Here is a 57,671-nt window from a genome sequence, read left to right as displayed (position 1 = left end):
GCACTGATACCAACTAGCTTAGAACCAAAGCTTGTCGCAAACTCACCGACTTTTTGTGCGATGGCTTGGGGATCAATGTTGTCGAAAGGCAGGTAGTTATTCACAAATGACAGCGCTTTGACCACTAACGGGTGAGCAAACAGAGTCTGAATGCCACCGTGGGTCACCCATTGGTAAGTATTCTGAGAGAACAGAGAACCTTGCTGAACAATTGCTGCGAATACTGCCAATAAAGGGATAACAATAATGAAAGTCAGAATCACACAAGACAGCAGAGAGACGATGTTTTCTTTATTCGGGAGCTTTTTTTCAAGCCACTCATGGATTGGGAACATCAATAGTGAAATGATAAAGGCCATCACGATAGAGTTAACGTATGGCTCGATAAGTAAGTAACAAGCATAAGCCGCCGCGAGTAGGGCAATGATGATCACCCAGTGGCTGGAATTGATTTTGAGTTTTTCTGACACGGTAATGGTCTCTATATTTGCGTTCTGAGTTTATAATGGCTGCAAAACAGAGAGTTAGCAATGAGGAGTTTTGATAATGGGATGCTGTAATAAAGATAAGAAATGCCAAGACGAAGAACAGCAAACAAAAAAAGAGATCCCTTGGTTCAGAATGTTCCTTGGTACCTTGATGTTGTTGGTTTTCCTTTTCTGGGAACGTTAATGCTTTTGGTTCAGCTTTAGCCTTAGTCGACGGCTAAATAAGCTGTCATATTTGTGGCTGGTGAGCGCGATATATAAAAAAGGGCTGCATTTAATGCAGCCCTAAATTCAATCGGTTAGCGACTTATAAAGTGCTTTCGATTATTTGCTTTCAGCAGCAATGATCGCAAGAGAGCGGTCAGCAGCTTCTAGTGTTGCATCAAGTTCTTTTGAACCATGAGCAAGAGAAGTAAAGCTTGCTTCGAATGCTGAAGGTGCAAGGTAAACACCGTGATCTAACATTAGGTGGAAGAAGCGCTTGAAGCGTTCTACATCACACTTAGTTACATCTTCGTAGCACGTCACAGTTTCTTGATCTGTGAAGAAGAAACCAAACATACCGCCAACTTGATGAACTAGCATCGGGATGCCGTGCTTGTCAGCAAGTTGCTTGAAGCCTTTTGCCAACTGCTTAGTTTTTGAAGCTAGACGCTTTTCGTTGCCTTCTTCTCGTAGAAGGTTCAAACATGCGTAGCCAGCAGCCATTGCAACAGGGTTACCTGAAAGCGTACCCGCTTGGTAAACAGGGCCAGTTGGTGCGATGTATTGCATCACGTCTTTACGACCACCGAAAGCACCGACAGGCATGCCGCCGCCAATCACTTTACCAAGACACGTTAGGTCTGGCTTGATGTTGTAGTAAGCCTGAGCACAACCTTCAGCAACGCGGAAACCTGTCATTACTTCATCAAAGATTAGCAATGCACCTTCTTGATCACAGATTTCACGTAGACCTTCGTGGAAGCCTTCTACAGGAGGGATACAGTTCATGTTACCCGCTACTGGCTCAACGATGATACAAGCGATCTCGCCTTTGTTTGCTGCGAAGATTTCACGTACTGAATCTAGATTGTTGAAGGTTGCTGTTAGCGTTAGTTTCGCAAAATCAGCCGGTACGCCTGGAGAGCTTGGTTGACCTAAAGTCAGTGCGCCAGAACCAGCTTTTACAAGTAGGCTGTCTGCGTGGCCGTGGTAGCAGCCTTCAAACTTAAGAATTTTGTCACGACCAGTGAAGCCACGAGCTAGACGAATCGCGCTCATTGTTGCTTCTGTACCTGAGCTCACCATACGTAGCTGTTCCATTGATGGAACCATCTCAGATACCAGTTCAGCCATTTTGATTTCAGTTTCGGTTGGAGCACCGAAGCTAAGGCCGCGTTGAGCTGCTGCAATAACAGCGTCACGAATAACCGCGTGGTTGTGACCAAGGATCATTGGACCCCAAGAGCCAACGTAATCGATATACGCTTTACCATCAGCATCAAAAATAAGTGGGCCATCAGCGCGTTCAACGAAGATTGGAGAACCACCTACGCCATTGAATGCACGAACTGGAGAGTTTACGCCACCAGGAATGGTTTGCTGTGCTTTTTCGTACAGCTCTGCTGATTTGGTCATTGATATATCCTCTTTTGACTGTCGGACCAATTGGCACGCATTGTACCTATCCCTAATCCAACTAGGAATGCTTTCGCCCAGATAATCACCCGAATCTGGTTGTTTTGTGTGGTTACACGTTTTAATTGTTAGATATTGGCGAGTTTACAGCAGTAAAAGGACCGATCCTGTGGTGAATACTTGAACGTTTCAGTCAGGTATTAGATAATCACCGGAATATAAGAAAATACTCAACAACTATGGTCTCGAATTAGATTTGTATCATGTTGTTTTTGACACAGGTAAGAGAGGTTGTCGTGAGCGAAGTAAATATCCCATTGTCTTTTTCTGATGCAGCAGCTACCCGCGTACAAACGCTAATTGCTGAAGAAGAAAACCCAGAACTAAAACTGCGTGTATACATTACAGGTGGTGGTTGTAGCGGTTTCCAATACGGCTTCACATTTGATGAAAAAGTAAATGATGGCGACACTACAATTGTAAACAGCGGTGTAACGCTGGTTGTTGATCCAATGAGCCTACAATACCTAATGGGCGGCATGGTTGATTACACTGAAGGCCTAGAAGGCGCACGCTTCTTTGTGAACAACCCGAACGCTACAACAACATGTGGTTGTGGCGCATCATTCAGCGTATAGCATGAGTTGAAAATAGCTTGAGCTCAAAGCTGTATTAGATACATTTCAAACGCCGAACTTATGTTCGGCGTTTTTGTTTTTACTTAGTAACTTATTACTTTTCAAAGCATTCCTCTCATTTTTAGTACACGGCATATTTTTTAAACTGTCGATAGCGTCCAACTTCGTTGAGGATTGGTCTGTTAAGGTTACCTTTGTGCATAAGGAAGTTGCACATCACGCTATTAAGCCAACTAGCGCGCCTGAATGACATCGGACAAAAGGATTTGTTATGCCCACTCTATTTTCTAACTCACCACTTTTTCAGAAATTGAAGCAGCCGTGGCTGGTTTCTCTGACTCTAGTCGTGTTGTTGTCGATCTGGCTTGGTTTAGGCGTAGGGCAAGCAGAAGAGTCACCTGAAAAAAAGGCAACAGAAATTCCGCTGGCTAAGGTTTCCTTTCAAACCTTCACCTCATCACCGACCTTTAAAACGATTGATCTCTATGGAAGAACGGCGCCCGATCGGCATGCTCGTCTAGGTGCAGAAGTCGCGGGCAAGATTGTCAGATTGAACGTTGTTAAGGGGGATATGGTTAAAGCTGGACAAGCCATTGCCCAGATAGATAAGGGTGATTTAGAGATTCAACTAGAGCGAGCCTCGGCTTTATATCGCTTGAAGCAGAAAGAGTTTAAAGCGGCGCAGTCACTGAAGAAAAGAGGACTGCAAGGCGAAATCGCCTACACCACAGCAGAGGCCTCATTAACAGAAGCAAAAGCCATGATGCGCAACGCGGAATTGGCTTTAAAGAATACTGTCATTACTTCGCCTTTTTCGGGTGTGGTTCAAGACTTAATGGTTGAGCTTGGTGACTTTGTTGGGGTTGGCGATCCTGTTGCGGGCGTGATTGACCTCGATCCTCTGGTCATCGAAGCCGATGTCAGTGAACGTCATATCCAGCATTTGTTAGTTAATCAGTCCGCCTTGGTCCGCTTGCTGGGAAGAGAAGAAGCGGAAGGTCGTCTGCGTTATGTTTCTCGTATCTCTTCTGTTGCTACTAATACCTTCCCAATCGAGATAGAAATCGATAACTCTAAAGGCCTATTACCAGCAGGTGTCAGTGCCGAAGTTAAACTCAACCTAGAAACAAGAGATGCAATAAAGATAACACCGGCGATGCTAGCATTGGATGAGGCGGGTAACCTAGGGGTCAAAACCTTGGTTTCAGTCGATGACTCACCAACGGTGAAGTTTGTAGGCATTCAGCTAGTAAAGGCCGAACAAGATGGAGTGTGGCTCACGGGGCTAGGTCAACGCGTCGATATCATCACAGTAGGCCAAGGGTTTGTGCGTGATGGTGATTCGGTGATTGCTGTTGAGCAAGTCGCTGAACTCTCTAACGTAACCGCAGAGTAGGAGATAACCGATGTATTCAATTATTGATGCAGCCTTGTCTCGTGCTCGAACAATGCTCTCCCTTTTAGCGTTAATCCTTGTAGCCGGTGTCGTCACCTATATCACGATACCTAAGGAATCGAGCCCAGACATTACCATCCCAATTATCTATGTTTCGGTCGGGCACCAAGGGATCTCGCCAACGGATGCAGAACGTTTATTGGTTCGACCTATTGAGCAAGAGCTGAGGTCGATTGAAGGCGTAAAAGAGATGACAGCAACCGCAGCAGAAGGGCATGCCTCTGTTGTGTTGGAGTTTAATGTTGGCGTCGATCTCACCAAAGCAATGGCCGATGTGCGTGACGCGGTTGATCTGGCTAAACCAAAACTACCAGAAGACAGTGACGAACCGACCGTAAATGAGGTGACGCTGGCTTCTGAGCAACCTGTTTTGTCTGTTGTGCTATTCGGTACCGTTCCTGAGCGCACCATAGTGCAAATTGCCCGAGAGCTTGGAGACAAATTAGAAAGCTATCGCCAAATCCTTGAAGTCGATATTGCGGGCGATCGCGCTGACATCGTCGAGATCATTGTCGATCCGTTATTGATGGAGAGCTACAGCTTAGATCAAGCGGATATCTATAATCTGATCGCTCTGAACAATCGAGTGGTGGCCGCAGGTTTTGTTGATACTGGCTACGGACGTTTTTCTGTCAAAGTCCCTTCGGTATTTAACTCCTTAAAAGACGTGCTTGAGTTGCCTATTAAAGTGGATGGCAAGCAGGTGGTCACTTTTGGCGATGTCGCTACGGTTCGTCGAGCGTTTCGAGATCCTGAAAGTTTTGCTCGTTTAGATGGCAAATCTGCGGTGGTGTTGGATATCAAGAAGCGTGCAGGTGAGAACATCATCGAAACCGTTGAGCTAGTCAAAGCGGTAATGGCTGGTGCTCAGCAGCAAGCGGAATGGCCAAATAACCTGTTGGTCAAATACACCTGGGATGAATCTAAAGATGTGAAGATCATGCTTAATGATCTGCAAAACAATATCTTATCCGCCATTATTCTGGTGGTGATCGTTATCATCGCGATTCTTGGTGTGCGTACCGCTTTGTTAGTGGGTATTTCCATTCCAGGCTCATTCCTAACCGGGTTATTGGTTCTTTCGGTGTTTGGCTTAACCGTCAACATCGTAGTGCTGTTCTCTCTGATTATGGCGGTGGGGATGCTAGTAGACGGTGCGATTGTGGTGACCGAATTTGCAGACAGGCGGATGCAAGAGGGTGAAGGGCGCAAAGCCGCTTACCGAGATGCAGCGAAACGGATGGCGTGGTCGATAACCGCATCGACTGCCACAACCTTAGCCGCATTTGCTCCGTTACTGTTTTGGCCTGATGTGACGGGCGAATTTATGAAGTTCTTACCACTAACTCTGATCGCGACTTTAACTGCATCATTGATCATGGCGTTGTTGTTTGTGCCCGTGCTGGGCGGTTTGATTGGCAAACCTCAATACGTATCGTCTAAAAGCCAAGCTCGAATGGTCGCACTGCATAATGGTGACTTTTCACAGGCTACTGGTTTAACCAAGGCTTACTACCACACGCTTTCTTTAGCGATTAAACACCCCTTTAAGATTTTGTTCAGTGCGGCACTGCTCGCGGTTGCAGTTGGTTTTACTTATTCAAAAGCGGGTCTAGGTGCAGAGTTCTTCCCAGAAGTTGATCCGCCATTCTTTAATGTCAAAGTTCGCTCGCATGGGGATCTGTCTATCCAAGAAAAGGATGACATCATGCGTGATATTGAACTGATGATGCTCAATCATGATGAGTTCGATACCGTTTACACGCGTACTGGTGGTGACGACCAGATTGGTTTGATCTCAATTACGCCTGTTGACTGGCAATATCGACGCAGCGTTAAGGCGATTATTGATGAGTTGAAGGTACAAACCGATCAATACGCTGGTGTTGAGATTGAATATAAGTTCCCTGATGCTGGGCCTCCGGTTGAAAATGACTTAGTGATTGAGCTGTCGGCAAGAACTCCAGAGCAGCTCAATCAGGCTGCAAAAATTGTGAGAGGTTGGGCTGATGGAAATAAAGCACTGACCAATATCAGCGATACTGCGAGTAAAGATGGCATCGATTGGAAGGTGGATATTCGCCGCGACGATGCTGCGCGCTTTGCAGCTGATGCGACCTTAGTGGGTAATACCGTTCAATTCGTGACTAATGGTCTCAAGATTGGTGATTATCTGCCCGATGACTCTTCAGAAGAGGTCGATATCTTGGTGCGCTACCCTAATGATAAGCGTGATATCGGGCGCTTCGACCAGCTTAGGGTGAAAACGCCAGCAGGTTTAGTACCTATTACTAATTTCGCTCAGATCGTTCCCGACCATAAGCAAGACACCATTAAACGCCTTGATGGCAAGCGTGTGGTGAACATCATGGCGGATATGGAAGAAGGGTATAACCTTGCTCTCGAACTACCAAAGATCGAACAAGCATTGAGTGAGCTAGGGCTGCCGAGTAGCGTGGAATTTCGCATCCGTGGTCAAAACGAAGAACAAGAAAACTCGTCAGCCTTTTTACAAAGTGCTTTCTTGGTTGCTTTGGCGGTAATGGCTTTGATTCTGATTACTCAGTTCAATAGCTTCTATCAAGCGTTTTTGATTCTGAGTGCTGTATTGTTTTCGACCGTTGGCGTGTTCGTTGGCTTACTGATCTTCCAACGTCCGTTTGGCATTGTGATGTCGGGAATTGGGGTAATAGCGCTCGCCGGCATAGTCGTGAACAACAACATCGTGTTGATTGATACTTATAATCAGCTCATCAAAAGAGGCTTGGACAAGCGAGATGCGATTCTAAGAACCGGTGTTCAGCGTTTAAGGCCAGTAATGCTCACGACGGTTACGACTATCTTAGGTTTAATGCCGATGGTGTTAGAGATGAACATCGACCTGATTAATCAAAAGATAGAGTTTGGCGCGCCAAGTACACAATGGTGGTCACAGCTTGCGACCGCTATTGCTGGTGGTTTGGCGTTTGCCACGGTGCTGACTTTAGTATTAACCCCTTGTTTGTTAATGCTTGGACGGAACAACAAACCTGAAAAACAGTAGCTAGTTGTGGTATGTGAGCATAAAAAAGAGCGCCTTGATGGGCGCTCTTTGCATTTTTCTATTTTGCAGTGAAGCTACAAACGCCTAGTTAGTCGCTAGTAACTGACCGTATCGCTCAAGGTTTCTTAATCGAATCTCTGAGTTGGCAATAAAGGTTGCTTTTGCTTTACCAGTTAACGACTTGGATTGAGGCAATTTCACGGTACGCGCATTTTTATGTACGCCATTGACCAAGAATTCATAGTGTAAGTGTGGGCCAGTCACTCGGCCCGTACCACCCAAAGTACCAATGGTTTGGCCTTGTTTTACGCGCTGACCAGTTTTCACCATACGTCGCTTCATGTGCAGGTATTTGGTGATGTAGGTGTTGCTGTGGCGTATGAACACGTAGTTACCATTGAATTGGTTGTAACCCGACTTCTGAACGATACCGTCACCGGCAGCCCAGATAGGCGTGCCAACAGGGGCTGCGTAGTCAGTGCCGCGGTGAGCGCGAACCTTACCGGTTACTGGGTGTTTTCTGTTAGGGTTAAAGTTCGATGTTACACGACGAAAATCAATAGGAGAGCGCAAGAACGCTTTCTTCATTGCACGACCATTTTCATCGAAGTAGTTGCCGCTCTTATCATCTAATACCGCGGTAAATGAATCACCTTGGTTTTTGAATACGGCTGCCATGATCTTACCGCGACCAACCACTTCACCTTCAACTACTTTTTCTTGGTATAAGATTTTGAAGCTGTCATTCTTACGAATATCTAACGCAAAGTCGATATCCCAGCCGAAGATGCCCGCCAGTTCCATAATTTGGTTTGCGGTTAAACCTGCGCTTACGCCAGCATTCCAGAAATTCGAGGTGATGTCGGCTTCGGCATAATTGTATTGGTAGGCAACCTCTTTCTTGTCGAAACTAGAGGAAAACGAATCGCCAGACTTAGTGATCTTGAAGCTTTCAAACGCACTAAGTTGTCGTTTTAACTGAATAAGGTCGTTGTTTTCATCAAAGCCGAACTGCAAGACATCACCAGGTCTTAGGTTAGACAGCTGCTTCTTAATATCATTATTGGTATTGAGTAGCGTGATCAGCAGACGGTATGAGAGGCCAATACGTTCAAATAAAACAGAGGTGCTTTCGCCAGAGCGAACGGTGTATTTCTCCCAATTGAGCACTGCCGTCGGTGGAGCGTCACTTGAGCTAATAAGTGCAGAGGCATTGATAGTCAGTGGGTAATGTTTTCCCACAACTAAAGCGCCCGAATCGTCACGCAAACTGTTGACGTCGGGGAGTAAGAAAATCGCGACGAAAATTATGGCACTAAAAAATGCGATAAAAGCCCGGTGCAAAATAGGAAGGCGTGCAAAAATAGACAACATGTTCCGGTTCGTTCTGTAAATATTATGAAAATCGACGACGGAATAGTGTAACTGGTTTCAAAATACATCGCTATTCAAGTAAGATGTCTAATTAATGTATTTTTGCCAAATCTGTGGGAGTGAACAAGAATGGCGAGTATTGAAGCTGCACTAGCCGAGATCAAACGTGGCGTAGAAGAACTGATTCCAGAAGACGAACTGATTGCAAAACTAAAAGAAGGTCGTCCTTTACGCATTAAGCTGGGTGCCGATCCAACAGCTCCAGATATCCACCTAGGCCATACGGTTATCTTTAACAAGCTTCGTGCTTTCCAAGAGCTTGGTCATGAAGTGACATTCCTTATCGGTGATTTCACTGCAATGGTTGGTGACCCATCAGGTAAAAACTCAACACGTCCACCGCTAAGCCGCGAAGACGTATTGAAGAATGCTGAAACTTACAAAGAGCAAGTATTCAAGATTCTAGATCCTGCGAAGACGCAAATTCGTTTCAACTCTGAATGGCTATCTGAGCTTGGCGCTGAAGGCATGATTCGTCTTGCTTCTAACCAAACTGTTGCTCGTATGCTTGAGCGTGATGACTTCAAAAAGCGTTACGCTGGTGGTCAACCGATCGCAATCCACGAATTCATGTACCCACTTCTACAAGGTCACGACTCTGTTGCACTAGAGAGCGACGTTGAGCTTGGCGGTACTGACCAGAAGTTTAACCTTCTAATGGGTCGTGAACTGCAAAAAGCAGCAGGTCAAAAACCACAAGCGGTACTAATGATGCCACTACTTGTTGGTCTAGACGGTGTTAAGAAGATGTCTAAGTCTGCGCATAACTACATCGGTATTAGCGAAGCACCAAGCGAGATGTTTGGTAAGATCATGTCTATCTCTGACGATCTAATGTGGAGCTACTACGAGCTGCTGTCTTTCCGTCCTCTTGAAGAAGTTGCGGAACTGAAAGCTGGCGTTGATGCAGGTAAGAACCCGCGTGACGTTAAAGTGCTTCTTGCTAAAGAGATCATCGCTCGTTTCCACAGTGAAGCAGATGCTGAAGCCGCTGAGCAAGAGTTCGTTAACCGTTTTGCTAAGAACCAAGTGCCAGATGAAATGCCTGAATTCGAATTCGAAGCAGGTCTACCAATCGCTAACGTTCTAAAAGAAGCAGGTCTTGTAAACTCGACTTCTGATGCGATGCGTATGATCAAGCAAGGCGCTGCTAAGCTTGAAGGCGAGAAGATTGAAGACAGCAAATTCGTGCCTGAAGCAGGTACTGCCGTTTACCAAGTAGGTAAGCGTAAGTTTGCTCGTATTACTATTAAGTAATAATGCACATCAATAATTGAACCAAAGGCATCCACGGATGCCTTTTTTATTGACCCCTATTTATTGACAGGAATTTGACGAAGTTTTTGAACGGCTATTGCTACACTATGCGCGCTGTCAAATTGACAGTAATTCTGGAGATTTTTATGAACAATACCGACCATCCTCCTAGTTTGAATGGAGAAGAATAACCTGTCTCGGTATTGATCTATTGTCCTGCCGTTCAGGTAGGGTATCTTTGTTTTCCCTTCATTCTTTTCCACACTCTAGATTCTAACAAGTAGACACACCAGTGCTTTAAGCTCTTGGTGCGCTTAGCTGTACGCTCTTGGTGTATTAGCTATAGGCTATTTGTTTTGATGGTCGTTACCTTTGCCAATCGGGAGATTCGCCATGACGGTAATGAACAACACTTTTTTATCTATTGAAGCTCTGTACTCAGAGCAAGACATCCAAGCTGTATCGAATGCATTTCAACAGTACGGACGTGAACAACAAATTAATCTTTTGAATCGAATGCCGCTCGAAGATGCGGTGCTAGTGCTGGGGCAATGCTCTTTGAGTACGATTCAGACTTTACTTAGTGAGCTAGAAGAGCAGGACTTTGAGAAGCGCTCTCGACATCTAGCTCACCAACTAGGGCTGATCTACTCTGAGGTAGAACCTCAACAGGGTTACCTTTCGACTGGCGTCATGAGCCACGTCAGGCAGCGTATCGGTTGGATTATTGCGTTAGCACTATTGGGAATCGTCTCAGGGCTTATCATTGCTCAGTATGAAGACATTCTCAGTCAGTTGGTACTTTTGGCAATCTACATGCCGGTAATTGCTGCTGCTGGTGGTAACACCGGAACACAAGCAGCGACTTTGGTGATCCGAGCCTTAGCCACAGGTGAGTTGAAAAAACGCCAATGGGCTAACGTTCTATGGAAAGAGTTTAGAGTTGCTATTTGTTTAGCTTTAGCGATTGCTGTAGTGATGATTGGACGTATTTTGCTCTTTAGTGAAAACCAAGCGACAGGTGGTTATGATATCAACATGATTGCGTTAGCTATTGCGGTAGCGCTGTTTATTCAGGTGACCATATCAACCGTGCTGGGTGGCGGATTGCCGATAGTTGCTAGGCTATTTAAGCTTGATCCAGCGGTGTTAGTGAGCCCAGTGCTTGCTTCCATAGTTGATATCTCAGGAATGTGGATCTACTTCACTGTGGTGAACTCATTTTTAGGAATTGCTTAGCTCTTATAAAAATGGGCACCTATAAAAATAGTTAAATACATCTGAGAAATAAAAATGGCGCTGAAGATTTAAGGTCTTCAGCGCCATTTTTGTTATTAAAGTAGAAGCTTACACAGATCTAAGCATTATTTAGATTTGCTTTGTGTTTGACTGAATTCGACTACATCTTTGTAGAAAGCACGTTCAAACTGGGTGATTGGTGCTTCCACTGGTTTGTCTGGATCTTGTTCTTCAGGGAAGTAATCACGGACAAATTGCACAAACAGAGAGTTTGGTTTTCCCGCTTTATCTAATCCGTATCCCGCCATGTTGTAACTGCCGTATAGAGAACCACTTTTGGCGATAATGTTGCCTTGAATCGGTGCTTTTCTCATGCTTTGACGGTATTTGAGCGTTCCATCAGTGCCAGATGTAGGCATAGCCTCAATCAGGCTGAGCTGTTGATCGTTTTCCCAGATATAACGAAGCACTTGAGCCATGGTCTGTGACCTCATTCGGTTATTTCTGGATAACCCTGAACCATCGACGAGCTGCGCTTTACTGAGGTCAATATTAGCCTTGGTCAGCAGTATCTGTTTTATTGCTTCAGTGCCGTTATTGAAGCTGCCCGGTTGAACATAAAATGTTGCTCCTAGCGTTTTAGTTAGATTATCTGCGATAAGGTTATCTGACTTCTTGAGCATGATATCGAGCAGTTCAGGAAGCTTTTCTGAGTTGTGACTAGCGACTAACGTGGTTTTGTCTGCTTGCGCTTTTTTACCAATAATCACATCACCTTTTACTTCTATTTTCAGTTCTTTGAGAAGCGATGCAACAACTTGATAGGTGTAAAGTTCTGGATTTTGAATGGCGAACTTAAGTGGCAGTGGCTTTTTGCGCTCAACCAAGCAACCAGAGAGCTTGTAAGCGTTATCTGGTGTGGTGATGAGTTCCAAGTCGCATTGTGTCGCCTTCTGCCCAGAGCGAGTTACCGTGGCAGCGGTGGTCGTCACGTCTATCGGATAGTGAGCGGGAATATAAACGCGAGTGTTGCCATTACCTTTTGTATAAATAGAGGCTTGTGCGCAGTTGCTGTCTAAGGTCATTGCACTAGAAGGCGCGCTGTAACAAACCCCTAGAATGTCCCAAGGCCACCCCACCGCTCGCTGATAGCCGGTATAAGCTGTGTTATCCAGATATAAATTGCCCTTGATGGTTCTGGATTGAGACTTAGCGTATTGAGTTAACAGGCTTTTTAGCTGCTCACGTTGCAGTGTTGGGTCGCCGCTAAATGAAATGATTGAATCATTGCCAGAACGAAGAATGCTAGTCGTGTAATGAAAGTCATCTCCCAACTCTAGCTTGGCCGCTAAAGCCGTCACCAGTTTTAACGTGCTGGCTGGTGGATAAAAGTCATCGCTATTGGTATTAAGCTCGCTTGAACCACTGCTTAACGATTTGATGATCAAACTCGTACTACTACCATCGGGCAGTGTATCTAGCGGGGCGTATGCGTTAACAGATAAAGCGCTAATGGAAAAACTACATAGCAGTAGTGGGGATAGAAGGCGCATAGAAGATTGTCTTGGATGGCTGATGTTTTCAGTATACAGATATAAAAAACGCCCGCTAGAGAGCGGGCGTTTTGATTCTCAATTAACTAATTAATCAATTAGGTAATCAGAATTAGAAGTCGTAACGTAGACCTAGAGCGATTTCGTCTTCAGCGTCTGCAGAGCTTGCTTTGCCGTTAGACACTAGGTTTGTTGTACCGATCGTATCATTTTCACTGATTAGGTTGAAGTTGTACGAGATGTACGTACGGAAGTTCGGCTTGAAGTAGTACGTTGCATCGATTGCAATGTTGTCAGCTGAAGTTTCACCGTCAGTTTCTGCATTGTTGTACGTTAGTGTAAATGCAGTCTTATCTAGCGTGTAAGCAGTTGCGAATTCGTAACCAGTGTAATCTACAGATCTGTTGCTGTATTCAGCGCCGTTTGCTGTCGTCGCTTGTTTTTCACCATCAGTGAATAGACCTGCGAAGTAGAAGTGGCTCATGCGGTAAGATGCAGAAAGCATGTATTCATTAGATTGATCTTGGTCTGCGTAACCAGCACCTAGCTTAACGCCAGAATCACCGATTGCGTAGATAGCAGATAGAGAGTAGCCATCTTTACCGTTGTCGTTGAACTCACCGCTAGTTTCAGAACGGTCAGCGAAGCGGTAGCTTGCTTTTAAGCCTAGGTCTTGGAATTGACCTTTGTAAGAAAGCATGTTGTCTGAACGGTCAGCTACTGCGATTTTGTCTGCCGCTGAGTTACCGTGGTAAGACATGATATCGGTAAAGTCAGTGATAACGCCTAGCGCACCGTCGTTTTTACCGTATGTAACTTCACCGAATGTACCGCCGATACCAGCGTATGTGTAACGGTTAGTGATGTCGCCGTCGTTGTTATCAGTAGAGCCGCCGTTTTCAGCAGTTGTGAATTCGCCTTCGTAGAAACCAACACCGTATAGGCCGTCTTGGATTTCAACTTTACCTAGGAAGTTAAGACGTACACGTGTTTTGTCTTCAGCTTTGCCATCTTTCATCGATAGACGAGCTTCCGCACGACCACCGATCTCTAGAGAAGTGCCGTTTGAGCTGTATACAGAAGTGCCGGCAATATCACCAGCTTGTTTACCGTCGGCTGCCACTGCGTTAGTAGCAAGAGCTGCAGCAGATACAGCAAGCGCGATCATAGTCTTGTTCATGTTATTATTTCCTAATTACTGTCCATAGAAGTTTTATTAAGGATTTGAACCCTTTTGTGTATTGCCTGTATTAATCAGGCTTCATAATCATGATTAGAACAGAAGTCTGAAAATGCCAGTGCAATCCATGGGTTACTTTTTACCTCTAAAGTTCCATGGTCAGTTAGTAAAATGATATAAAACTAAAAAATGAACACTGTTTTATTATATCTTTTTTGTTTAAGTGGTTGTTTTTGAGTGTATTTTATAAAAGTGTGATCTGTGTTTATTTTGTTTGTTTTTTGTTTTTTTAGGTATTTAGCTCTCCACTTATTGATGGGTAGGTTATTATTCATTTTTGTGATGTCTGTGATTTAGACCTAGATAAAGCTTTTATAACGCAAAGTGGAATAAAGGTGATTTAGCCATAAAGTTTGTTTACACTAAGCCAAATCGTTTTGTTTCTATCACCCAATAAATACGTTGGGTGTATTTATGTTGGCCAAAGAAAGCTTTGGCATAGAGGTAAAAAATGGAAAAGGTTCCAATGACAGTACGTGGCGCTCAGCAGCTACGTGACGAATTAGATCGCCTACTTAAGCTACGCCCTGTTATCTCAGCAGCTATTGGTGAAGCACGTGAACTAGGTGACCTGAAAGAGAATGCTGAATACCACGCCGCTCGTGAAGAGCAGGGTATTTGTGAAGCTCAGATCCGTGATATTGAATATAAGCTATCACTGGCTCAGATCATCGATGTAACGCAAATGGATAATACGGGCAAGATTATCTTTGGTACGACAGTGACACTGATTGATGTGGATACCGATGATGAGTTCCGCTACCAAATCGTTTCAGAAGACGAAGCAGACATCAAAACGGGTCGCATTTCTGTGAAATCGCCAATTGCTCGCGGTCTTATCGGTAAAATGGAAGGCGACGAAGTCATGATCTCTACCCCTGGTGGTGACAAAGACTTCGAAATCGACAAAGTAGAATATATCTAATTGAATTTTCTTTGTTTCTGATAAGTAAAAAGGTCGCTAAATGCGACCTTTTTCGTTTCTCACGCTACACTAAAAGATAAGCGCTGTGGCTTCCTATTAGTGAAGTTAGCTTATATCAAACTCGCTTATTTACGTGGAATCTCGATTTTACGTGCTTCTGACTGGCGGAACAGTACTAGAACTTTACCGATAGTCTGTACTTTCTCAGCTTTAGTTTCACGTACAATTGCATCGATAATCAGTTGCTTAGTCTCACGGTCTTCTGATGCAACTTTAATCTTGATCAGTTCGTGGTGGTCTAGAGCTAATTCGATTTCCGCTAGAACAGCTTCAGTAAGTCCATTTGCGCCCATTAGCACAACAGGTTTTAAACTGTGAGCTAGGCCCTTTAGATGCTGCTTTTGTTTGGTACTTAGGTTCATTACGCGGCCAATTTTCTTTACTATTAGGGTTGAAAAAACCTATTTTAACGCCATCTAAAGCTGAAGACTATAATTTATTCAGCAATTAGTACTTTCCTCCAATTTAGGTATCCAATGAGCAAACAGAAACACTCGGCCAGTTCAGGCCGTTGGTTGAAGGAACACTTCGACGACAAGTACGCAAATGAAGCAAGAAAGAAAGGCTATCGTTCACGTGCTTATTTCAAAATGGAAGAGATTCAAACGAAAGATAAATTGCTGTCTCCTGGGATGACCATTGTGGATTTGGGTGCAGCACCTGGCGGTTGGTCTCAATATGCTGCTAAGATTGTTGGAGACAACGGACAAATCATTGCGTGTGACTTGTTACCAATGGATCCGATTGCTGGTGTTAGCTTTTTACAAGGCGATTTCCGCGAAGAAGCTGTGCTAGATGCCTTGTTGGAACGTATACAACCAAACATGGTTGATGTCGTGATGTCAGATATGGCACCTAATATAGCAGGCAACAATTCTGTGGATCAGCCAAGAGCTATGTATTTAGTTGAATTAGCTTTGGATATGTGTCGACAAGTTCTAGCTACCAATGGTAGTTTTGTTGTAAAAGTATTCCAAGGCGAAGGGTTTGACCAATACGTTAAGGACGTCCGCGAGATGTTTAAAACAGTAAAAGTTAGAAAACCCGACTCTTCTCGAGCTCGATCTCGTGAAGTGTTTATCGTAGCCACTGGTTACAAAGGTTAACGATTCTCTTCCAAGAGTGAGAGTTAACAACATGGCTACAGGTTACAAACTGTAGTACCCTACCTTTAATTACAATTAGTTATCGAGAGGCTTACACCTTGAGTGACATGGCAAAAAATTTAATTCTGTGGCTTGTTATCGCGGTAGTGTTGATGTCGGTATTCCAGAGCTTCGGCCCTGGGGAAAGTAACGGCAGAGCAGTAGATTACACCACGTTTGTACAGGAAGTTGGCCAAGGCCAGATTCAAGACGCACAGTTCAATAACAGCGAAATCACTTTCACACGTCGTGGTGGTGGTTCTAAGTATGTAACTTACATGCCTGTTTATGATCAAAAGCTACTTGATGACTTAATTAATCAAAACGTAAAAGTTCAGGGTACACCACCTGAAGAGCAGAGCCTGCTTGGCACTATCTTCATCTCATGGTTCCCAATGATCTTACTGATTGGTGTATGGATTTTCTTCATGCGTCAAATGCAAGGCGGCGGCGGCGGTAAAGGCGCGATGTCTTTCGGTAAGAGTAAAGCTCGAATGATGAGCGAAGAACAAATCAAAACCATGTTTGCTGATGTTGCTGGTTGTGACGAAGCAAAAGAAGACGTGAAAGAGCTTGTGGACTACCTTCGTGACCCAAGCCGCTTCCAAAAGCTAGGTGGTAAGATCCCGACAGGTATCCTGTTGGTTGGTCCTCCTGGTACGGGTAAAACATTGCTTGCAAAAGCGATTGCCGGTGAAGCGAAAGTACCGTTCTTTACTATCTCTGGTTCTGACTTCGTTGAAATGTTTGTTGGTGTTGGTGCATCTCGTGTGCGTGACATGTTCGAACAAGCGAAGAAAGCGGCACCTTGTATCATCTTTATCGATGAAATTGATGCTGTAGGTCGTCAACGTGGCGCTGGTGTTGGTGGTGGTCACGATGAACGTGAACAAACACTGAACCAAATGTTGGTTGAGATGGATGGTTTCGAAGGTAACGAAGGTATTATCGTTATCGCTGCGACTAACCGTCCAGACGTACTAGACCCTGCATTACTTCGTCCTGGTCGTTTTGACCGTCAAGTTGTGGTTGGTCTACCGGATGTACGTGGTCGTGAACAGATTCTTAAAGTACACATGCGTAAAGTGCCACTATCAGGTGATGTTGAACCGTCGCTGATCGCTCGTGGTACTCCAGGTTTCTCTGGTGCAGACCTTGCAAACCTTGTGAACGAAGCGGCGCTATTTGCAGCTCGTGGTAACAAGCGCAATGTCTCTATGGTTGAGTTTGAACTGGCTAAAGATAAAATCATGATGGGTGCTGAGCGCCGTTCAATGGTGATGTCTGAGGAAGTGAAAGAGTCAACGGCTTACCACGAAGCCGGTCACGCAATTGTTGGTCGTTTGGTACCAGAACACGATCCTGTGTACAAAGTATCAATCATTCCACGTGGTCGTGCGCTTGGTGTAACCATGTACTTGCCAGAGCAAGATCGTGTGAGCATGTCTCGCCAACATCTAGAGTCTATGATTTCTAGCCTGTACGGTGGTCGTCTTGCTGAAGAACTTATTTACGGTAAAGACAAAGTGTCAACTGGTGCGTCTAACGATATCGAACGTGCAACTGATATTGCTCGTAAGATGGTTACGCAGTGGGGCTTCTCTGAGAAATTGGGTCCTCTTCTTTACGCAGAAGAAGAAGGTGAAGTTTTCCTAGGTCGCGGCATGAGCCAAGCTAAGCACGTTTCTGATGACACGACTAAGCTTATCGATGCAGAGATTCGTATCCTTATCGACCGTAACTACGATAGAGCTAAGAAGATTCTTGAAGATAACATGGATATCATGCATTCGATGAAAGACGCTCTAATGAAGTTCGAAACGATCGATGCAGGTCAAATTGATGACTTGATGGAGCGTAAGCAAGAGATTCGTGATCCAGCTGGTTGGGGTGATCAGGTAAAAGCTGAACCTACAAAGGAAGAAGCAAAACCTGAAGCTAAGGCAGAAGAAGCTAAAGCGGAACCAAAAGCTGAAGAGTCGAAAGTTGAAGAAGTTAAATCTGAAACAGATGATGCTCAAAACAAAGATTCTTAATTGCTAAGCTTTAAATTAAAACCCTGAGTACGCTCAGGGTTTTTCTGTTTCTAGCCCTAGATGTTTTTACCTTTAAGACCCACCTTCCATGATATTAAAAGCACATAATAAAACGCTCGTTTTAGACCGCCCACATGTGATGGGTATCCTCAATGTTACGCCTGACTCTTTCTCTGATGGCGGAAAATTCAATTCATTAGATAATGCTTTACTGCAAGCAGAGCGAATGATTCAAGCTGGTGTTAGCATTATTGACATTGGTGGTGAATCAACTCGCCCGGGAGCGCCTGACGTTCCTTTAGAAGAGGAGCTTGCTCGTGTCATTCCTGCTATTAAAGCCATTCGTGCCAGGTTTGATGTGTGGATCTCGATAGATACCAGTAAAGCGGAAGTGATGCGCCAAGCTGTTGAAGCGGGCGCTGATTTGATCAATGATGTGCGCGCTTTGCAAGAGCCTGGAGCATTACAAGTCGCCGCTGATGCTAATGTTCCGATTTGTCTGATGCACATGAAAGGTCAGCCGAGAACCATGCAAGCTAACCCAAGTTATGATGATGTTCTTCAGGATGTAGAAGCATTCTTGCAAGAAAGGGTAGAAGCGTGTGAGGCGGTGGGTATTTCAAAAGATCAGCTGATCCTTGACCCTGGCTTTGGCTTTGGGAAAACCATCGAACACAATTATCACCTACTAGCGCATCTTGAAAAGTTTCATTCGTTAGGCTTACCTGTTTTAGCGGGGATGTCGAGAAAATCGATGATCTTTAAATTGCTAGACAAGGTTCCGGCCGACTGCATGGTCGCAAGCGTCACTTGCGCGACGATTGCCGCGATGAAAGGCGCACAAATTATTCGCGTTCATGATGTCGAGGAGACACTGGAAGCGATGAAAATAATCGAAGTGATGAACAACAATCACTAAATATAATTAAGGAAAATCACTATGTCTGATAAAAGACGTTATTTCGGCACAGATGGTGTGCGTGGCAAAGTAGGCCAGTACCCGATCACACCTGATTTTGTTCTGAAGCTTGGCTGGGCTGCGGGTCGTGTTCTTGCGAAGCAAGGCACAAAGAAAGTCATCATTGGTAAAGATACTCGTATCTCTGGTTACATGCTTGAGTCAGCGCTAGAAGCTGGCCTTGCTGCTGCTGGTCTTCAGGCTACGTTTACTGGCCCAATGCCAACACCTGCTGTGGCTTACCTAACTCAAACCTTCCGCGCTGAAGCCGGTATTGTTATCTCTGCATCACACAACCCATACTACGATAACGGTATCAAGTTCTTCTCTTCTGAGGGAACAAAACTGCCGGACGATATCGAGTTGGCAATTGAAGCAGAGTTGGATAAAGACATCGAATGTGTTGATTCTTCTGAGCTTGGTAAAGCGGTTCGTCTAAATGATGCTGCAGGTCGTTACATTGAATTCTGTAAAAGTACGTTCCCACATAAAATGACATTAGCTGGCATGAAGATCGTTATCGATTGTGCACATGGTGCGACTTACCACATTGCGCCTGCTGTATTTAAAGAACTGGGTGCTGAGGTCGTTGCGATTGGTGTTGAGCCAAACGGTACTAACATCAACCACGAAGTCGGTGCGACGGATGTACGTGCTCTGCAAGCAAAAGTGCTTGAAGAAAAAGCGGCATTAGGTCTTGGCTTTGATGGTGATGGTGACCGTATCATCATGGTTGACGAGCTAGGCAACAAAGTTGATGGCGACCAAATCGCTTACATTATTGCTCGTGATGCACTGCGTCGCGGTGAGTTGAAAGGCGGCGTTGTTGGTACACTAATGACCAACCTGGGTATGGAAAACGGCCTTAAGCAGTTAGGTATTCCGTTTGTACGTGCTGCTGTTGGTGACCGTTACGTAATGGAACAGCTTCTTGCTAAAGGCTGGAAGATCGGCGCTGAAAACTCGGGGCACGTTATCCTACTAGATAAAGTGACGACGGGTGATGCTATCGTTGCTGCTCTGCAAGTTTTGGCTTCAGTTGTTGATAGCGAAATGACACTGAATGAGTTGTCTCAGGGCATGACGTTGTACCCTCAAGTTCTAGAAAACGTTCGTTTCAGCGGAGATTCAAACCCACTAGAAGCCGAAGCGGTAAAAGCAGCGGTTGTTGAAGTAGAAGCAGAGCTTGGCGAGAAAGGCCGTGTACTATTACGCAAGTCTGGTACCGAGCCACTACTGCGTGTCATGGTTGAAGGCGAAGATGCAGAGCTTGTTCAAGCGTCTGCGCTTAAGATTGCAGATGCAGTAAAAGCAAACTGCTAATTTAACCTTTTACTTAGCTGGCGCAGCGAATAGCGCTTGTGATTAGAAGTGGTTGACTTATATCACGGTCAAAAGATATAACGGTCAAAAGAGACATAAATGAGTTTTGTGTCGCTTTTGACCTTTTTTTGACCATTCACTTGGTAAAGGCTTATTTTTTAGCAAATTCTCCTTGTCAGCCATCGTCGCATTCGCTAGTATTGCTCGGCCTTCAGTTAGGAGGTCGCTAGCCTTGTTCTTAAAAATAGTTTTTTGAACGGCGCTGGCTCAACAATTAGGAACATAGGTGGAAAAATGTTTACAGTTCTACTTGTGATTTACCTGTTGGCAGCGCTTGGTGTAATTGGCCTAGTGTTGATTCAACAAGGTAAAGGCGCAGATATGGGAGCCTCTTTCGGTGCTGGCGCTTCAAACACTGTGTTTGGTGCTGGTGGCTCAGGAAATTTCCTTACCCGAATGACTGCAATTTTTGCAACTACATTTTTTATCCTTAGCTTAGTGCTTGGTAATATGTCTACACATAAAACTGAGTCACAATGGATTGACCCGACCCAAGGTCAGGTGATTCAACGAGCTGATGATGCAGTGAGTGAAGTTCCGGCGCAAGGCGACGAAATTCCACAATAATCTGTAAAGATTTGATGCCGAGATGGTGAAATTGGTAGACACGCTAGCATGAGGTGCTAGTGCCTTAGGGTGTGAGGGTTCGAGTCCCTCTCTCGGCACCATGTTTACAAACTTGTAAAACATCTTGTTGGGCGTATAATGCTCGCAAGTCGGACGCGGGATGGAGCAGTTTGGTAGCTCGTCGGGCTCATAACCCGAAGGTCGTCGGTTCAAATCCGGCTCCCGCAACCAATTTCAATGCTATTATATAGCTTGTATTGGTAGCAAGTTTGCACAGTGTGAACCTCACTGTGAGTTAGGTGCGATATCGAATGTGATGGCACTTAACATATAAGGGTCCAGCAACAAAAACCCCGGCTTATACGGGGTTTTTTGTTATCTAAGCATTTGTAAATGTATTTAGATAATGTTTGCTTGGAATTTAAATTGGGCTTTGAGCCCTTTTTTTGTTTCTGGAGTGGTTAAATGACTGGTTTAGAAAGACAACTTACTGAAATGCTTGACGCTCCAGTAGCAGCATCAGGTTATGAGTTAGTTGGATTAGAATTTATTCGTGCTGGTGAGCACTCAACGCTACGTATTTACATCGATTCACCAAACGGTATCAATGTAGATGATTGCGCTGAAGTTAGTCACCAAGTAAGTGCCGTAATGGACGTTGAAGATCCAATTTCAGTGGCTTATAACCTTGAAGTGTCTTCACCAGGTTTAGAGAGACCACTGTTCAAAGCAGAGCATTACCAACAATTTATTGGTCACGAGGTAAGCATCGTTTTGAAAATGGCTGTCGGCAACCGTCGTAAATGGAAAGGTGATATCCAATCTATCGAAGGCGAGACAGTGAAAGTATTGGTTGAAGGACAAGAAGAAGAATTCGTCCTGAGCAATATTGCGAAAGCTAACCTGATCCCTAAATTTTAGTTCTCCTAGAGAGAAGAGCTTAAGAGGCTAGATTAATGAACAAAGAAATTTTGGCGGTAGTAGAAGCTGTTTCAAATGAGAAAGCAGTTCCTCGTGAGCGTATTTTTGAAGCGCTTGAAATCGCGCTTGCAACGGCAACAAAAAAGAAAAGCGAACTAGAAATTGAAGTTCGTGTTGAAATTGACCGTAAAACGGGTGATTTCGAAACTTTCCGTCGTTGGGAAGCTGTTGAGGAAGTTGAATTCCCAACAAAAGAAATCTCTATTGAAGCTGCAAAGTACGATGACCCAGAGATCGAACTTGGCGGTTTCATTGAAGATGATATCGAATCAGTAACGTTTGACCGTATTACGACTCAAACGGCTAAGCAAGTTATCGTACAGAAAGTACGTGAAGCTGAACGCGCTCAAATCGTTGAGCAGTTCATCGATAACGAAGGCGAGCTAGTAACTGGCGCAGTTAAGAAAGTTAACCGTGACACTATTATTCTAGACCTAGGTAACAACGCTGAAGCGGTAATCCTTCGTGATGACCAACTTCCTCGTGAAAACTTCCGTCCAGGTGACCGTGTTCGTGGTCTTCTTTACGCAGTTAAACCAGAAGCTCGTGGTTTCCAGCTTTTCGTTACTCGTTCGAAGCCAGAAATGCTAGCTGAACTATTCCGTGTTGAAGTGCCTGAGATTGGTGAAGAGCTAATTGAACTTAAAGGTGCTGCACGTGACGCTGGTTCTCGTGCTAAAATCGCTGTGAAAACAAACGACAAACGTATTGACCCAGTTGGTGCGTGTGTTGGTATGCGTGGCGCACGTGTACAAGCTGTTTCTAACGATCTTGGTGGTGAGCGTATTGATATCGTTCTTTGGGATGATAACCCGGCTCAATTCGTAATCAACGCAATGGCTCCTGCTGATGTTGCTTCAATCATCGTTGATGAAGACGCACACTCTATGGATATCGCTGTTGAAGCGGATAACCTAGCACAAGCGATTGGCCGTAGCGGTCAAAACGTACGTCTAGCGTCTCAACTTACTGGTTGGGAACTGAACGTAATGACTGTTGCTGATCTTGAGAAGAAGCACCAAGAAGAAGCAGTTGCTTCTATTGAAAACTTCATGAAGCACCTAGACATTGAAGAAGACTTTGCTCAAATGCTTGTTGAAGAAGGCTTCTCTACGCTTGAAGAAGTAGCATACGTTCCTGTGAACGAGCTTCTTGAAGTAGACGGTCTAGACGAAGGTATCGTTGAAGAACTACGTAACCGCGCAAAAGACGCACTGACTACTCTAGCGCTAGCGAAAGAAGAAACTTTCGACGGTGTTGAGCCTGCTGAAGACTTACTTGCACTTGAAGGTCTTGAGCGTGAAATGGCTTACAAGCTAGCAGCAAAAGGCGTTGCGACACTGGAAGACCTAGCTGACCAAGGCGTTGATGAACTAGAAGGCATCGAAGACCTAACTGCAGAGCGTGCAGGCGAGCTAATTATGGCTGCGCGTAACATCTGTTGGTTCGGCGACGAAGAATAATTCAGCAAGGAGAGAAAGCGGTATGACACAATTAACAGTTAAAGCACTGAGTGAAGAGATTGGTACGCCAGTTGACCGCTTAATTGAACAACTTGCTGATGCAGGCATGAAGAAAGCAGGGTCGGATCAAGTGACTGATTCAGAGAAGCAAACATTGCTAACGCACCTTAAAAAGGAGCACGGCGATACTTCAGGCGAAACAGAACCGACTCGTTTAACTCTTCAACGCAAGACCCGCAGCACGCTAAGTGTTGCCGCTGGAGGCGGTAAGAGTAAGGATGTTCAAGTAGAGGTACGTAAAAAGCGTACTTACGTGAAGCGCAGCACTATTGAAGATGAAGCGAAACGTGAAGCTGAGGAAGTAGCTAATCGTGAAGCGGAAGAGAAAGCACAACGCGATGCTGAAGAGCAAGCGAAACGTGATGCTGCAGAGAAAGCACAGCGCGAAGCCGAAGAAAAAGTAACACGTGAAGCGGATGCAAAACGTGAAGCTGAAGAGAAGGCTCAACGCGCACAAGCTGAAAAGGCTAAAAAAGACATGAATTCAAAAAATGCAGACGCTAACGCACAAGCGAAAAAAGAAGCGGATGAACTTAAAGCTCGTCAAGAGCTAGAAGCAACTCGTAAAGCAGAAGCTGAAGCAGCTAAGCTTGTTGAAGAAGCTCGTAAGTTAGCAGAAGAGAACCAAGAACGTTGGTCTGAAGAAGAGAAGAAGAAGAAAGAGCAAGAGAAATCTGCGGATTACCATGTGACTACTTCTACTTACGCTCGTGAAGCTGAAGATGCGGCAGATAAGAAAGATGAGAAAGCACCTCGTCGTCGCAAGAAGAAAGCAGCTCCTGCTAACCAACCTGCAAACAACCGTGGTGGTCGTAACCAGCGTGGTCGTGGCGGTAAAGGTAAGCTTGCTAAACCAACTTCAATGCAGCAAGGCTTCGATAAGTCAGCAACTGTTGCTAAATCTGACGTTGCTATCGGCGAAACTATCGTTGTTTCTGAACTGGCTAGCAAAATGTCAGTTAAAGCAACTGAAGTTATCAAAGTAATGATGAAGATGGGCGCTATGGCGACTATCAACCAAGTGATCGACCAAGAAACAGCACAACTTGTTGCTGAAGAAATGGGTCACAAGGTAATCCTACGTAAAGAAAACGAACTTGAAGAAGCAGTACTAGCTGACCGTGATAGCGATGCTATCGCTGAAGGTCGTGCTCCTGTTGTTACTATCATGGGTCACGTTGACCACGGTAAAACTTCAACACTTGATTACATTCGTAAAGCACACGTTGCTTCTGGCGAAGCTGGCGGTATCACGCAGCACATTGGTGCTTACCACGTAGATACTGACAACGGTATGATCACTTTCCTTGATACTCCTGGACACGCGGCGTTTACCGCTATGCGTGCTCGTGGTGCTCAAGCGACAGATATCGTTGTACTTGTAGTTGCAGCAGACGATGGCGTAATGCCACAAACAATCGAAGCAATCCAGCACGCGAAAGCGGCAGGCGTTCCTCTGATTGTTGCTGTGAACAAGATCGATAAAGAGGGTGCAAACCCAGACAACGTTAAGAATGAGCTAGCTCAATACGACGTTATCCCTGAAGAATGGGGTGGTGAGAACATCTTCGTTCACATCTCTGCTAAACAGGGTACAAACATCGATGGTCTTCTAGAAGCTATCCTTCTTCAGTCTGAAGTTCTTGAACTTACAGCGGTTAAAGAAGGCATGGCGTCTGGTGTTGTTGTTGAATCTCGTCTTGATAAAGGTCGTGGTCCAGTTGCAACAGTACTAGTACAGTCTGGTACTCTAAACAAAGGCGATATCGTTCTTTGTGGTCAAGAGTACGGCCGTGTTCGTGCAATGCGTGATGAAAACGGTAAAGACATCGAAACTGCAGGTCCATCTATTCCTGTAGAAATTCTAGGTCTTTCTGGTGTTCCTTCGTCAGGCGATGAAGCGACTGTTGTACGTGATGAGCGTAAAGCACGTGAAGTTGCGAACTACCGTCAAGGTAAATTCCGTGATGTTAAACTAGCTCGCCAACAAAAAGCGAAACTAGAGAACATGTTCGCGAACATGACGGCTGGCGAAGTTGCTGAGCTTAACGTGGTACTTAAAGCTGACGTTCAAGGTTCTGTAGAAGCGATTGCTGACTCTCTACTGAAACTGTCAACTGACGAAGTGAAAGTGAACATCGTAGGTTCTGGTGTTGGTGGTATTACTGAAACTGATGCAACGCTTGCTGCAGCTTCTAACGCTATCATCCTTGGTTTCAACGTTCGTGCTGACGCAACTGCGCGTAACACGGTTCAGAACGAAAACCTAGATCTACGTTACTACTCAATCATTTACCAACTAATTGACGAAGTTAAACAGGCGATGGGCGGTATGCTTGCTCCTGAATTCCGTCAAGAGATCATTGGTCTTGCACAAGTTCGTGACGTATTTAAGTCGCCTAAACTTGGTGCAATCGCTGGTTGTATCGTGACTGAAGGTACGATTAAGCGTAGCAACCCAATCCGTGTACTTCGTGAAAACGTTGTTATCTACGAAGGTGAACTAGAGTCACTTCGTCGCTTTAAAGATGACGTTCAAGAAGTTAAGAACGGTTACGAGTGTGGTGTCGGCGTTAAGAACTACAACGACGTTCGCGTTGGTGACCAGATCGAAGTATTCGAAATCGTTGAGGTTAAACGTACTCTAGACTAATCAGTCTGTACGACTCGACATATTGACTAAGGTTACTAACATTACTAGTAAAGGTAATAAGTAATCGGTTGTTGAATACACCATGGGGGGCTGGTTATTACCAAGCCCCCCATCTTTCTAAGTGAGAAAAGAAAATGTCAAAAGAATTTAGCCGCACACAACGTGTGTCTCAGCAGCTTCAAAAAGAGCTTGCGCTTATCCTACAACGTGAAGTTCGTGACTCACGTATTGGTATGGTAACTATCTCAGACGTAGAAGTGTCTCGTGACCTTGCTTACGCAAAAGTGTTCGTGACTTTCCTATGTGTTGGTGAGCAAACACCGGAATCATGCCTTAAAGCTCTTAAAGAGCATGAAGTGCCAGTTCGTATGGCTCTTGGTAAGCGTATTCGCCACCGTCTAACGCCTGAAGTTCGTTTTACTTACGACAACACACTAGTAGAAGGCATGCGTATGTCTAACCTAGTAAGTGAAGTTCTGAACGATGATAAGCGTAAGCAAGAAGAAGCTGGCCGCACTGACGAAGCTCAGTCTAAGGGCGAAGAGTAATGGCTCGCCGTCGTAAAGGTCGCCCTATCAACGGGGTAATTCTATTAGATAAGCCGACTGGCATTTCGTCTAATGATGCACTGCAAAAAGTAAAGCGTATTTACTTTGCAGAGAAGGCAGGGCACACCGGTGCTCTGGATCCTCTTGCGACTGGCATGCTGCCAATTTGTCTTGGTGAAGCAACGAAGTTCTCTCAGTTTCTTCTAGATTCTGATAAGCGCTACGTTGTTATCGCTAAGCTTGGTGAGCGTACCAATACCTCTGACTCTGATGGTGAAGTGGTAGAGACACGTGATGTTAACGTGACTCAAGAACAGCTTGAACGTTGCATTGCGAGCTTCAAGGGTGAAACCGATCAGATACCATCAATGTTTTCGGCATTGAAGTATCAAGGTAAGCCTTTGTACGAATACGCACGTGCAGGTATCGAGGTTCCTCGTGAGTCTCGTAAGATCACTGTGTACTCTATTGAACTGCTTCGCTTTGAAGGTGATGAAGTTGAAATGGAAGTGCATTGTTCGAAAGGCACATACATCCGCACAATTACCGACGACCTTGGTGAAATGCTAGGTTGTGGTGCTCACGTGACCATGCTTCGTCGTACAGGTGTCGCAAAGTACCCATACGAGCGTATGGTGACTTTGGAGCAGTTAAACGAGATCCTAGAGCAAGCACAGGCGCAAGAAATTGCACCGAAAGAGCTGCTTGATCCACTGCTGATGCCAATGGACACTGCCGTTGAAGACTTACCAGAAGTAAACCTGAACGCGGAACTGACTGACCTAGTTCAGCACGGTATGCCAGTTCAGGTTGCTGGTGCGCCAACTGAAGGCACGGTTCGTATGACAAGTGGCGAAGAGAAGCTGTTTGTCGGCGTAGCTCAGATTGCTGAAGATGGCCGAGTTGCACCGAAGCGTTTGGTTGTTTTCAGAGATGAAGAGCCACAAGCTTAGCGCTTATATCGAGTCAGATCTTAGCGGTTTGCCTTGAAATGCGAGCAAATAAGATAGAAAGCGAACGCCTAATTTAGGTGGTTCGCTTTTTTCGTTTTTAATGGGTTCGATTGTTATTGCACCAACTGACAAACTTCCCTATAATCCTCGGCTCGCGTAGCGGCTGAATCAGAGATTGGCTGCTACAAATATAAACTTACTCTTATCAGGAGAGAATTATGTCTCTGAATGCAGAAACTAAAGCAGCAATCGTTGCAGAATACGCACAATCTGAAGGCGACACAGGTTCACCAGAAGTACAAGTAGCACTACTTACTGCTTCTATCAACCACCTACAAGGTCACTTCAAAGCGCACAAACACGATCACCACAGCCGTCGTGGTCTACTACGTATGGTTTCTAGCCGTCGTAAGCTTCTTGATTACTTGAAAGGCAAAAACCTTGCTCGTTACCAAGACCTAATCAAGCGTCTAGGCCTACGTCGCTAATAGCGATGTCTGCAAAGACAGTTTGAAGAAAAGGAGCATTTATGCTCCTTTTTTTGTGCCTGTAAGAAAATGCTAGGCTGGATGCTCAGAATATCATCTGGCTTTTTCTGATAGGAAATATATCTCCTAATAAAAATAGTTTATACTACGCCCGCCTATAGCGTTTTCAGCGTTTGGCAATCAACCTCTCAAGAGATTACAGTCACAGATGTCGGCCAATAGGTCGCGACTATTCAAAGGCGGATTTGGTCTTAATTCGGCGTATGAACACATACAAAGAGTCACCATCCTAAGTCCCTTTTCACTAGTCGCGATTGGTAATGTCTTGAGTCATTATTCACTTAATCTAAAGTCTGACTTTAGAGCTAAGGATATACAATGTTTGAAAAACCAGTTGTAAAATCGTTCCAGTACGGTAACCACACCGTTACTCTAGAAACGGGCGTAATTGCACGTCAAGCTACTGCTGCTGTAATGGCGACTATGGACGATACTTCAGTATTCGTTTCTGTTGTTGCTAAGAAAGAAGCAGTTGCAGGTCAAGACTTCTTCCCACTAACAGTAAACTACCAAGAGCGTACATACGCTGCGGGTAAAATCCCTGGTGGTTTCTTCAAGCGTGAAGGTCGTCCATCTGAAGGCGAAACACTAACAGCTCGTCTGATTGACCGTCCAATTCGTCCACTTTTCCCAAGTGCGTTTAAAAACGAAGTTCAAGTTATCGCTACGGTTGTTTCTATCAACCCTGACGTAAACCCAGACATGATCACTATGATCGCAACATCTGCTGCGCTTGCTATCTCTGGTGTTCCATTCAATGGTCCTATCGGTGCTGCACGTGTTGGTCACATCGACGGCGAACTTGTTCTTAACCCATCAAATACTGAGCTTGAAAACTCTAAACTAGACCTAGTTGTGTCTGGTACAGAAGGCGCAGTACTTATGGTTGAATCTGAAGCAGATAACCTATCTGAAGAAGAAATGCTTTCAGCTGTTGTTTACGGTCACGACCAACAACAAGTTGTAATCAAAGCAATCAACGAGTTTGCTGCTGAAGTTGCAACTCCATCTTGGAACTGGGAAGCACCAGCAGTTAACACTGAGCTTAAAGCTCAAGTTGCTGAACTTGCTGAAACTCGTCTATCTGACGCGTACCAGATCACTGAGAAAATGGCTCGTTATGAGCAAGTTGGCGCAATCAAGAACGACGTTGTTGAAGCTCTAATTGCACAAGACGAAAACCTAGATGAGCGCGAAATCCGCGGCATGCTTGGTTCTCTAGAGAAAAACGTAGTACGTAGCCGCATCATCGCTGGCAACCCACGTATCGATGGCCGTGAAAAAGACATGGTTCGTGCGCTAGACGTACGTACTGGTGTTCTTCCACGTACACACGGTTCTTCTCTATTCACTCGTGGTGAAACTCAAGCACTTGTTACTGCAACGCTTGGCACACAACGTGATGCTCAAATCATCGACAGCCTGATGGGTGAGAAGAAAGACAACTTCCTTCTACACTACAACTTCCCTCCATACTGTGTAGGTGAAACTGGTTTCGTTGGTTCTCCTAAGCGTCGTGAAATTGGTCACGGTAAGCTTGCTAAACGTGGTATCCAAGCAGTAATGCCTTCTGTTGAAGAATTCCCATACACAGTTCGTGTTGTATCGGAAATCACAGAATCTAACGGTTCTTCTTCAATGGCTTCTGTATGTGGTACATCTCTAGCTCTTATGGATGCTGGTGTTCCAATCAAAGCTTCTGTTGCGGGTATCGCAATGGGTCTTGTTAAAGAAGGCGACGATTTCGTTGTTCTTTCTGACATCCTTGGCGACGAAGATCACCTAGGTGACATGGACTTTAAAGTAGCAGGTACTAACGCTGGTATCACTGCACTTCAAATGGACATCAAGATCGAAGGTATCACTAAAGAGATCATGCAAATTGCACTTAACCAAGCGCAAGGTGCACGTAAGCACATCCTTTCTGTAATGGATGAAGCTATCTCTGGTGCTCGTGAAGATATCTCTGAATTCGCTCCACGTATCCACACAATGAAAATCAGCTCTGATAAGATCAAAGATGTTATCGGTAAAGGCGGCGCAGTTATCCGTGCTCTTTGTGAAGAAACTGGTACTACAATCGAAATCGAAGACGATGGCACAATCAAGATTGCTGCTACTGAAGGCGCAGCTGCTAAAGAAGCTATCCGTCGTATCGAAGAGATCACAGCTGAAGTTGAAGTTGGCCGCATTTACCAAGGTAAAGTTGCTCGTCTAGCTGACTTCGGTGCATTCGTTACTATCCTTCCAGGTAAAGATGGTCTAGTACACATCTCTCAAATCGCTGACAAGCGCGTTGAGAAAGTGTCTGACTACCTAACTGAAGGTCAAGAAGTTCCTGTTAAGGTTCTTGAAATTGACCGTCAAGGCCGTGTACGTCTAAGCATGAAAGAAGCAGTTGAAACGCCAGCTGAAGGCGAAGCACCTGCTGCTGAGTAATTCTCAGTGTGTCGATGGTGATATCGCTTTTTAGTGATTTCTAACCTATCGTCAACAAAGCATGTTATAAAGGGGAGCATATCGCTCCCCTTTTTTATTGCGGTCATAACAGGAGTAATTATTTGTGAAATGGTTTCAAACCGCGAGTATGTGTTTACTGCTTGTACTAACAGGTTGTGCGACAACATCAGATAACACCTCAAGTTGGGTTTATCCACCGATGGCTGTGCCACTGCAACCAAGCGTTCAGCAAGAAGTTCAAATTGCACGTCTTAGTCAGTTATTACAGCGCCCAGATTTGAACGATGAAGTTCGAGCTAAGATGCTGTTTGAACGTGGTAACTACTACGACAGTGTTGGCCTGCGTGATCTCGCGCGTCTCGACTTCAACCAATCTCTTTCATTGAACCCTGCTCAACCTGATATCTTCAATCTTTTGGGTGTTTACTTTACGCAGGTAGGGGAGTTTGATGCGGCTTATGAATCTTTTGATTCTACGTTAGAGCTTGATCCTGCAAACTCTTACGCAGAAAGGAACCGCTCTATCGCGCTTTACTATGGCGAGCGTTACGACTTAGCCAATGAAGAGATGATGAAGCACTATGCCGACGATCCTAGCGATCCGTTTCGCGCTCTGTGGTTGTACATCATTCAGCATGATCTGACGCCAGAGCAGGCTAAGCTTGATTTGCAAAAACGTTACGAGAGCCGTGATGAGCAGTGGGGTTGGGTATTAGTCGCGATTATGCTTGATGACATTACTGAAGAGCAGGCTTTCAAGGCGATCTTAACCGGTACTCGTGACAACACGTTACTTGCGCAGCGTCTAACAGAGACGTACTTCTACCTTGCTAAGCGTTACCATATGAATGGTGATTACGCGAATGCTATCTCTTTGTACAAGTTAGCGGTTTCTTTTAACGTGTATGAATACGTAGAACACCGTTACTCTTTCTTAGAGTTAAGCCGTATCTTCACCACGCTTAAAGCTGAGCACTTAGCACAAGTTAAGTTAGCTGAGGCCGAAGAAGAAGCTAACGCTAAGTAAGCAACACATTTTGATTCCGAAAAGCCGCTGCCTGTCAGCGGTTTTTTTATGCTCCTTTTTTATGATCTTCATCTCGTTTTGATTGCTTTTTATTTAAACAACACTAAAATAGTTAGTCTTGCTAACTAAATGCCATTCTTTGATTAGGTGAGTATGCTGAACCAGAATTTAGAAAAGATTGAGCGCTTCGCCTCTAAGATATGGCGCACTCAGGTAAATGAAGATCCTATTTGCCAATTGAGCTTCAATGAATATGACTATTTGAAGGTCATTCAAGCCTCTCCTGAACCGATCCGATTGACAGATCTGGCGATTGAAATGCAAGTAACCAAGCCTTCAGCAACTACTATGGTTCAAAGGTTAGAGAGAAAAGGTCTCGTTGAGCGTAAAGCTTCGCTCGAAGATGCGAGGTCTAAGTTGGTCGTACTGACCAGCAAAGCGGAAGTCGGCTTGGAAGAAGAAAGTAAGATCTATCAGGTCATGGCACAGATACTGGAAAGCCGTTTGTCTGAGCAAGAATCTCAGCAGTTAAACCTATTATTAAATAAAGCTTTAAAGTAAATAATTTAGATATTTAGTTAGCCTTGTTAACTAATTTTTCGAGTCATATCTTGTTGATATGCGACTCACAAATGAAAGTAGAGTAAGAAATGAGTAACTCAATTAGTCGTCAATTTTGGCGATACACAATCCCTACCGTGGCGGCCATGTTGGTTAATGGCCTGTACCAAGTGGTGGATGGCATCTTCATTGGCCGCTATGTGGGGGCTGATGGACTTGCAGGTATCAATGTTGCGTGGCCTGTGATTGGTTCGATTCTTGGTATTGGTATGTTGGTGGGTGTGGGCACAGGTGCGCTTGTCTCGATTCGCCAAGGTGAAAAAGATACTCAAGGCGCTAAGCAGATCTTAGCAACGGGCTTAACCTTGTTGTTAGCGATAACGCCTATTGTCTCTGCATTGCTGTTCTTGTTTGCTGATAACTTCTTGCTTTGGCAGGGCGCTGAAGGGCGAGTGTATGAACTTGGTCTGCAGTACTTACACATTCTGATTGGTGCTAGTGTCTTCACGCTAGGTTCGATCGCGATGCCGTTTCTACTGCGTAACGATGACAGTCCGAACTTAGCGACGATACTGATGATCGTTGGTGCGGTGATTAATATCGTGCTCGATTACCTGTTTATCGCTCTCTATGGCTGGGAGTTGATGGGTGCAGCATTAGCAACAGCGATTGCCCAGTTTGTAGTAACGGCTCTCGGCTTGGCTTACTTCTTCTCGCGTCGAGCAAACCTACGTTTACGTTGGAATGAGTTGAGATTGAAGCTGGATGTGATTCCACAAATCTTCGCCATTGGTACATCAAGCTTCTTTATGTACGCTTATGGTTCGATGATGGTGGCGCTTCACAATGCGTTGTTCTCTCAATATGGCGACCAGTTGATGATTGGTGCGTACGCGATTTTGGGCTATATCGTGACGGTTTATTATCTCACGGCTGAAGGTATCGCCAACGGCATGCAACCTTTGGTGAGCTACAACCATGGTGCGCGTAACCAAGCGAACATCCGTAAGTTACTTAAGATAGCGATGATGAGTTCAGTATTGATTGGTGTGGCGTTCGTGCTGCTTCTCAATGCGTTCCCACGTGAGTTTGTATCAGTATTTAACTCAGACGAACCTCAGTTGGTTGAGTACACCGTGTTGGGTATTCGCCTTCACATGTTTGCACTGGCGCTGGATGGCTTCTTGGTAGTCGCAGCTGCTTACTATCAAGCGGTGAACAAGGGCAGCAAGGCGATGTTTGTGACTATAGGTAATATGCTTATCCAACTACCGTTCTTGTACATTATGCCTAAGTTGTATGGTGTGCCGGGGATCTGGATTGCGTACCCACTGTCTAACATCGCACTAAGTGTGGTGGTGATGGTAATGCTCTACAAAGACTTAAAGAAGCTCGATGCCTCACCGATGGAAACAGCGACGGCATAGGCCGTGTTTCTTAAGTCGCATTAAAAAGGTCTAGCGAACGCTAGACCTTTTTTGTATCTGTTGCTGGTTAGTCCAATGCGAGGAACTAGATGTTCTTAACGTCTAAACCTGCAAGCTGATGCCAGTAACCATTACATTGGCGGCTTTCAATCTTCATCGGTTTTTGACCTTGCTCGTTCGCTCTGAAGTTATTGATTTCAGAGAAGGTATCGATACCGAGAGGGCTTAAACGAACCACATCAACCAGGTCGTGCATGTTCGGTAAATCATTGACTAGGTTGTAGCAGTAGCCTGATTGCGTCTGAATACCGTTAAGGTTGAAGACTGATTGGCCTTCTTGGCTTTCTACTTGTAGCCCTGTTGGGTACTTGATACAGCAGGTTTCGCAATCGTCTTTAGCTTTGTTTTCAGCGCGAGCGGTAAAGCAGCGTGCTGAGTAAGCAAGCGGCAGGTAGCCGTGGCTAAACACTTCAACTTCGAACTTGTTACGAATATTTAGCTCTTCGCACTGGGTCATTACGTTGCTTAGCCATTCGCGAGAAAGCTCAACCGGCATACACCAACGCGTCATGCCTTGTTTCAAGAATAGGTTCAGGGTGCGTGCGTTGTAGGTGTTTACTGCCGGGCCAACCACGAAAGGTACTTTGCTTTCGCTGGCCAGTTGAATAGCAGACACATCATTGGCTTCGATCGCAAAGTCACCGTTATCGATGTACTTCTTCATGATGTTGACTTCGCTTGGTGCTTCTAGCAATGCCATGGTGGAAAGTACGACTTGCTTACCTGAAGCCGACAGCTCTTTAGCAATGTCCATCCAGTGTTTCGCTTTCATCTCACGACGCTTTGAACACACCGCTTCACCTAGGTAGATGATATCGGCTGAGCTTGATTTCGCTTGCTCATAGAAGCTTTCAACGTCTTGTTTTGGCCAAAAATAAAGTAGAGGGCCTAATGCGTATTTCATTGAGTTCTCCATTTGGCTCTATTGCCATTTACGGTGATAAGCGCCAAGCGTGGTTTGTGTACCTTCAGATACATTCGCCAGTGTCGCATTCCAAGCTTGTTCCACTTGGTATTGTTCTGGGTTCGCTAAGTAGCGATCGATAGCTGCGCGCCAAGTGCGAGTGACTTGTTCAACATAAGCAGGGCTACGTTGGCGACCTTCAATCTTCACTGAGGCAACGTTTGCCGCGAAAAGCTCAGGCAACATGGATAGCGTGTTGAGGCTGGTTGGCTCTTCAAGTGCGTGATAGCGCTTACGTTCACCATCGATCTCGGCTTCAAAGCGGCCTTTACACAGCGTTGGGTAACCTGCGTTCTCACCTGCTTCATACTTATCGATAAGGATTTCGTTCAAGCGAGACTCGAGGCCAGTTTCTGTTTCTTGCCAGCGAACGTATTTTGCCGGAGAACAAGCACCAACGGTATTTGGTGATTCGCCTGTCATGTATGAAGATAGGTAACAACGGCCTTCTGCCATGATACACAAGCTACCAAAAGCGAATACTTCAAGGTCAACGTCAGAAGTGATATTACGAGAAAGCTGTTTGACCTGATGAATCGACAATACACGCGGCAGTACGACACGCTTAACGTTGAAGTTTTTATGGTAGAAGTCGATAGCTGCTGCATTGGTTGCCGATGCTTGCACTGATAGGTGCAGTTCTAGATCTGGGTACTTATTTGCTGCGTACTCAAGCACCGCGATGTCTGCGATGATCAACGCATCAACACCCAGTGCAGCAGCATTGTCTACGGCATTAGTCCAACGGTCGAAGCCATTTGGGTGAGCAAATGTGTTTAGGGCAACATGAATTTTCTTGTTGTGGTCATGCACATACTGCACAGCACGATCGAGCTTTTTACCCGCAAAGTTTAGGCCTGCAAAGTGTCGGGCATTGGTATCGTCTTTGAATCCGATATAGACAGCATCCGCACCACAATCAATAGCGGTTTTCAAAGCAGGTAAGTTACCCGCTGGGCATAAGAGTTCCATTTGCTCACTACCAGTAGAATTAAGTTGAAGCGAGCATTTTATGAAGAATTGTGAATGACGGAATTGATGTAAGGCAGGTTTAGATGGATAAATCTGCTTTTACTCCGTTTGAGGTACTGACGAGTGGTAGTTTTGTGTGTTGCTTTGGTTTTGAATGAGGTGCGTATTGGAATCGTCTAATCAGTTCTTATGACGGCGGTTTTGAGCAAACAACTCTTCGACATCTTGTTTTGGTTGCGGACGATAGAAGTGGAAGCCTTGAATCGAACTACAGTTGAGGTTAGACAGCAGAGTCGCTTGCTCACTGGTTTCGACACCTTCTGCAACCACGGTCAAATCGAGAGATTTACCTAGGTTGATGATGTTTTCAATTACGGTAATTTGCTTTGGTAGGGTATCGATATCAGAGATGAAAGCACGGTCTATTTTAAGCTCATCAATTGGGAAGCGAGCAAGGTAAGACAGTGAAGAGTAACCTGTACCGAAATCATCAATGGAGAGAGCAAAGCCAAGTTTCTTGATGGCGTTAAGCATTTGGAGTGTGTGTTCACTATCACTCATCACCGCACTTTCCGTTAGCTCGAACGTAATCGCACTTGGATCAAGCTCGGTCGAACGCAGTAGCTTTTCCATGTAATCAATCAGTTTCGGGTTACCAAACTGTTCTGGTGAAAGGTTGATAGCCACTCGACCTGGAAGGATACCTTGCATCTTCCAGCGCTTAACCGTAGCAAATACTTCACGCATTACCACTCGGCCAAGTTGTTCAATAAGCCCTGCTCGTTCCGCCACAGGAATGAACGCGGCCGGACTGATATAACCTTCGACAGGATGCTTCCAACGTACCAGAGCTTCAGCGCCGTTGATGGTGAAATCACGGGCATTCACTTTCGGTTGATACCAAACCTCAAGTCCATTTTGTTGCAGTGCTTTTTGGAGCTCTATCTCAAGCCACAGTCGCATACGCGCTTCTTTATTCATCTGTTCGTTGAACTTGATCAGACGATTACGACCACGATCTTTCGCTTCATACATTGCTGTGTCTGCATTTTGCAGCAAGATACGAGCATCAGTACCATCTTGAGGAAAGCTCACACTACCAATAGAGCAGGCTAAGCGCTTGCTAAAGTGGTGAAGATCGAAGGGTTGATTGATCAGGGAAATGATCTTTTCAGCGAGCATTTCAGGTGTTCGCTGATGTTCAGGTTCTGGAAGGATAATACCAAACTCATCCCCGCCTAAATGTCCAATCACGGCCTTACGAGGCAGTAAGCGTTTAAGACGCGAAGCGACCTCTTTAATCACCTTGTCACCGATGTGATGACCAAGTGAGTCATTGATATTTTTAAAGTTATCAATGTCTAAGTAGAGCATCACCACCGGCGTATCGTTGTGAATGAACTGCTCAAGACGCTTAGTAAACCCAACTCGATTGTAGAGTTTGGTCAGTGCATCGATGTAGGCATCTTCACTGTTTGCTGGTGTGTATTGTTTTGCGGTTTCTTGTGCGTCTTGAATAAGCACCAGCTGAGTGTTGCTTCCAAGAACGGTGGTGGAGTCGATGTTGAGCTGGACCTTACGTTCAAAGCCGCATCGCGCACCCGTTAAGCAAACCAAACCAGACTCAGAAATAATAGAGCTGAGGTTATTATTGAAGACTGTTTTGGTTTGTTCATCGATAAATAGGCGTCCCAGCTGTTCGCCAATTAACTCTGTGGTTGAGTTAAAGCCAAGCAGGCGCGCTGCCGCTGGGTTGGATGACAAGATATAGTCACTTTCAACGAGCAGTAATCCGTCAGGGAGTAGTTGAGATAGTTTGTGGAATTTGGCTTCGGATTCTTCTAAAGAACGGACAAGTACTTGGTTTTCTGATGTGTCGAAGGCGTGAAAGACGATGTAGTCGGTTTTGTTGCCATTGGTAAGCGGAGATAGGCTGAAATGAAGGCTGGTATCGAGGTCTGTTTCGTTGAGGGTGACTTCGGCCTCAATCGTTTCGCCACTGAATGCACGCTCATAGTAAGGCTTGAGATGTTGGTAGAACTGTTCGCCCAATGTTTGGCGATCATTCATGCCTGCAAGCTCTGTTTGACTCAAACCAGCAATATCGCAGTAACGCTCATTAACCATAAAATAGTTATGTTGGGCGTCAAGTACCGCAAAAAAGAACGGACTGTTTGCTGTTAGCTGGGTAAACCAATGTTGTAGTTGCTGGGGAGGCATCAAAGTACTACCAATTCTCCAAGAGCTTGAATATTCACTATCGATAAATATTTATTACTTTTTGTGTGGCTATCGATATTTACCTGTGAGTGCAGCGATCCGCTGTAATTCTCATGACCTGAGTTACTATAACTGTGATTTTCAGGATATTAAAGGTCGAGTATCAAACCGAAGTTAATTTGATACATAACAGTAACTGAGATTTCAACATCATCTATGATGCATTCCATATTATTGACAAAGTTACGGATAAGTCACGTGATAAACAAGATTCGCACTCAACTAGTTCAAAATGCCGCATCAATTTTGCGATCTCCAGTCCAGTTATTGCCTAAAACAGTACAAAAAAGAGCCTTATTGGAGGCGCTTAAGAATGTCTTTAAGGAAGCTTTAGAGGACGGTGACTTTGAATTCTTAGAAGACAAGTGGCTTAAAGTCTCAATAAAAGATATGGGGTTAAGTTGGTGTATTAGCTATCAAAATGAGCAACTAGTTGTAGCTGATAACGAGGTTGTTGAAGATGTAAGCTTTAGCGGAAACCTTAACGATCTTGTGTTGATTGCCGGGCGTAAAGAAGACCCAGATACGCTTTTCTTTCAACGTAGACTGTCTATTGAGGGCGATACAGAGCTTGGTTTAGAAGTCAAAAACTTGATGGATAGCGTAGATTTAGACGTATTGCCGACTCCTATGAAAACTTTGTTAAATCAATTAGCTGATTTTGTGCAGAAGGGAGTACAATCCCCAGATACACAAAGTGAGGTAATGAATGCTTATTCGAACTGAAGCACCGGCAGATATACTTGTCATTGATCGTTTATTGAAATCTGTTTTTGAAACAGATGCAGAAGCTAACTTGGTTATGAGCTTGCGTGAGAATAGCCATTTAACGCTATCGCTGGTGGCTTGTTCTGATGAAGGCGAGGTGGTTGGTCACCTGATGTTTAGCCCTATCACTCTTGATGGCGACGATCATAACTGGCAAGGGCTTGCGCCTCTCGCTGTGAAAGAAGAGTTCCGCAACCAAGGCATTGCCAAATCTCTAGTTGAAGATGCGTTTTCCACTTTGGTTGATTTTGGTTACCCAGCTTGCGTTGTGTTGGGTGACCCTGCTTATTACAGCCGCTTTGGTTTCAAGGCTGCGAGCGAGTTTGGCCTGAGTTGTGTTTGGGATGTGCCTGAAGGTGCTTTCCAAGCGATTGAATTGGTAAACGGTGCGTTTGCTGGACATGCTGGTGAGATTGCTTACAGCCCCGAGTTCAACGACTTATAAGCTGATTTATCACGCAACAAGATACAAACTGATTTAGTCTAAATAAAGGAGCTTGATGCTCCTTTATTTTTTGTTAGTATCAGCCCAACTCTGATGAGCTCGTTTTTAACTTCGCTCTAATAAATCGCCCACTATAAACCTAAGGTTACACCGCTAGATATGTCACAAACACACGCACAATACCTGCAAGAGATGGGCATTAGCCAATGGGAGCTTAGCCACCCAGAGCGTTTAGCGGGTTATGAATCTGAATTGATGCCACTCTCAAATGACTGCAAGCTACTGTTGGTTTCGCCTGAAAAGCCTCAGGAAGATCTCGCCGTGATGTTTGAACGAGTACTCAAAAGTATCAAGCTCGAATTATTTCAGGCATTGCACATTCAGCCTCAGTACCTATCTTCTGTGGATTTAGGTTCGGTTGAGTGGATATGGTTTGCTGGTTGTGAGTCGGCTCAAGAGCTGAAGGCTAAAACACTTCAATCGCCATTACTGTCTGACATTAACGGTAACAACCAACACCGCCGCGACTTATGGCAACAAATTTGTGCTTATGACTAATCAATTTTTACCGACTTCACAACAACACCTAGACGCCATTTGGAAGATAGAGCAGGCCGCGCATTCTCACCCTTGGTCTGAAAATATGATCCGAGATCTTGATAGCCGAGGCGCTTGTCATCATGTCCTTGAAGTTGATGGACAAGTGGTGGGCTATTTCTTCGCTCAAAATATTGTTGGTGAAGTGACGCTGCTTAATATTGCGGTAGACCCAAGCAAGCAAGGCAAAGGTTATGGTAAGGCACTAACTGAACATTTCCTTGATATGTGTGAGCAAGCTGATGCTGAAAGCGCTTGGCTGGAAGTTCGCGAAAGTAATGTGAACGCGTTTAATCTTTACGAAAAGGCAGGCTTCAACGAAGTTGATCGCCGTCGTAATTACTATCCAACTAAACAAGGCAACGAAGATGCCATCATTATGAGCTATCTTTTTATGTCTTTTAGCTAGTCATGTTACGTCTTTTCGCTAACTAGATAGCTAATCACAAAATTAGCCAAAAAATAGGGTGTAAACTGACCCTTTAGAAAGTGATACGCTTTCTGTATAATCCGCACACAGAATTCAAGGGCAAGTATTATCTACTTGCCCTTTTTACGCTTTAGATCAGCAAAGGGCGACTATGTCTTTCCAACAAGAAGTGAGCAAACGTAGAACGTTTGCGATTATCTCTCACCCGGATGCGGGTAAAACCACGATTACTGAAAAAGTTCTTTTATTCGGAAACGCGATTCAAAAAGCGGGTACCGTAAAAGGCCGTGGCTCTAACCAGCACGCTAAATCTGACTGGATGGAGATGGAAAAAGAACGTGGTATCTCGGTAACTACGTCGGTAATGCAATTCCCATACAATGATTGCCTAGTAAACCTACTAGATACTCCAGGACACGAAGATTTCTCGGAAGATACGTACCGTACGCTAACAGCGGTTGACTCTTGTTTGATGGTTATCGATGCTGCAAAAGGTGTCGAGGATCGTACTCGTAAACTAATGGAAGTAACGCGTCTACGTGATACGCCAATCGTAACGTTTATGAATAAACTTGACCGTGACGTTCGTGACCCAATGGAAGTGCTTGATGAAGTAGAGAGCGAGCTAGGTATGGCTTGTGCTCCTATCTCATGGCCTATCGGTTGTGGTAAAGAGTTTAAAGGTGTTTACCACATTCATCGTGATGAAACGATCTTGTATGAATCTGGCCACGGCCACGAGATCCAAGAAGTTCGTATCATCAAAGGTCTCGATAACCCTGAGCTAGATGAAGCAGTAGGTGCTGATCTTGCGGAAAGCGTACGTGAAGAGCTAGAGCTTGTTATCGGTGCTTGTCCTGAGTTTGATCATGAACTGTTCCTAGCGGGTGAACTAACGCCGGTTTACTTCGGTACTGCATTGGGTAACTTTGGTGTTGACCACATGCTTGATGGTCTAACGAAATGGGCTCCAGCACCTCAAACGCGTCAAGCGAACGAGCGTGATGTTGAAGCAACCGAAGAGAAGTTCTCTGGTTTCGTCTTCAAGATCCAAGCAAACATGGACCCTAAACACCGTGACCGTATCGCATTCATGCGTATCGTTTCGGGTACTTACAACCAAGGTATGAAGATGAACCATGTTCGTACAGGCAAGAGTGTAAGTATCTCTGATGCGGTAACCTTTATGGCGGGTGACCGTGCACGTGCTGAAAAAGCATACGCGGGTGATATTATCGGTCTACATAACCACGGTACTATCCAGATTGGTGATACCTTTACTCAAGGTGAGAGCCTTAAGTTCGCTGGTATTCCTAACTTCGCACCTGAGCTATTCCGTCGTATCCGTCTACGCGATCCACTGAAGCAGAAGCAACTTCTAAAAGGCTTAGTTCAGCTTTCAGAAGAGGGCGCAGTACAAGTATTCCGTCCTATGCAAAACAACGACCTGATCGTTGGTGCGGTTGGTGTGCTTCAGTTCGACGTGGTTGTAGCGCGCTTGAAAGCGGAATACAACGTAGAAGCTATCTACGAAGGTGTTAACGTTGCAACAGCTCGTTGGGTTGAATGTGATGACGCTAAGAAACTTGAAGAATTCAAACGTAAGAACCAATCTAACCTTGCGCTAGATGGCGGTGATAACCTGTCTTACATCGCACCAACTATGGTGAACTTGAACCTAGCTTCTGAACGCTTCCCTGAAGTTCAGTTCCGAGCGACGCGCGAGCACTAATTTCTTCGATCTCTATTCGAGTTAAACAAAAACGTCTATTGTTCTGCAATAGGCGTTTTTTAATGCGTGCCATTTTAGACAATAAGCTTGAGGTAAATATGTTCGGTTGGATAAAAGCTTGGGTTAGGAAATACGATAAGTGGTGTGAAGAGCTTGGCTTAACGCCTGAGAACAAGCGCAGTTGTGTTGCTTATCGTCGTGATCCTCAAGGGAAACAAATGGAGAGTAGGGAAAATGACACAGCAAATAAGTGACTTTCCGCTGTTTGATACTCATTGCCACGCGGATTTTGAGGCGTTTGAGCAAGGTTTTACACCTGATCAAACTATTGATGGCTATCTTAAAGAAGCGAAACAAGCGCAAGTCGAGAAGTTAATCATCCCTTCTATCGGCCAATGTAACTGGAGGAAGCTCGATGAAATCGCTCAATCTCACCCCAATATTTACTATGCATTAGGCTTCCATCCTTACTTTTTAGAACCGACCAATGACGAACAATTTTCGGAACTTCGCCAATTACTCGCTTCAAAAAACAGCCAATGTGTCGCGATAGGTGAGTGCGGGCTCGACTTTTTTGTGGACGTTGAACGAGAGAAACAAGAGCGCTTTTTCATCCAACAAATGGAGCTTGCGAAGGAGTTTGACCTGCCTTTAATCATCCATGAGAGGAAGTCTTACAACCGACTTATCGAGCTAATAAAGCAGCATAAGTTCACCTTAGGTGGTGTGATTCACGGTTTTTCTGGGAGTGAACAGCAAGCTTTGGCGTGGATCAAGCTAGGTTTCTATATTGGCGTCGGTGGAACGATAACTTACCCAAGAGCGCAAAAAACACGCACAACCATCGCAAAATTGCCCCTTGAATGTCTGGTATTGGAAACGGATGCTCCGGACATGCCCATGTATGGAAACCAAGGAAATGTTAATCATTCCAAATATTTAGTTACGATCTTAAATGAACTTTTTTTGCTTAGAAAAGAGCCAAAGCAATCGATTGCAGCGCAAATTTGGCAAAATAGCCATCGCGCATTCGGTATATGTGAATAAAATCGAAGGTTTTTGTTTATCGTTTGCGTAAATCGCACTGAGCTTGTGATTTGGGTCACATTTGCGTGTGAATGGTACATGAATCTTCTACGAAAGTGTGAGGACGGCATTACTTTATTAGTGGTCGCATGAGTATAATTGCCTCCGCTTTATAGCCCCATTTTGTAACACGCCAATAAATAACTAATAAGGAAGTCATAAACTATGAGCCTGTTTATGAGCCTAGTCGGAATGGTTGCACTGATCGCAATCGCAGTACTACTATCTGACAACCGCAAAGCTATTAATCTAAGAACAGTGGGTGGCGCTTTCGCTATCCAATTCGCACTTGGTGCATTCGTACTTTACATCCCTTGGGGTCGTGATCTACTTGCAGGTTTCTCTGCTGGTGTAGCAAACGTGATCGACTACGGTAAAGACGGTACTGGTTTCCTATTCGGCAGCCTAGTTAACTTCTCAGTTGACGGTATCGGTTTCATCTTTGCTTTCCAAGTACTACCAACTCTGATTTTCTTCTCTGCACTTATCTCTGTACTTTACTACATTGGTGTTATGCAAATTGTAATCAAAGTTCTTGGTGGTGGTCTTCAGAAAGCTCTAGGTACTTCTCGCGCCGAGTCTATGTCTGCAGCAGCAAACATCTTCGTTGGTCAAACTGAAGCACCTCTAGTTGTTCGTCCATTTGTTCCTAAAATGACTAACTCTGAACTATTCGCAGTAATGTGTGGTGGTTTGGCTTCTGTAGCTGGTGGTGTACTAGCGGGTTACGCATCTATGGGTGTACCTCTAGAGTACCTTGTAGCAGCATCATTCATGGCAGCACCAGGTGGTCTACTATTCGCTAAAATCATCAAGCCTGAAACAGATACGCCAGACGACAACATCGCTGACGAAATGGACGGTGGCGATGACAAACCAGCTAACGTTATCGACGCAGCAGCAGGTGGCGCATCAGTTGGTCTACAACTAGCACTTAACGTTGGTGCAATGCTACTAGCATTCATCGGTCTAATTGCTCTAATCAACGGTATCCTAGGTGGCATCGGTGGTTGGTTCGGTATGGAAAACCTAACTCTAGAACTTCTTCTAGGTTGGATCTTCGCACCGCTAGCATTCATCATTGGTGTTCCATGGGAAGAAGCAACTATCGCTGGTTCTTTCATTGGTCAGAAGACAGTTGTTAACGAATTCGTTGCATACCTAAACTTCGTACCATACGTTGGTGAAAACGCTCAAGTTGTTGCAGCAACTGGTCAAGTGATGTCTGAGAAGACTCAAGCTATCATCGCATTCGCACTATGTGGTTTCGCAAACCTTTCTTCAATTGCGATTCTTCTAGGTGGTCTAGGTGGTATTGCACCAAGCCGTCGCCACGACATCGCACGTATGGGTGTTAAAGCGGTAATTGCTGGTACTCTATCTAACCTGATGGCAGCAACAATTGCTGGCTTCTTCCTGTCTTTCTAATTAGTTAGAAATCGATATATAGACGCCATAATAATATCGCCCCGTAGCAAGAAATTGCTGCGGGGCTTTTTTGTTTTTAGGCCTGCCGTTTTTAGTATATGCACGCGCTTATGCTTAGATTCGATGTAGGGTCTAGAATGTTTTTTTGAGATACAAACCGTTTGCGTTCTAAGGAGCACTACAATTTATTGATGGATACCTATAATGTATAAGCTAAAGGGATAGGATGTCTCTGTTGGCAAGAAAGTAACCTCGAAATCAACTCGAACGTTATTCTTCTGGGATTAAGCCAAAATTAGCGATACGCTATAGATGTTAGACACAACATGACTGATTTGTTGTGCCATAGACCAAACTGGTACTGTGCGGTGACAAGGATTGCAATTGGTAGCGAAAGTTATCAAGTCTTCAGGGAACCAAGTCCGTTCATTTGTGGCTACTGAGCATTACTAAAATATCCATCTATACTGGATGGAGGGCGAAGTAGTTAACTATTTGAATATATTGATCGGAGATAGAAATGAGCGATTTAAAAGCAGCAGCTCTACGTGCACTTAAACTTATGGACCTAACTACGCTAAATGACGACGATACTACTGAAAAAGTAGTGGCGCTTTGTCATGACGCGAAGACTGCAGTAGGCAACACCGCTGCAATCTGTATTTACCCTCGCTTTATCCCAGCAGCTAAGAAAGCGTTGCGTGAGCAAGGTACTCCAGAAGTACGCATTGCGACTGTAACTAACTTCCCTCATGGTAATGACGACATCGAAATTGCTGTTGCAGAAACAAAAGCAGCGGTAGCGTACGGCGCAGACGAAGTTGACGTAGTATTCCCATACCGTGCTCTTATTGCTGGCAACGAAGAAGTTGGCTTTGAGCTAGTTAAACAGTGTAAAGCAGCTTGTGGTGACATCACGCTTAAAGTGATCATCGAAACAGGTGAACTGAAAGAAGAAGCACTAATCAAGAAAGCTTCTCAAATCTGTATCGAAGCAGGTGCAGACTTCATCAAAACTTCAACAGGTAAAGTGCCAGTAAACGCGACTCCAGAGTACGCGCGCATGATGCTTGAAGTTATTCGTGACATGGGTGTTGCTAAAACAGTTGGTTTCAAACCAGCTGGTGGCGTACGTACTGCTGAAGATGCAGCACTATACCTAGCAATGGCTGATGAGCTACTAGGCGCTGAGTGGGCAGACAACATGCACTACCGTTTTGGTGCTTCAAGCCTACTAACTAACCTTCTTAATACATTAGAAGTGACAGACCAGACTGCTGATCCAGCAGCATACTAATTTACTCGTCATATTTGACACCGCAGCGTTGTTGACTGCGTAAGTTCCTCCTAATCACATAGAGCCTCTATGCTCATAGGAATGAACTCACTGGTCGCCTAACTGCAACGCCAAATATTTAGAGTATTGAACATAATAAGTCTGTTTGATGGAGTGGCGTCAAGCCACTCCATATTACCTCTTTTCCCTACAAACCATACTCACTAGAGTTTGGGAGGCACTAATGTATCTACCTCAAGAAATTATTCGCAGAAAACGTGACGGTGAAGTCCTAACAGCTGAAGAAATTAACTTCTTCATTCAAGGTGTGGCTAAGAACACGGTTTCTGAAGGCCAAATTGCCGCATTCGCAATGGCTATCTTTTTTAATGAAATGACGATGCCAGAACGTATCGCACTAACGTGTGCAATGCGTGATTCAGGCATGGTGATTGACTGGAGCCACATGAACTTTGATGGCCCAATCGTTGATAAACACTCTACTGGTGGTGTTGGCGACGTTACTTCTCTGATGCTTGGCCCAATGGTGGCAGCATGTGGCGGTTTCGTTCCAATGATCTCTGGTCGTGGTTTAGGCCACACTGGCGGTACGCTAGACAAGCTGGAATCTATTCCGGGTTACAACATTACACCAACCAACGATGTGTTCGGTGAAGTAACGAAAGATGCTGGCGTGGCTATCATCGGTCAAACAGGCGATCTAGCTCCTGCTGACAAGCGTGTTTACGCAACTCGTGATATCACAGCAACAGTCGATAACATCTCGCTGATCACGGCTTCAATCCTATCTAAGAAACTGGCTGCGGGCCTTGATTCTCTAGTGATGGATGTAAAAGTAGGTTCAGGCGCATTCATGCCGACTTACGAAGCATCTGAAGAGCTAGCGAAATCTATCGTTGCAGTAGCAAACGGTGCGGGTACTAAAACAACAGCAATCCTAACGGACATGAACCAAGTGCTGGCTTCTTCAGCGGGTAACGCAGTAGAAGTTCGTGAAGCGGTTCAGTTCCTAACGGGTGAATACCGTAACCCTCGCTTGTTAGAGATCACTCTAGCATCGTGTGCTGAAATGCTGGTGCTCGGTAACCTAGCTAAAGACTCAGACGAAGCGCGCGAAAAACTGATGGCAGTACTGGATAACGGTAAGGCAGCAGAGTGCTTCGGTAAAATGGTAGCGGGCCTTGGTGGTCCAGTTGATTTCGTAATGAACTACGATAACTACCTAGAAAAAGCAGACATTATTAAGCCAGTGTACGCGTTAGAAAGCGGTGTGGTATCAGCAATGGATACTCGTGCAATTGGTATGGCTGTGGTTGGTATGGGCGGCGGTCGTCGTGTAGCAACTGACAGCATTGATTACGCAGTCGGTTTTGATCACTTCATTCGCCTAGGTGAAGTAGCAAGTGAAGATAAGCCATTAGCAATGATTCATGCTCGCAACGAACAACAGTGGCAAGAAGCTGCAACTGCATTACAAAATGCAATCACTGTGGGCGGAGAATATACAGCAACGCCAGACGTTTACCGTCAGATTCGTTCTGAAGACGTGTAAATAACCGTTATCGGTATGCCTCGCGTATACCGATAAACAGAGTTCTGGTGCAAAGAGCAATAAGTTGGTGAAGAAAATGAAAAGAGCATTTATTTTAGTTTTAGATTCATTCGGTATCGGTGAAACAGCGGATGCAGACAAATTTGGTGATGTAGGTTCTGACACTATGGGCCACATCGCAGATCATTGTGACCAAGGTCTTGCAGACAATGCAGATCGTAAAGGTTCACTGACATTGCCAAACCTGTCTAAGCTAGGTCTAGCGATGGCTCACAAAGAGTCTACGGGTCGTTTTGCTCCTGGTATGGATGCAGACGCTGAGATCATTGGCGCTTACGGTCACGCTGCTGAGCTGTCTTCTGGTAAAGACACGCCATCAGGTCACTGGGAAATCGCAGGTGTTCCTGTACTGTTTGACTGGGGCTACTTCACCGACAAAGAGAACAGCTTCCCAAAAGAACTGACTGACCGCATCCTTGAGCGTGCAGGCCTGTCTGGTTTCTTGGGTAACTGCCACTCATCAGGCACTGAAATCCTAGATAACCTAGGTGAAGAACACATGAAGACAGGCCTGCCAATCTTCTATACTTCAGCAGACTCTGTTTTCCAGATCGCTTGTCATGAAGAGACATTCGGCCTACAAAACCTATTAGACCTTTGTCAGATTGCTCGTGAAGAGCTAGAAGATTACAACATTGGTCGTGTTATCGCTCGTCCGTTCATTGGCCAAGGTAAAGGTCAATTCGAACGTACTGGTAACCGTCGTGACCTTTCTGTTGAGCCACCTGCAGCTACCATTCTTCAGAAGTTGGTTGATGAGAAGGGCGGTAACGTTCACTCAATCGGTAAGATCTCTGATATCTACGCGGGTTGTGGCATCACTCAGAAAACCAAAGCAACAGGTATCCCTGCGCTATTTGAAGCAACCAAAGATGCGATCAATGAAGCGGGCGACAACACTATCGTGTTCACTAACTTCGTTGATTTTGACTCAGCTTACGGCCACCGCCGTGATGTTGCTGGTTACGCAGCGGCACTTGAGTACTTCGATGGTCGCATCAATGAAATCATCGATATGATGAAAGAAGACGATGTGCTTATCTTAACTGCTGACCACGGTTGTGATCCGACATGGCCAGGTACAGACCATACTCGTGAGCACATCCCTGTGATTGTTTACGGTCAGAAGGTTCCAGCCGGTTCTTTAGGCCGTCGCGATACATTTGCTGATATCGGTCAAAGCTTAGCGTCATACTTTGGTACATCGCCAATGGGACACGGTACAAGCTTTCTATAATAGTTAACGAAGAGAGAGGGAAACTTCTCTCTTCTTTTTTTGTTTTGAGATTAAGGATATTTTCAATGGCTACTCCACATATTAATGCTGAAATGGGTGATTTCGCTGACGTAGTTTTAATGCCAGGCGACCCGCTACGTGCTAAATACATCGCTGAAACCTTCTTGGAAGAAGTGGTTCAAGTGTGCGACGTTCGCAACATGTTTGGTTACACCGGTACTTACAAAGGTCGTAAGGTTTCGGTAATGGGACACGGTATGGGTATTCCATCTTGTTCTATTTACGCGACTGAGCTGATCAAAGACTTTGGTGTGAAGAAGATCATTCGTGTGGGTAGTTGTGGTGCAGTGAGCGAAGATATCAAAGTGCGTGATGTGGTGATCGGCATGGGCGCATGTACTGACTCTAAAGTGAACCGTATTCGCTTTAAAGATCATGACTTTGCGGCTATTGCGGATTACAAAATGGTGCGCGCGGCAGAAGATGCAGCCAAAGCTCTCGGTGTCGGCGTAAAAGTCGGTAACCTGTTCTCGGCTGAACTGTTCTACACGCCAGATCCAGAGATGTTCGAAGTAATGGACAAATACGGCATTGTTGGCGTAGAGATGGAAGCGGCAGGTATCTATGGTGTATGTGCTGAATACGGCGCAAAAGCTCTAACGATTTGTACTGTGTCTGACCACATCAAGACTGGTGAGCAAACGACATCAGATGAACGTCAAACGACTTTCAACGACATGATGGTTATCGCACTAGACTCAGTGTTGCTTGGTGACCAAGAATAATCTTGATTTGTCTTAGCTTGATAAGTTAACAGATAACAAAAAGCCCAGTTGCTGCCTGAGCGTCGGGGCTTTTTATTGGATTGCTGTACTTATTCTGAGTCTAGTATTTATTGTCAGCCTAGTGTGTTTATGAGCTTACATTTTTCAATAGTAAGTTCTCACCAGACTTAGTTGGTCTTCTGCGAATCAGCATGATGAACAACACGCCACTCACAAACCCCATCAACACCATACCGATCATGTAGCGATCACTTTTGCGGTAGTGGTGATCAGAAATCGCCGTCATCTTACCGGTTTCAAAAGTCACTCGAATAAAGCCGATGATCGTTTTCTCTGGAGAATAAATAGGTTCAACTAACTGTTGTCTGCCGATACTTGCTGTTGAAAGTGGTGTATCTAAGCCAAGAACCTCACGTACCGAGAGGGCTTTTTCGCTCGAAGCCAGTCGAATACCCTCTGCATCATAGATGGTGGTATCGAACACCAGTCGGTCTTGAGATAGCTGGTTAGTCAGATCAAGCAATCGCTCTTGGTCTTGTTGCGTGATCATCTTGCTGGCTGAAAGTGATGCCTGAGAGATAAGCAGCTTGGTAAGAGTTTCCAATTGTTTTGCTTGGATCTTCTCGTTACCTTTACTGATCACGACCGTATTTTTAATCGTTACAACGAACATGGTAGCCAACAAAATGAGGGCTAGCATTCGTAAAGCGTTACGTATTGAGAACAATGATTCATTCATGTTTAACGAAGCCTGAAATAAACAAATGTTATGATTAAGACATATTGAGACTTGCGTTTTCAAATTGCAATAGGTTAACGTTTAGCATAGTTAATTAGGAATCATACACATGGACGATCAGAAATATCTGCCGATAAAAAGGCATACGACATTATTAACTCGACTCCCCGAGACTCGTTTCGCTTCTCAACTCGCTAAATCCAAGGCCAATTGGATTGTGTTTGGTGAGTACCTATCTCCACAATCTTTCGATGACATCGACTTTTTCACTGGCACTTACAACACCATCCTCGATACGTGGAAGGTTGGGCATTATGAAGTGGCTTTGATGTCAGGCAATCTAACGCCAGCACACGAAGAAATCCTCCAAGCGCTAAAGCTTGATTATGCTTGCCTTAGCGAGGTCCCAGACTTATCTAAGCCAGGTTTGATCGTGATGGATATGGATTCCACAGCGATTCAAATTGAATGCATCGATGAGATTGCCAAGCTAGCTGGAGTGGGAGAGTTAGTCTCTGAAATCACAGAACGAGCAATGCAAGGCGAGCTCGACTTTGAACAGAGCCTACGCCAGCGAGTAGGAGCACTGAAAGGTGCGGATGAGTCGATATTAGAGCAAGTGCGTCAGTCATTGCCATTCATGCCAGACTTGGTCGGGCTGGTGAATACTCTAAATAAGCTTGGCTGGAAAACGGCGATTGCATCAGGCGGTTTTACTTACTTCTCTGACTACCTGAAAGATACCCTTGATCTAGACCATGCTCAATCAAACACGCTTGAGATCGTCAACGGTAAGTTGACGGGTGAAGTCTTAGGCGATGTTGTTTCGGCGCAGACCAAAGCGGATATCTTGGTAGAGTTGGCTGAAGAGTACGAATTGGAACTACATAATACCGTTGCCGTTGGTGATGGTGCCAATGACTTGGTAATGATGGGCTCTGCAGGTTTAGGCATTGCCTACCACGCAAAACCAAAAGTAGAGCAGCAAGCTCAAACTGCTGTTCGTTACGCAGGTTTAGGCGGTGTGCTGTGTATCTTGTCGGGTGTATTGGCTAAGCAACAGAAGATCAGCTGGCAAGCGAAACCTTAGGGGCTCTACCTAAGTGCTATTGGCTATGTATCTTATTTAGCAATAGTGGCTCAGACACAAAAAAGCAGGCTATCAGCCTGCTTTTTCAATTTTCATGCTTAAGTTAATACGCCACTCGAGGCTAGCGTGTTAGCTCCAATCGAATCAGCACTTCATCGGTAATGTCCTCTATCTCGCCATAACCGATAAACGCCGTCACCTCATTCTCTAGCTTCTTAGCTTGATGCATACTGATGCGTGAAAGCTCTTCTAAATCCGACTGGAATAAACTCGTTAGCGGATTAAAGATAGGTGCCGTGGTGACTCGCAATACATACACATCACCTAAGTGCTGCGCTTTCTTGATGAATAAGATGCGTTCCTTTGCTGAGGCGAAGTCTTTGACCAACTTGGTGTGTACCGACTGGATTTTGTCGCCAAACTTCACTGCAGCAATGTACACGTCATGATGCTTAGGCTCCGCACCTTCAATTCTTTTTAGTGGCTCAGCCAACAGTGAGTTGGTGTGACCCTTGAAGATTGGCTCGAGTGAGAACTTTTGGTTGTGACCAAGTTTAGCAAGTAACGTTAGATGCTTATTCAGTGGGAAATTCACACCAATGATCTTACAGCGCAGCGTTGAACTTGGCTTATCAATGAATATTGGGTTACTGACCATCTTGCTCAACAAAATGTTGTGCAGTGATTCGAGTAGCGAATGTGTTGGCAGTATCTCTTGCTTCTTAATCAGCTTACTTTGGTTTTGATCGATAAGCCCATTAAGGAAAGCGATGGTACGCATTGTCTTGGCGTTCTCGGCAATAACCAACTGCACGTTGCGACCATTCGGACTCACTCGAATTACGTGGTAAGGCACTGTGCTCAGTGGCAGGTTCTTGTCATAGAGCTGCAGTTCATTGAAGTTCACTAATACCGGATCATTAATCTTGAGTACCATTGGGTGTTCAAGGCTAATGCTCAGTCCACGCTTCGAAATATCTAAGGTGTGTCCGTTCGCCGCTGCGCCATCTTGTGATGTAAGTTGCAACGGTGACTTAAATTGGTATCTCGGCTCTTTACGACGAGTCTGAGAGTCAAAGTAGATGCTTTGAATATTGCCGACGACAGTACGCGGGTGACGGAAGCGGTTCAATTCACTGCTTGGAATGCGTGGCTTTTCACTCAGAAGATAGTCCGCCGCACTTTCGTGATCGCCAATCTCTTGCAAGATTCCGCAATGCGTCAGTTGAGCTGAGCTTTGAGCCAGCGTATCCGAGTGTTTAGCTAATGCTTGTCGCTCAGTGTCTGAAAGTTCGAAAACCGAGAACTTGAACGCCTTCCAACTTTTACGTTTGCCACCGATGTGCCAGAACAGCTGTCTTTGTTCACGAGAGGCTTCAGGCAGCATCATTGAATAGAACAAGGTCTTGTTTTGGTGTTCATGGGTAAAAGAGTAGATAACGTTACTGGTTCCCTTCACTCCTGGTTTCGCCAACAGGTTCATACGTTGCTCGTTGAACAGGGTACCCAGCGCTTGTTGATTTCGTTCGTCGTGCCAATATTGCCATAATGGATGGTTGTTATCCGTCAGTAGGGCAAGCTTTAGTTCGCTGCCGCTGAAAAACAGGGGTAGGTTACAAGTATGCTTTAGATAGGTATGTTCGATTCCTCGAGTACGAGTTCGAATAATCCTATCTTGATTCTCATGGCTGGTTTTCTTACTGGTGCTATTTAAAGACTCATCGAGTAAGCGAGCCACAATATTGTTGTCGCTTACCTTGATGGTTCTTAGAAATTTGACCGCGTTGTTCTCATAAGATTCGTCGATACCCAAAACACGAAATTCAACCGCTTGGTTAACATCGTTTTCTTGGGACTTTTCGATAAGCTCTGAGAACTTAACGCTGATGATCTCGCCGAGGTTGTATCGAAAGGCGCTCGGTACTTTGAACTTTGCACCCGACGGGGAGATATCAACCGTTACACCATGTAGGCTTTGCCCTTTCGATGTGGTGATCTCGACCTGCGAGCTAATCTTGAGTCTGTTCTCTTGGCGTTTTAAGTCGTAACCTAGGTTAATAGCTTCCGCTTCGTACGGGCTATTGGCGCTAGTAATGTCGTGGTTACCTTGAGAAGATGTTTTAACAACGCTCAGAGGCTGAGTTCGCGGAGTCATTACTAACTCCCATGCGCCTTCTGTGTAACCTTTAAACTTTTTCGTACCACGTTGATATGCGTTTAAAGCGATATCATCGAGCCAGTGCTTACGGCCATCGAGAGTGAACTGACGACACTCATTATCAATACGCCCGCGTAAATCAATGCTCTTTGTACACGGAGCCATGATACGATTCAGTTCCATTTTAACGAGCAGCTTCAGAGACGGCGATTCCCCTTCTGTCATTTGAGAAAGAAGGAATTCGAAATCTTCGGCGTGGTAAGCCGGGATTAAACGTTCTGCTACAGATAGAATTTCAGATTGCTGCATACTTTTCTTGTTAGAATGGACGGTGCGTTTATGTTATCGACTAGTTTAAATCGATCTTTAAGTATAAGTGGTATGACTGCAACTTTTATTTTCATCCGTACGGTCAAATAAGTCACAAATTGACAACATCATTGTGTAATTGAGTAAATTATTGAGGTTTTATGGCGAAGGCAAAGCGAGCTTATGTGTGTAATGACTGTGGTGCCGATTTTCCACGTTGGCAGGGGCAGTGCAATGCATGTGGTGCTTGGAACACGATTACAGAAGTTAGGTTAGCCGCTTCACCTCAGGTCGCACGTAATGAACGATTGAGTGGTTATGCGGGCGGTGCAACTGAATCTTTGGTTCAAACGCTGTCAGAAATCGATCTGCAAGAAGTCCCACGTTTTAGCAGTGGCTTTAAAGAGCTAGACCGCGTACTTGGTGGTGGTGTCGTACCGGGTGCTGCGATCCTGATTGGTGGTAACCCGGGTGCCGGTAAATCAACGCTGCTATTACAAACCATGTGTCAGCTTTCTTCTCAATTACCGACTCTCTATGTAACCGGGGAAGAATCTCTGCAACAAGTCGCGATGCGTGCGTCTCGACTTGGATTGCCAAAAGAGCACCTAAAGATGCTCTCAGAAACGAACGTGGATAAGATTTGTCAGGTTGCAGAAAAAGAACAACCTAAGATCATGGTTATCGACTCGATCCAAGTTATGCACGTTGCGGATGTTCAATCTTCTCCGGGCAGTGTTGCACAGGTTCGTGAATCGGCAACCGCATTAACGCGCTACGCAAAACAGAATAACGTTGCTGTGTTCTTAGTTGGACACGTAACTAAAGACGGCACCTTAGCAGGGCCAAAAGTACTTGAGCACATTATTGACTGTTCTGTTTTATTAGATGGCGGAACCGATAGCCGTTTTAGAACGCTACGCAGCCACAAAAACCGTTTTGGTGCAGTGAATGAACTGGGTGTGTTTGCGATGACAGGCCAAGGGCTAAAAGAAGTCAGCAACCCATCCGCTATCTTCTTGTCTCGTGGTGAAGAAGAAACCTCGGGCAGTTCTGTCATGGTGGTGTGGGAAGGGACGCGTCCACTTCTTGTCGAAATCCAAGCGCTGGTGGATTATTCACAGCTGGCTAACCCACGTCGCGTCGCTGTCGGCCTAGAGCAAAACAGGCTTTCTTTGTTATTAGCGGTGCTGCATAAACACGGCGGCTTACAAATGGCTGACCAAGATGTGTTTGTGAATGTCGTCGGTGGTGTTAAAGTAACCGAAACCAGTGCTGATCTTGCGTTGGTGATGGCTCTACTTTCTAGTTTCAGAGACCGCGCATTACCAAAAGATGTGGTGGTATTTGGAGAAGTAGGCCTAGCGGGTGAGATTCGACCTGTACCGAGCGGACAAGAGCGTTTAAATGAAGCATTTAAACACGGCTTTAAGAAAGCGATTGTACCGGCGGCTAACATGCCTAAAGGTGGCATTCCAGGAATGCAGATCCACGGTGTGAAAAAATTATCGGAAGCAATTAATGCTTTTGATGAGTTGTAATTGAACTCACTTCAGCTACTCTATACAGCAGCAATTCAGCCTAACCTTAACGCCGATTAGGCTTTAGGTTAGCACTATAATTAACAATCATTTAGATTGTTACTACTGAGTGCCTTTTTCTATATGTTAGAAAAAGGCAAAGTTTTTTAGTCCCAAATGCATGCAAAGCTATCAGTCTTCACAGATTGTGATATACTCTGCGCGCATTTTATATCCTATTAACAGAGTAAGACAATGGCAGATTTATCGAAATACAGAAACATTGGTATTTTCGCGCACGTTGATGCGGGTAAAACAACTACCACTGAGCGTATCCTTAAGCTAACTGGTCAAATCCACAAGACTGGTGAAGTACATGATGGCGAATCAACGACTGACTTCATGGAACAGGAAGCTGAGCGCGGTATTACTATCCAATCAGCAGCTGTAAGCTGTTTTTGGAACGATCACCGTCTAAACGTTATCGATACTCCTGGACACGTTGACTTCACAGTTGAAGTATACCGTTCTCTTAAAGTTCTTGATGGCGGTATCGGTGTATTCTGTGGTTCTGGTGGTGTTGAACCTCAATCAGAAACTAACTGGCGCTACGCTAACGAATCAGAAGTATCTCGTCTGATCTTCGTTAACAAACTAGACCGTATGGGTGCAGACTTCTACAACGTTGTTGACCAAGTTAAGAACGTTCTAGGCGCTACTCCTCTAGTAATGGTTCTACCAATCGGCCGTGAAGACGAGTTCGTTGGTGTTGTAGACCTACTAAGCCGTAAAGCATACGTTTGGGATGACACTGGTCTTCCTGAAAACTACGAAATCAAAGATGTTCCAGCGGACATGGTTGATGACGTTGAGCAATACCGTGAAGAGCTAATCGAAACTGCTGTAGAGCAAGACGATGACCTAATGGAAGCTTACATGGAAGGTGAAGAGCCTTCTATCGAAGACATCAAGCGTTGTATCCGTAAAGGTACTCGTGATATCGCATTCTTCCCAACGTTCTGTGGTTCTGCGTTCAAGAACAAAGGTATGCAACTTGTCCTTGATGCTGTAGTAGATTACCTACCAGCACCAACTGAAGTTGACCCTCAGCCTCTAATGGATGAGAACGGTGAAGAAACTGGCGAACACGCTATCGTTTCTACAGATGAGACTTTCAAAGCGCTTGCATTCAAAATCATGGATGACCGCTTCGGTGCTCTAACTTTCGTTCGTATTTACTCTGGTAAACTGAACAAAGGTGACACGATTCTTAACTCATTCACTGGCAAGACTGAACGTGTTGGCCGTATGGTTGAGATGCAAGCTGATGACCGTAACGAACTAACTAGCGCACAAGCTGGTGACATCATTGCGATCGTTGGTATGAAGAACGTGCAAACTGGTCACACTCTATGTGATCCTAAGCACCAAGTAACGCTTGAGCCAATGGTATTCCCAACTCCAGTAATCTCAATCGCTGTATCTCCAAAAGATAAAGGCGGTTCTGAGAAAATGGGTATCGCTATCGGTAAAATGGTTGCAGAAGATCCATCTTTCCAAGTTGAGACTGACGAAGAGACTGGCGAAACTATCCTGAAAGGTATGGGTGAACTTCACCTAGACATCAAGGTAGATATCCTTAAGCGTACATACGGCGTTGACCTTGTAGTAGGTGCTCCTCAAGTAGCTTACCGTGAAACAATCACGAAAGCTGTTGAAGATAGCTACACGCACAAGAAGCAATCTGGTGGTTCTGGTCAATTCGGTAAGATCGATTACCGTATCAAACCAGGCGAAGCAGGTTCTGGCTTCAAGTTCAACTCTGTAGTTGTGGGCGGTAACGTTCCTAAAGAATTCTGGCCTGCAGTTGAGAAAGGCTTCGCATCTATGATGGAAAACGGCGTACTAGCTGGCTTCCCAACTCTAGACGTTGAAGTTGAACTTTTCGATGGTGGTTTCCACGCAGTCGATTCATCTGCTATCGCATTTGAAATCGCAGCGAAAGGCGCATTCCGTCAATCTATGCCTAAAGCTGGCGCGCAACTTCTTGAGCCAATCATGAACGTTGACGTGTTCACTCCAGACGATCACGTTGGTGATGTTATCGGTGACCTTAACCGTCGTCGTGGCATGATCAAAGATCAACAAGCTGGCGTTACTGGTGTTCGTATTAAAGCTGACGTACCTCTTTCTGAGATGTTCGGCTACATCGGTCACCTACGTACTATCACTTCTGGTCGTGGCCAATTCTCTATGGAATTCGCACAATACGCACCATGTCCAACTAACGTTGCTGACGAAGTGATTGCAAAAGTTAAAGCAGAAAAAGAAGCTGGTAAGTAATTAGCCCTTTTCTCAATTAGCTAAAAAAGCCCCGCAAGTGAAAGCTTGCGGGGCTTTTTATTGCTTGTAACATACTGCGAGATGCGAGATGCGAGA

General features: G+C 45.0%; 48 protein-coding genes and 2 tRNA genes (1 of these 50 running past the window's edge). 39 read left to right on the top strand and 11 right to left on the bottom strand.

Annotation, left to right across the window (positions count from 1 at the left end; translation table 11 throughout):
- Window positions 1–470 carry the beginning of an AI-2E family transporter gene (locus AB4583_RS09255; protein WP_372117103.1) on the bottom strand. Its footprint begins 616 nt before the window's first position, so the window shows 470 of its 1,086 coding nt (coding positions 1–470); it begins with the start codon at window positions 468–470; its stop codon lies beyond the left edge, outside the window.
- A 76-nt stretch (window positions 471–546) separates the two neighbouring features.
- Here AB4583_RS09255 and AB4583_RS09250 point away from each other — a divergent pair, with 76 nt between their 5' ends.
- A complete protein-coding gene (locus AB4583_RS09250; RefSeq protein ID WP_004734537.1) occupies window positions 547–672 on the top strand; it encodes a hypothetical protein in 126 nt (41 codons plus the stop codon).
- 140 nt (window positions 673–812) lie between these two features.
- Here the strand turns inward: AB4583_RS09250 and hemL are convergent, their stop codons facing one another.
- Window positions 813–2,108, bottom strand: coding sequence for a glutamate-1-semialdehyde 2,1-aminomutase (gene hemL / locus AB4583_RS09245; RefSeq protein WP_010436060.1), 1,296 nt, complete (start codon window positions 2,106–2,108; stop codon window positions 813–815).
- A 296-nt stretch (window positions 2,109–2,404) separates the two neighbouring features.
- Between hemL and erpA the strand changes: the two genes are divergently transcribed.
- The 3 genes from erpA (at window position 2,405) to AB4583_RS09230 (ending at window position 7,245) form a co-directional block, all read left to right on the top strand.
- Entirely contained in the window at window positions 2,405–2,746 is a 342-nt protein-coding gene (erpA, locus tag AB4583_RS09240; RefSeq protein WP_004734539.1) for an iron-sulfur cluster insertion protein ErpA, read from the top strand.
- A 271-nt stretch (window positions 2,747–3,017) separates the two neighbouring features.
- Window positions 3,018–4,142, top strand: a complete 1,125-nt coding sequence (locus tag AB4583_RS09235) for an efflux RND transporter periplasmic adaptor subunit (protein WP_372117101.1) — start codon at window positions 3,018–3,020, stop codon at window positions 4,140–4,142.
- A 10-nt stretch (window positions 4,143–4,152) separates the two neighbouring features.
- A complete protein-coding gene (locus AB4583_RS09230) occupies window positions 4,153–7,245 on the top strand; it encodes an efflux RND transporter permease subunit (protein WP_372117099.1) in 3,093 nt (1,030 codons plus the stop codon).
- A gap of 84 nt (window positions 7,246–7,329) precedes the next feature.
- Here the strand turns inward: AB4583_RS09230 and AB4583_RS09225 are convergent, their stop codons facing one another.
- A complete protein-coding gene (locus AB4583_RS09225) occupies window positions 7,330–8,619 on the bottom strand; it encodes a peptidoglycan DD-metalloendopeptidase family protein (protein WP_372050853.1) in 1,290 nt (429 codons plus the stop codon).
- Window positions 8,620–8,748: 129 nt separating this feature from the next.
- Here AB4583_RS09225 and tyrS point away from each other — a divergent pair, with 129 nt between their 5' ends.
- Together tyrS and AB4583_RS09215 are read left to right on the top strand one after the other, a co-directional pair.
- Window positions 8,749–9,936 (top strand): tyrosine--tRNA ligase, encoded by a 1,188-nt coding sequence (gene tyrS / locus AB4583_RS09220; RefSeq protein ID WP_017059402.1) that lies wholly within the window; start codon window positions 8,749–8,751, stop codon window positions 9,934–9,936.
- 393 nt (window positions 9,937–10,329) lie between these two features.
- Entirely contained in the window at window positions 10,330–11,175 is an 846-nt protein-coding gene (locus AB4583_RS09215) for a magnesium transporter (RefSeq protein ID WP_017072029.1), read from the top strand.
- A 125-nt stretch (window positions 11,176–11,300) separates the two neighbouring features.
- Here AB4583_RS09215 and dacB read toward each other — a convergent pair whose 3' ends face one another.
- Window positions 11,301–12,728, bottom strand: coding sequence for a serine-type D-Ala-D-Ala carboxypeptidase (gene dacB, locus AB4583_RS09210; RefSeq protein WP_029235489.1), 1,428 nt, complete (start codon window positions 12,726–12,728; stop codon window positions 11,301–11,303).
- A gap of 112 nt (window positions 12,729–12,840) precedes the next feature.
- Entirely contained in the window at window positions 12,841–13,908 is a 1,068-nt protein-coding gene (locus tag AB4583_RS09205; protein WP_017068904.1) for a porin, read from the bottom strand.
- A gap of 511 nt (window positions 13,909–14,419) precedes the next feature.
- Between AB4583_RS09205 and greA the strand changes: the two genes are divergently transcribed.
- On the top strand, window positions 14,420–14,893 hold the full coding sequence (gene greA / locus AB4583_RS09200; protein WP_017059397.1) for a transcription elongation factor GreA: 474 nt from the start codon (window positions 14,420–14,422) through the stop codon (window positions 14,891–14,893).
- 125 nt (window positions 14,894–15,018) lie between these two features.
- On the opposite strand, the gene yhbY is transcribed toward greA, so the two are convergent.
- A complete protein-coding gene (gene yhbY / locus AB4583_RS09195) occupies window positions 15,019–15,315 on the bottom strand; it encodes a ribosome assembly RNA-binding protein YhbY (RefSeq protein WP_004738252.1) in 297 nt (98 codons plus the stop codon).
- Between the two features lie 114 nt (window positions 15,316–15,429).
- On the opposite strand from yhbY, the gene rlmE reads away from it, so the two are divergent.
- The 17 genes from rlmE to AB4583_RS09110 all read left to right on the top strand — a co-directional run bounded on the left by rlmE (window position 15,430) and on the right by AB4583_RS09110 (window position 33,723).
- Window positions 15,430–16,059, top strand: coding sequence for a 23S rRNA (uridine(2552)-2'-O)-methyltransferase RlmE (rlmE, locus tag AB4583_RS09190; protein WP_017059396.1), 630 nt, complete (start codon window positions 15,430–15,432; stop codon window positions 16,057–16,059).
- 107 nt (window positions 16,060–16,166) lie between these two features.
- Window positions 16,167–18,134 (top strand): ATP-dependent zinc metalloprotease FtsH, encoded by a 1,968-nt coding sequence (gene ftsH, locus AB4583_RS09185; RefSeq protein WP_372117096.1) that lies wholly within the window; start codon window positions 16,167–16,169, stop codon window positions 18,132–18,134.
- An 88-nt stretch (window positions 18,135–18,222) separates the two neighbouring features.
- On the top strand, window positions 18,223–19,053 hold the full coding sequence (folP, locus tag AB4583_RS09180; protein WP_372117094.1) for a dihydropteroate synthase: 831 nt from the start codon (window positions 18,223–18,225) through the stop codon (window positions 19,051–19,053).
- Between the two features lie 21 nt (window positions 19,054–19,074).
- Window positions 19,075–20,415, top strand: coding sequence for a phosphoglucosamine mutase (gene glmM, locus AB4583_RS09175; protein ID WP_017059393.1), 1,341 nt, complete (start codon window positions 19,075–19,077; stop codon window positions 20,413–20,415).
- 294 nt (window positions 20,416–20,709) lie between these two features.
- On the top strand, window positions 20,710–21,042 hold the full coding sequence (gene secG / locus AB4583_RS09170; protein WP_372117092.1) for a preprotein translocase subunit SecG: 333 nt from the start codon (window positions 20,710–20,712) through the stop codon (window positions 21,040–21,042).
- A gap of 16 nt (window positions 21,043–21,058) precedes the next feature.
- Window positions 21,059–21,143, top strand: a tRNA-Leu gene (locus AB4583_RS09165).
- Between the two features lie 53 nt (window positions 21,144–21,196).
- Window positions 21,197–21,273: transfer RNA gene (locus AB4583_RS09160), tRNA-Met, on the top strand.
- 234 nt (window positions 21,274–21,507) lie between these two features.
- On the top strand, window positions 21,508–21,963 hold the full coding sequence (rimP, locus tag AB4583_RS09155; protein ID WP_004738265.1) for a ribosome maturation factor RimP: 456 nt from the start codon (window positions 21,508–21,510) through the stop codon (window positions 21,961–21,963).
- Between the two features lie 35 nt (window positions 21,964–21,998).
- Window positions 21,999–23,486 (top strand): transcription termination factor NusA, encoded by a 1,488-nt coding sequence (gene nusA, locus AB4583_RS09150; RefSeq protein WP_017059230.1) that lies wholly within the window; start codon window positions 21,999–22,001, stop codon window positions 23,484–23,486.
- A gap of 22 nt (window positions 23,487–23,508) precedes the next feature.
- Window positions 23,509–26,199: a translation initiation factor IF-2 gene (gene infB, locus AB4583_RS09145; protein ID WP_017059231.1), complete on the top strand. Its 2,691-nt coding sequence runs from the start codon at window positions 23,509–23,511 to the stop codon at window positions 26,197–26,199.
- A 134-nt stretch (window positions 26,200–26,333) separates the two neighbouring features.
- Window positions 26,334–26,747 carry a 30S ribosome-binding factor RbfA gene (rbfA, locus tag AB4583_RS09140; protein ID WP_017059232.1) on the top strand — a complete coding sequence of 138 codons (414 nt, stop codon included), beginning with the start codon at window positions 26,334–26,336 and terminating at the stop codon, window positions 26,745–26,747.
- Complete coding sequence (gene truB / locus AB4583_RS09135) at window positions 26,747–27,700, top strand: tRNA pseudouridine(55) synthase TruB (RefSeq protein WP_017059233.1); 954 nt, start codon at window positions 26,747–26,749, stop codon at window positions 27,698–27,700. Before rbfA ends, truB begins: the two co-directional genes overlap by 1 nt.
- 218 nt (window positions 27,701–27,918) lie before the next feature.
- Window positions 27,919–28,188, top strand: a complete 270-nt coding sequence (rpsO, locus tag AB4583_RS09130) for a 30S ribosomal protein S15 (RefSeq protein ID WP_010436144.1) — start codon at window positions 27,919–27,921, stop codon at window positions 28,186–28,188.
- A gap of 378 nt (window positions 28,189–28,566) precedes the next feature.
- Window positions 28,567–30,687: a polyribonucleotide nucleotidyltransferase gene (gene pnp, locus AB4583_RS09125; RefSeq protein WP_372050851.1), complete on the top strand. Its 2,121-nt coding sequence runs from the start codon at window positions 28,567–28,569 to the stop codon at window positions 30,685–30,687.
- A 124-nt stretch (window positions 30,688–30,811) separates the two neighbouring features.
- Window positions 30,812–31,735, top strand: coding sequence for a lipoprotein NlpI (gene nlpI / locus AB4583_RS09120; protein ID WP_136981642.1), 924 nt, complete (start codon window positions 30,812–30,814; stop codon window positions 31,733–31,735).
- Window positions 31,736–31,888: 153 nt separating this feature from the next.
- Window positions 31,889–32,296: a MarR family winged helix-turn-helix transcriptional regulator gene (locus AB4583_RS09115; protein ID WP_017056675.1), complete on the top strand. Its 408-nt coding sequence runs from the start codon at window positions 31,889–31,891 to the stop codon at window positions 32,294–32,296.
- A gap of 89 nt (window positions 32,297–32,385) precedes the next feature.
- The gene (locus tag AB4583_RS09110) at window positions 32,386–33,723 is read left to right on the top strand and encodes an MATE family efflux transporter (RefSeq protein WP_017065966.1); all 1,338 of its coding nucleotides are present in this window, start codon (window positions 32,386–32,388) and stop codon (window positions 33,721–33,723) included.
- A gap of 85 nt (window positions 33,724–33,808) precedes the next feature.
- On the opposite strand, the gene AB4583_RS09105 is transcribed toward AB4583_RS09110, so the two are convergent.
- The 3 genes from AB4583_RS09105 to AB4583_RS09095 form a co-directional block, all read right to left on the bottom strand.
- Complete coding sequence (locus AB4583_RS09105) at window positions 33,809–34,687, bottom strand: U32 family peptidase (RefSeq protein ID WP_017059237.1); 879 nt, start codon at window positions 34,685–34,687, stop codon at window positions 33,809–33,811.
- Window positions 34,688–34,705: 18 nt separating this feature from the next.
- Complete coding sequence (locus AB4583_RS09100) at window positions 34,706–35,719, bottom strand: peptidase U32 family protein (protein ID WP_017068227.1); 1,014 nt, start codon at window positions 35,717–35,719, stop codon at window positions 34,706–34,708.
- Between the two features lie 180 nt (window positions 35,720–35,899).
- On the bottom strand, window positions 35,900–37,939 hold the full coding sequence (locus AB4583_RS09095) for a bifunctional diguanylate cyclase/phosphodiesterase (RefSeq protein ID WP_017059239.1): 2,040 nt from the start codon (window positions 37,937–37,939) through the stop codon (window positions 35,900–35,902).
- A 216-nt stretch (window positions 37,940–38,155) separates the two neighbouring features.
- On the opposite strand from AB4583_RS09095, the gene AB4583_RS09090 reads away from it, so the two are divergent.
- The 12 genes from AB4583_RS09090 (at window position 38,156) to deoD (ending at window position 49,416) form a co-directional block, all read left to right on the top strand.
- Window positions 38,156–38,725 (top strand): SCP2 domain-containing protein, encoded by a 570-nt coding sequence (locus AB4583_RS09090; protein ID WP_017080003.1) that lies wholly within the window; start codon window positions 38,156–38,158, stop codon window positions 38,723–38,725.
- Window positions 38,709–39,212 (top strand): GNAT family N-acetyltransferase, encoded by a 504-nt coding sequence (locus AB4583_RS09085; protein WP_017063279.1) that lies wholly within the window; start codon window positions 38,709–38,711, stop codon window positions 39,210–39,212. The genes AB4583_RS09090 and AB4583_RS09085 overlap by 17 nt, the downstream gene beginning before the upstream one ends.
- 159 nt (window positions 39,213–39,371) lie before the next feature.
- Complete coding sequence (locus AB4583_RS09080; RefSeq protein WP_371713144.1) at window positions 39,372–39,770, top strand: DNA polymerase III subunit psi; 399 nt, start codon at window positions 39,372–39,374, stop codon at window positions 39,768–39,770.
- Window positions 39,763–40,218: a ribosomal protein S18-alanine N-acetyltransferase gene (gene rimI / locus AB4583_RS09075; protein WP_136973791.1), complete on the top strand. Its 456-nt coding sequence runs from the start codon at window positions 39,763–39,765 to the stop codon at window positions 40,216–40,218. The genes AB4583_RS09080 and rimI overlap by 8 nt, the downstream gene beginning before the upstream one ends.
- A gap of 172 nt (window positions 40,219–40,390) precedes the next feature.
- Window positions 40,391–41,971, top strand: coding sequence for a peptide chain release factor 3 (prfC, locus tag AB4583_RS09070; RefSeq protein ID WP_017059244.1), 1,581 nt, complete (start codon window positions 40,391–40,393; stop codon window positions 41,969–41,971).
- 98 nt (window positions 41,972–42,069) lie between these two features.
- Window positions 42,070–42,225: a DUF5363 family protein gene (locus tag AB4583_RS09065; RefSeq protein WP_157936683.1), complete on the top strand. Its 156-nt coding sequence runs from the start codon at window positions 42,070–42,072 to the stop codon at window positions 42,223–42,225.
- The gene (locus tag AB4583_RS09060) at window positions 42,206–43,018 is read left to right on the top strand and encodes a TatD family hydrolase (RefSeq protein ID WP_372117151.1); all 813 of its coding nucleotides are present in this window, start codon (window positions 42,206–42,208) and stop codon (window positions 43,016–43,018) included. The genes AB4583_RS09065 and AB4583_RS09060 overlap by 20 nt, the downstream gene beginning before the upstream one ends.
- A 204-nt stretch (window positions 43,019–43,222) precedes the next feature.
- A complete protein-coding gene (locus AB4583_RS09055) occupies window positions 43,223–44,485 on the top strand; it encodes a NupC/NupG family nucleoside CNT transporter (protein ID WP_017058833.1) in 1,263 nt (420 codons plus the stop codon).
- Between the two features lie 520 nt (window positions 44,486–45,005).
- Window positions 45,006–45,782, top strand: a complete 777-nt coding sequence (gene deoC / locus AB4583_RS09050) for a deoxyribose-phosphate aldolase (RefSeq protein ID WP_010436196.1) — start codon at window positions 45,006–45,008, stop codon at window positions 45,780–45,782.
- 223 nt (window positions 45,783–46,005) lie between these two features.
- Window positions 46,006–47,334: a thymidine phosphorylase gene (gene deoA / locus AB4583_RS09045; protein ID WP_017063283.1), complete on the top strand. Its 1,329-nt coding sequence runs from the start codon at window positions 46,006–46,008 to the stop codon at window positions 47,332–47,334.
- A gap of 76 nt (window positions 47,335–47,410) precedes the next feature.
- Complete coding sequence (locus AB4583_RS09040; protein ID WP_372117088.1) at window positions 47,411–48,631, top strand: phosphopentomutase; 1,221 nt, start codon at window positions 47,411–47,413, stop codon at window positions 48,629–48,631.
- Window positions 48,632–48,696: 65 nt separating this feature from the next.
- Window positions 48,697–49,416: a purine-nucleoside phosphorylase gene (gene deoD, locus AB4583_RS09035; RefSeq protein ID WP_017063285.1), complete on the top strand. Its 720-nt coding sequence runs from the start codon at window positions 48,697–48,699 to the stop codon at window positions 49,414–49,416.
- Between the two features lie 127 nt (window positions 49,417–49,543).
- Here the strand turns inward: deoD and AB4583_RS09030 are convergent, their stop codons facing one another.
- A complete protein-coding gene (locus AB4583_RS09030) occupies window positions 49,544–50,155 on the bottom strand; it encodes a YtjB family periplasmic protein (RefSeq protein ID WP_076655999.1) in 612 nt (203 codons plus the stop codon).
- Window positions 50,156–50,264: 109 nt separating this feature from the next.
- Here AB4583_RS09030 and serB point away from each other — a divergent pair, with 109 nt between their 5' ends.
- Entirely contained in the window at window positions 50,265–51,245 is a 981-nt protein-coding gene (serB, locus tag AB4583_RS09025) for a phosphoserine phosphatase (RefSeq protein WP_371721146.1), read from the top strand.
- Between the two features lie 121 nt (window positions 51,246–51,366).
- On the opposite strand, the gene AB4583_RS09020 is transcribed toward serB, so the two are convergent.
- A complete protein-coding gene (locus AB4583_RS09020; protein ID WP_017066978.1) occupies window positions 51,367–53,712 on the bottom strand; it encodes a PilZ domain-containing protein in 2,346 nt (781 codons plus the stop codon).
- Window positions 53,713–53,873: 161 nt separating this feature from the next.
- Between AB4583_RS09020 and radA the strand changes: the two genes are divergently transcribed.
- Together radA and fusA are read left to right on the top strand one after the other, a co-directional pair.
- Window positions 53,874–55,253, top strand: a complete 1,380-nt coding sequence (gene radA / locus AB4583_RS09015) for a DNA repair protein RadA (RefSeq protein WP_372117085.1) — start codon at window positions 53,874–53,876, stop codon at window positions 55,251–55,253.
- 234 nt (window positions 55,254–55,487) lie between these two features.
- On the top strand, window positions 55,488–57,575 hold the full coding sequence (fusA, locus tag AB4583_RS09010) for an elongation factor G (RefSeq protein WP_171732466.1): 2,088 nt from the start codon (window positions 55,488–55,490) through the stop codon (window positions 57,573–57,575).
- The last annotated feature ends 96 nt before the right edge of the window (window positions 57,576–57,671 follow it).

The sequence above is a fragment of the Vibrio sp. 10N.222.49.C12 genome, from assembly GCF_041475025.1.
Classification (GTDB): Bacteria; Pseudomonadota; Gammaproteobacteria; order Enterobacterales; family Vibrionaceae; genus Vibrio; species Vibrio crassostreae_C.
This window is presented reverse-complemented; position numbering and strand designations above follow the sequence as displayed.

Bases quoted from the DNA above. Each gene is read 5' to 3' on its own strand.
- yhbY (WP_004738252.1), bottom strand. From the start codon at position 15,315: ATGAACCTAAGTACCAAACAAAAGCAGCATCTAAAGGGCCTAGCTCAC.
- AB4583_RS09110 (WP_017065966.1), top strand. From the start codon at position 32,386: ATGAGTAACTCAATTAGTCGTCAATTTTGGCGATACACAATCCCTACC.
- AB4583_RS09065 (WP_157936683.1), top strand. From the start codon at position 42,070: ATGTTCGGTTGGATAAAAGCTTGGGTTAGGAAATACGATAAGTGGTGT.
- secG (WP_372117092.1), top strand. From the start codon at position 20,710: ATGTTTACAGTTCTACTTGTGATTTACCTGTTGGCAGCGCTTGGTGTA.
- rimI (WP_136973791.1), top strand. From the start codon at position 39,763: ATGACTAATCAATTTTTACCGACTTCACAACAACACCTAGACGCCATT.
- AB4583_RS09055 (WP_017058833.1), top strand. From the start codon at position 43,223: ATGAGCCTGTTTATGAGCCTAGTCGGAATGGTTGCACTGATCGCAATC.
- radA (WP_372117085.1), top strand. From the start codon at position 53,874: ATGGCGAAGGCAAAGCGAGCTTATGTGTGTAATGACTGTGGTGCCGAT.
- AB4583_RS09235 (WP_372117101.1), top strand. From the start codon at position 3,018: ATGCCCACTCTATTTTCTAACTCACCACTTTTTCAGAAATTGAAGCAG.
- greA (WP_017059397.1), top strand. From the start codon at position 14,420: ATGGAAAAGGTTCCAATGACAGTACGTGGCGCTCAGCAGCTACGTGAC.
- AB4583_RS09090 (WP_017080003.1), top strand. From the start codon at position 38,156: ATGATGCATTCCATATTATTGACAAAGTTACGGATAAGTCACGTGATA.
- AB4583_RS09095 (WP_017059239.1), bottom strand. From the start codon at position 37,939: ATGCCTCCCCAGCAACTACAACATTGGTTTACCCAGCTAACAGCAAAC.
- hemL (WP_010436060.1), bottom strand. From the start codon at position 2,108: ATGACCAAATCAGCAGAGCTGTACGAAAAAGCACAGCAAACCATTCCT.
- tyrS (WP_017059402.1), top strand. From the start codon at position 8,749: ATGGCGAGTATTGAAGCTGCACTAGCCGAGATCAAACGTGGCGTAGAA.
- nusA (WP_017059230.1), top strand. From the start codon at position 21,999: ATGAACAAAGAAATTTTGGCGGTAGTAGAAGCTGTTTCAAATGAGAAA.
- AB4583_RS09080 (WP_371713144.1), top strand. From the start codon at position 39,372: ATGTCACAAACACACGCACAATACCTGCAAGAGATGGGCATTAGCCAA.
- rimP (WP_004738265.1), top strand. From the start codon at position 21,508: ATGACTGGTTTAGAAAGACAACTTACTGAAATGCTTGACGCTCCAGTA.
- ftsH (WP_372117096.1), top strand. From the start codon at position 16,167: ATGGCAAAAAATTTAATTCTGTGGCTTGTTATCGCGGTAGTGTTGATG.
- rbfA (WP_017059232.1), top strand. From the start codon at position 26,334: ATGTCAAAAGAATTTAGCCGCACACAACGTGTGTCTCAGCAGCTTCAA.
- AB4583_RS09040 (WP_372117088.1), top strand. From the start codon at position 47,411: ATGAAAAGAGCATTTATTTTAGTTTTAGATTCATTCGGTATCGGTGAA.
- deoD (WP_017063285.1), top strand. From the start codon at position 48,697: ATGGCTACTCCACATATTAATGCTGAAATGGGTGATTTCGCTGACGTA.
- serB (WP_371721146.1), top strand. From the start codon at position 50,265: ATGGACGATCAGAAATATCTGCCGATAAAAAGGCATACGACATTATTA.
- rlmE (WP_017059396.1), top strand. From the start codon at position 15,430: ATGAGCAAACAGAAACACTCGGCCAGTTCAGGCCGTTGGTTGAAGGAA.
- AB4583_RS09100 (WP_017068227.1), bottom strand. From the start codon at position 35,719: ATGGAACTCTTATGCCCAGCGGGTAACTTACCTGCTTTGAAAACCGCT.
- AB4583_RS09250 (WP_004734537.1), top strand. From the start codon at position 547: ATGGGATGCTGTAATAAAGATAAGAAATGCCAAGACGAAGAACAGCAA.
- fusA (WP_171732466.1), top strand. From the start codon at position 55,488: ATGGCAGATTTATCGAAATACAGAAACATTGGTATTTTCGCGCACGTT.
- AB4583_RS09020 (WP_017066978.1), bottom strand. From the start codon at position 53,712: ATGCAGCAATCTGAAATTCTATCTGTAGCAGAACGTTTAATCCCGGCT.
- AB4583_RS09230 (WP_372117099.1), top strand. From the start codon at position 4,153: ATGTATTCAATTATTGATGCAGCCTTGTCTCGTGCTCGAACAATGCTC.
- infB (WP_017059231.1), top strand. From the start codon at position 23,509: ATGACACAATTAACAGTTAAAGCACTGAGTGAAGAGATTGGTACGCCA.
- pnp (WP_372050851.1), top strand. From the start codon at position 28,567: ATGTTTGAAAAACCAGTTGTAAAATCGTTCCAGTACGGTAACCACACC.
- glmM (WP_017059393.1), top strand. From the start codon at position 19,075: ATGTCTGATAAAAGACGTTATTTCGGCACAGATGGTGTGCGTGGCAAA.
- AB4583_RS09060 (WP_372117151.1), top strand. From the start codon at position 42,206: ATGACACAGCAAATAAGTGACTTTCCGCTGTTTGATACTCATTGCCAC.
- folP (WP_372117094.1), top strand. From the start codon at position 18,223: ATGATATTAAAAGCACATAATAAAACGCTCGTTTTAGACCGCCCACAT.
- AB4583_RS09030 (WP_076655999.1), bottom strand. From the start codon at position 50,155: ATGAATGAATCATTGTTCTCAATACGTAACGCTTTACGAATGCTAGCC.
- AB4583_RS09215 (WP_017072029.1), top strand. From the start codon at position 10,330: ATGACGGTAATGAACAACACTTTTTTATCTATTGAAGCTCTGTACTCA.
- truB (WP_017059233.1), top strand. From the start codon at position 26,747: ATGGCTCGCCGTCGTAAAGGTCGCCCTATCAACGGGGTAATTCTATTA.
- dacB (WP_029235489.1), bottom strand. From the start codon at position 12,728: ATGCGCCTTCTATCCCCACTACTGCTATGTAGTTTTTCCATTAGCGCT.
- rpsO (WP_010436144.1), top strand. From the start codon at position 27,919: ATGTCTCTGAATGCAGAAACTAAAGCAGCAATCGTTGCAGAATACGCA.
- deoC (WP_010436196.1), top strand. From the start codon at position 45,006: ATGAGCGATTTAAAAGCAGCAGCTCTACGTGCACTTAAACTTATGGAC.
- prfC (WP_017059244.1), top strand. From the start codon at position 40,391: ATGTCTTTCCAACAAGAAGTGAGCAAACGTAGAACGTTTGCGATTATC.
- AB4583_RS09085 (WP_017063279.1), top strand. From the start codon at position 38,709: ATGCTTATTCGAACTGAAGCACCGGCAGATATACTTGTCATTGATCGT.
- AB4583_RS09225 (WP_372050853.1), bottom strand. From the start codon at position 8,619: ATGTTGTCTATTTTTGCACGCCTTCCTATTTTGCACCGGGCTTTTATC.
- deoA (WP_017063283.1), top strand. From the start codon at position 46,006: ATGTATCTACCTCAAGAAATTATTCGCAGAAAACGTGACGGTGAAGTC.
- AB4583_RS09205 (WP_017068904.1), bottom strand. From the start codon at position 13,908: ATGAACAAGACTATGATCGCGCTTGCTGTATCTGCTGCAGCTCTTGCT.
- AB4583_RS09105 (WP_017059237.1), bottom strand. From the start codon at position 34,687: ATGAAATACGCATTAGGCCCTCTACTTTATTTTTGGCCAAAACAAGAC.
- AB4583_RS09115 (WP_017056675.1), top strand. From the start codon at position 31,889: ATGCTGAACCAGAATTTAGAAAAGATTGAGCGCTTCGCCTCTAAGATA.